This is a genomic window from Amycolatopsis sp. MEPSY49, from assembly GCF_051337345.1.
In the GTDB taxonomy this organism is placed as follows: Bacteria; Actinomycetota; Actinomycetes; order Mycobacteriales; family Pseudonocardiaceae; genus Amycolatopsis.
Genome location: NZ_JBDLYJ010000011.1, coordinates 220,107 through 275,256, shown reverse-complemented (window position 1 = coordinate 275,256; position 55,150 = coordinate 220,107). Strand labels below are relative to the sequence as shown.

General features: G+C 72.1%; 54 protein-coding genes and 2 pseudogenes (2 of these 56 only partly in view). 31 read left to right on the top strand and 25 right to left on the bottom strand.

Annotation, left to right across the window (positions count from 1 at the left end; all coding sequences use genetic code 11):
* Positions 1-234: the 3' portion of an STAS domain-containing protein gene (locus ABFJ78_RS38200; RefSeq protein WP_086683408.1), read on the top strand. It extends 150 nt beyond the left edge of the window; only the last 234 of its 384 coding nucleotides appear in the window; the start codon falls outside the window, past its left edge; the stop codon is at positions 232-234.
* A gap of 19 nt (positions 235-253) precedes the next feature.
* Here ABFJ78_RS38200 and ABFJ78_RS38195 read toward each other — a convergent pair whose 3' ends face one another.
* Positions 254-1,477 (bottom strand): PP2C family protein-serine/threonine phosphatase, encoded by a 1,224-nt coding sequence (locus ABFJ78_RS38195; protein WP_436392307.1) that lies wholly within the window; start codon positions 1,475-1,477, stop codon positions 254-256.
* 82 nt (positions 1,478-1,559) lie between these two features.
* Here ABFJ78_RS38195 and ABFJ78_RS38190 point away from each other — a divergent pair, with 82 nt between their 5' ends.
* Together ABFJ78_RS38190 and ABFJ78_RS38185 are read left to right on the top strand one after the other, a co-directional pair.
* Positions 1,560-2,279, top strand: a complete 720-nt coding sequence (locus tag ABFJ78_RS38190; RefSeq protein ID WP_436392306.1) for a histidine phosphatase family protein — start codon at positions 1,560-1,562, stop codon at positions 2,277-2,279.
* On the top strand, positions 2,257-3,126 hold the full coding sequence (locus ABFJ78_RS38185; RefSeq protein ID WP_436392305.1) for an NAD(P)H-hydrate dehydratase: 870 nt from the start codon (positions 2,257-2,259) through the stop codon (positions 3,124-3,126). The genes ABFJ78_RS38190 and ABFJ78_RS38185 overlap by 23 nt, the downstream gene beginning before the upstream one ends.
* Here the strand turns inward: ABFJ78_RS38185 and ABFJ78_RS38180 are convergent.
* From ABFJ78_RS38180 to ABFJ78_RS38165, 4 genes are read right to left on the bottom strand one after another with little or no spacing between them, the layout of a single operon-like run.
* On the bottom strand, positions 3,104-3,850 hold the full coding sequence (locus ABFJ78_RS38180; RefSeq protein WP_436392304.1) for an SDR family oxidoreductase: 747 nt from the start codon (positions 3,848-3,850) through the stop codon (positions 3,104-3,106). The two genes, ABFJ78_RS38185 and ABFJ78_RS38180, sit on opposite strands and share 23 nt — an antisense overlap.
* Complete coding sequence (locus tag ABFJ78_RS38175; RefSeq protein WP_436392303.1) at positions 3,847-4,689, bottom strand: oxidoreductase; 843 nt, start codon at positions 4,687-4,689, stop codon at positions 3,847-3,849. The genes ABFJ78_RS38180 and ABFJ78_RS38175 overlap by 4 nt, the downstream gene beginning before the upstream one ends.
* A 39-nt stretch (positions 4,690-4,728) precedes the next feature.
* Positions 4,729-5,544 carry a helix-turn-helix transcriptional regulator gene (locus ABFJ78_RS38170; RefSeq protein ID WP_436392302.1) on the bottom strand — a complete coding sequence of 272 codons (816 nt, stop codon included), beginning with the start codon at positions 5,542-5,544 and terminating at the stop codon, positions 4,729-4,731.
* Positions 5,545-5,598: 54 nt separating this feature from the next.
* The gene (locus ABFJ78_RS38165; RefSeq protein WP_436392301.1) at positions 5,599-7,167 is read right to left on the bottom strand and encodes an alkaline phosphatase D family protein; all 1,569 of its coding nucleotides are present in this window, start codon (positions 7,165-7,167) and stop codon (positions 5,599-5,601) included.
* Positions 7,168-7,302: 135 nt separating this feature from the next.
* Here ABFJ78_RS38165 and ABFJ78_RS38160 point away from each other — a divergent pair, with 135 nt between their 5' ends.
* On the top strand, positions 7,303-9,528 hold the full coding sequence (locus ABFJ78_RS38160) for an extracellular catalytic domain type 1 short-chain-length polyhydroxyalkanoate depolymerase (RefSeq protein ID WP_436392300.1): 2,226 nt from the start codon (positions 7,303-7,305) through the stop codon (positions 9,526-9,528).
* On the opposite strand, the pseudogene ABFJ78_RS38155 reads toward ABFJ78_RS38160, so the two are convergent.
* The 3 genes and pseudogenes from ABFJ78_RS38155 to ABFJ78_RS38145 all read right to left on the bottom strand — a co-directional run.
* Positions 9,525-9,743, bottom strand: a pseudogene (locus ABFJ78_RS38155) (methylated-DNA--[protein]-cysteine S-methyltransferase); the annotation flags it as partial. The gene ABFJ78_RS38160 and the pseudogene ABFJ78_RS38155 overlap by 4 nt on opposite strands.
* Positions 9,744-9,899: 156 nt before the next feature.
* Positions 9,900-10,181, bottom strand: a pseudogene (locus ABFJ78_RS38150) (methylated-DNA--[protein]-cysteine S-methyltransferase); the annotation flags it as partial.
* A gap of 17 nt (positions 10,182-10,198) precedes the next feature.
* Positions 10,199-11,095, bottom strand: coding sequence for a glycoside hydrolase family 16 protein (locus ABFJ78_RS38145; protein WP_436392299.1), 897 nt, complete (start codon positions 11,093-11,095; stop codon positions 10,199-10,201).
* Between the two features lie 322 nt (positions 11,096-11,417).
* On the opposite strand from ABFJ78_RS38145, the gene ABFJ78_RS38140 reads away from it, so the two are divergent.
* Together ABFJ78_RS38140 and ABFJ78_RS38135 are read left to right on the top strand one after the other, a co-directional pair.
* Positions 11,418-12,581 carry a glycoside hydrolase family 64 protein gene (locus ABFJ78_RS38140; protein WP_436392298.1) on the top strand — a complete coding sequence of 388 codons (1,164 nt, stop codon included), beginning with the start codon at positions 11,418-11,420 and terminating at the stop codon, positions 12,579-12,581.
* A gap of 43 nt (positions 12,582-12,624) precedes the next feature.
* Positions 12,625-12,837, top strand: coding sequence for a hypothetical protein (locus ABFJ78_RS38135; RefSeq protein ID WP_372665748.1), 213 nt, complete (start codon positions 12,625-12,627; stop codon positions 12,835-12,837).
* A gap of 741 nt (positions 12,838-13,578) precedes the next feature.
* Here the strand turns inward: ABFJ78_RS38135 and ABFJ78_RS38130 are convergent.
* Entirely contained in the window at positions 13,579-14,067 is a 489-nt protein-coding gene (locus tag ABFJ78_RS38130) for an ATP-binding protein (RefSeq protein WP_436392297.1), read from the bottom strand.
* Between the two features lie 276 nt (positions 14,068-14,343).
* Between ABFJ78_RS38130 and rho the strand changes: the two genes are divergently transcribed.
* On the top strand, positions 14,344-15,408 hold the full coding sequence (gene rho, locus ABFJ78_RS38125) for a transcription termination factor Rho (protein ID WP_436392296.1): 1,065 nt from the start codon (positions 14,344-14,346) through the stop codon (positions 15,406-15,408).
* 1 nt (position 15,409) lies between these two features.
* Here rho and ABFJ78_RS38120 read toward each other — a convergent pair whose 3' ends face one another.
* The 5 genes from ABFJ78_RS38120 to ABFJ78_RS38100 all read right to left on the bottom strand — a co-directional run bounded on the left by ABFJ78_RS38120 (position 15,410) and on the right by ABFJ78_RS38100 (position 18,209).
* Entirely contained in the window at positions 15,410-15,583 is a 174-nt protein-coding gene (locus ABFJ78_RS38120) for a hypothetical protein (protein ID WP_436392295.1), read from the bottom strand.
* Between the two features lie 37 nt (positions 15,584-15,620).
* Positions 15,621-15,899: a hypothetical protein gene (locus ABFJ78_RS38115; protein ID WP_436392294.1), complete on the bottom strand. Its 279-nt coding sequence runs from the start codon at positions 15,897-15,899 to the stop codon at positions 15,621-15,623.
* 512 nt (positions 15,900-16,411) lie between these two features.
* A complete protein-coding gene (locus ABFJ78_RS38110; RefSeq protein ID WP_436392293.1) occupies positions 16,412-16,612 on the bottom strand; it encodes a DUF3072 domain-containing protein in 201 nt (66 codons plus the stop codon).
* Positions 16,613-16,679: 67 nt separating this feature from the next.
* Entirely contained in the window at positions 16,680-17,102 is a 423-nt protein-coding gene (locus tag ABFJ78_RS38105) for a hypothetical protein (protein WP_436392292.1), read from the bottom strand.
* A gap of 54 nt (positions 17,103-17,156) precedes the next feature.
* Positions 17,157-18,209, bottom strand: a complete 1,053-nt coding sequence (locus ABFJ78_RS38100; RefSeq protein ID WP_436392290.1) for a C40 family peptidase — start codon at positions 18,207-18,209, stop codon at positions 17,157-17,159.
* 400 nt (positions 18,210-18,609) lie between these two features.
* On the opposite strand from ABFJ78_RS38100, the gene ABFJ78_RS38095 reads away from it, so the two are divergent.
* The 3 genes from ABFJ78_RS38095 (at position 18,610) to ABFJ78_RS38085 (ending at position 22,438) form a co-directional block, all read left to right on the top strand.
* The gene (locus ABFJ78_RS38095) at positions 18,610-19,440 is read left to right on the top strand and encodes a peptidoglycan-binding domain-containing protein (RefSeq protein WP_436392289.1); all 831 of its coding nucleotides are present in this window, start codon (positions 18,610-18,612) and stop codon (positions 19,438-19,440) included.
* Positions 19,441-19,545: 105 nt separating this feature from the next.
* A complete protein-coding gene (locus tag ABFJ78_RS38090) occupies positions 19,546-20,772 on the top strand; it encodes a DUF222 domain-containing protein (protein ID WP_436392288.1) in 1,227 nt (408 codons plus the stop codon).
* An 847-nt stretch (positions 20,773-21,619) separates the two neighbouring features.
* Positions 21,620-22,438, top strand: coding sequence for an LLM class flavin-dependent oxidoreductase (locus ABFJ78_RS38085; RefSeq protein ID WP_436392287.1), 819 nt, complete (start codon positions 21,620-21,622; stop codon positions 22,436-22,438).
* On the opposite strand, the gene ABFJ78_RS38080 is transcribed toward ABFJ78_RS38085, so the two are convergent.
* Positions 22,392-23,336, bottom strand: coding sequence for a threonine/serine dehydratase (locus ABFJ78_RS38080; protein WP_436392286.1), 945 nt, complete (start codon positions 23,334-23,336; stop codon positions 22,392-22,394). The genes ABFJ78_RS38085 and ABFJ78_RS38080 overlap by 47 nt on opposite strands.
* A gap of 83 nt (positions 23,337-23,419) precedes the next feature.
* On the opposite strand from ABFJ78_RS38080, the gene ABFJ78_RS38075 reads away from it, so the two are divergent.
* Positions 23,420-24,331, top strand: a complete 912-nt coding sequence (locus ABFJ78_RS38075) for a LysR substrate-binding domain-containing protein (RefSeq protein WP_436392285.1) — start codon at positions 23,420-23,422, stop codon at positions 24,329-24,331.
* Here ABFJ78_RS38075 and ABFJ78_RS38070 read toward each other — a convergent pair.
* A complete protein-coding gene (locus tag ABFJ78_RS38070; RefSeq protein ID WP_436392284.1) occupies positions 24,282-25,205 on the bottom strand; it encodes a LysR family transcriptional regulator in 924 nt (307 codons plus the stop codon). The genes ABFJ78_RS38075 and ABFJ78_RS38070 overlap by 50 nt on opposite strands.
* A gap of 73 nt (positions 25,206-25,278) precedes the next feature.
* Between ABFJ78_RS38070 and ABFJ78_RS38065 the strand changes: the two genes are divergently transcribed.
* Genes ABFJ78_RS38065 through ABFJ78_RS38055 form a run of 3 tightly spaced genes read left to right on the top strand, consistent with a single transcriptional unit; the run spans position 25,279 to position 27,699 of the window.
* Positions 25,279-26,187 carry a DMT family transporter gene (locus ABFJ78_RS38065; protein ID WP_436392283.1) on the top strand — a complete coding sequence of 303 codons (909 nt, stop codon included), beginning with the start codon at positions 25,279-25,281 and terminating at the stop codon, positions 26,185-26,187.
* A 37-nt stretch (positions 26,188-26,224) separates the two neighbouring features.
* Positions 26,225-27,121: an NAD(P)H-binding protein gene (locus ABFJ78_RS38060; protein ID WP_436392282.1), complete on the top strand. Its 897-nt coding sequence runs from the start codon at positions 26,225-26,227 to the stop codon at positions 27,119-27,121.
* Positions 27,118-27,699, top strand: a complete 582-nt coding sequence (locus tag ABFJ78_RS38055; RefSeq protein ID WP_436392281.1) for a CPBP family glutamic-type intramembrane protease — start codon at positions 27,118-27,120, stop codon at positions 27,697-27,699. The genes ABFJ78_RS38060 and ABFJ78_RS38055 overlap by 4 nt, the downstream gene beginning before the upstream one ends.
* Here the strand turns inward: ABFJ78_RS38055 and ABFJ78_RS38050 are convergent.
* On the bottom strand, positions 27,689-28,735 hold the full coding sequence (locus tag ABFJ78_RS38050) for a serine hydrolase domain-containing protein (protein ID WP_436392280.1): 1,047 nt from the start codon (positions 28,733-28,735) through the stop codon (positions 27,689-27,691). The two genes, ABFJ78_RS38055 and ABFJ78_RS38050, sit on opposite strands and share 11 nt — an antisense overlap.
* 155 nt (positions 28,736-28,890) lie before the next feature.
* On the opposite strand from ABFJ78_RS38050, the gene ABFJ78_RS38045 reads away from it, so the two are divergent.
* Entirely contained in the window at positions 28,891-30,669 is a 1,779-nt protein-coding gene (locus ABFJ78_RS38045; RefSeq protein ID WP_436392279.1) for a glycoside hydrolase family 76 protein, read from the top strand.
* A 23-nt stretch (positions 30,670-30,692) separates the two neighbouring features.
* Positions 30,693-31,295, top strand: coding sequence for a SecDF P1 head subdomain-containing protein (locus ABFJ78_RS38040; protein ID WP_436392278.1), 603 nt, complete (start codon positions 30,693-30,695; stop codon positions 31,293-31,295).
* Between the two features lie 3 nt (positions 31,296-31,298).
* Here ABFJ78_RS38040 and ABFJ78_RS38035 read toward each other — a convergent pair whose 3' ends face one another.
* On the bottom strand, positions 31,299-31,775 hold the full coding sequence (locus ABFJ78_RS38035) for a MarR family winged helix-turn-helix transcriptional regulator (RefSeq protein ID WP_436392277.1): 477 nt from the start codon (positions 31,773-31,775) through the stop codon (positions 31,299-31,301).
* Positions 31,776-31,857: 82 nt separating this feature from the next.
* Here ABFJ78_RS38035 and ABFJ78_RS38030 point away from each other — a divergent pair, with 82 nt between their 5' ends.
* The 4 genes from ABFJ78_RS38030 to ABFJ78_RS38015 all read left to right on the top strand — a co-directional run bounded on the left by ABFJ78_RS38030 (position 31,858) and on the right by ABFJ78_RS38015 (position 34,849).
* Positions 31,858-32,499 (top strand): FMN-dependent NADH-azoreductase, encoded by a 642-nt coding sequence (locus ABFJ78_RS38030; RefSeq protein ID WP_436392276.1) that lies wholly within the window; start codon positions 31,858-31,860, stop codon positions 32,497-32,499.
* Positions 32,500-32,678: 179 nt separating this feature from the next.
* Positions 32,679-33,188, top strand: coding sequence for an ATP-binding protein (locus tag ABFJ78_RS38025; protein ID WP_436392275.1), 510 nt, complete (start codon positions 32,679-32,681; stop codon positions 33,186-33,188).
* Between the two features lies 1 nt (position 33,189).
* Positions 33,190-34,155: a GlxA family transcriptional regulator gene (locus ABFJ78_RS38020; RefSeq protein WP_436392274.1), complete on the top strand. Its 966-nt coding sequence runs from the start codon at positions 33,190-33,192 to the stop codon at positions 34,153-34,155.
* A 67-nt stretch (positions 34,156-34,222) separates the two neighbouring features.
* Positions 34,223-34,849 carry a response regulator gene (locus ABFJ78_RS38015; protein ID WP_436392273.1) on the top strand — a complete coding sequence of 209 codons (627 nt, stop codon included), beginning with the start codon at positions 34,223-34,225 and terminating at the stop codon, positions 34,847-34,849.
* Here the strand turns inward: ABFJ78_RS38015 and ABFJ78_RS38010 are convergent.
* Positions 34,830-38,222 carry an indolepyruvate ferredoxin oxidoreductase family protein gene (locus tag ABFJ78_RS38010; RefSeq protein ID WP_436392271.1) on the bottom strand — a complete coding sequence of 1,131 codons (3,393 nt, stop codon included), beginning with the start codon at positions 38,220-38,222 and terminating at the stop codon, positions 34,830-34,832. The two genes, ABFJ78_RS38015 and ABFJ78_RS38010, sit on opposite strands and share 20 nt — an antisense overlap.
* Positions 38,223-38,393: 171 nt before the next feature.
* Here ABFJ78_RS38010 and ABFJ78_RS38005 point away from each other — a divergent pair, with 171 nt between their 5' ends.
* Positions 38,394-38,840, top strand: a complete 447-nt coding sequence (locus tag ABFJ78_RS38005) for an Lrp/AsnC family transcriptional regulator (RefSeq protein ID WP_364461332.1) — start codon at positions 38,394-38,396, stop codon at positions 38,838-38,840.
* Between the two features lies 1 nt (position 38,841).
* Positions 38,842-39,567 (top strand): hypothetical protein, encoded by a 726-nt coding sequence (locus ABFJ78_RS38000; protein WP_436392270.1) that lies wholly within the window; start codon positions 38,842-38,844, stop codon positions 39,565-39,567.
* On the opposite strand, the gene ABFJ78_RS37995 is transcribed toward ABFJ78_RS38000, so the two are convergent.
* The 3 genes from ABFJ78_RS37995 to ABFJ78_RS37985 form a co-directional block, all read right to left on the bottom strand.
* A complete protein-coding gene (locus ABFJ78_RS37995) occupies positions 39,564-40,562 on the bottom strand; it encodes a hypothetical protein (RefSeq protein WP_436392269.1) in 999 nt (332 codons plus the stop codon). The two genes, ABFJ78_RS38000 and ABFJ78_RS37995, sit on opposite strands and share 4 nt — an antisense overlap.
* Before the next feature lie 92 nt (positions 40,563-40,654).
* Positions 40,655-42,274 carry a thiamine pyrophosphate-binding protein gene (locus ABFJ78_RS37990; RefSeq protein WP_436392268.1) on the bottom strand — a complete coding sequence of 540 codons (1,620 nt, stop codon included), beginning with the start codon at positions 42,272-42,274 and terminating at the stop codon, positions 40,655-40,657.
* Positions 42,271-43,044, bottom strand: coding sequence for a cyclase family protein (locus ABFJ78_RS37985; protein ID WP_436392267.1), 774 nt, complete (start codon positions 43,042-43,044; stop codon positions 42,271-42,273). The genes ABFJ78_RS37990 and ABFJ78_RS37985 overlap by 4 nt, the downstream gene beginning before the upstream one ends.
* A 120-nt stretch (positions 43,045-43,164) precedes the next feature.
* On the opposite strand from ABFJ78_RS37985, the gene ABFJ78_RS37980 reads away from it, so the two are divergent.
* The 4 genes from ABFJ78_RS37980 (at position 43,165) to ABFJ78_RS37965 (ending at position 48,439) form a co-directional block, all read left to right on the top strand.
* Positions 43,165-43,560 (top strand): GntR family transcriptional regulator, encoded by a 396-nt coding sequence (locus ABFJ78_RS37980; protein ID WP_436392266.1) that lies wholly within the window; start codon positions 43,165-43,167, stop codon positions 43,558-43,560.
* Positions 43,561-43,571: 11 nt separating this feature from the next.
* Positions 43,572-44,450, top strand: coding sequence for an ABC transporter ATP-binding protein (locus ABFJ78_RS37975; protein WP_436392265.1), 879 nt, complete (start codon positions 43,572-43,574; stop codon positions 44,448-44,450).
* Positions 44,447-45,430: an ABC transporter permease gene (locus tag ABFJ78_RS37970; RefSeq protein WP_436392264.1), complete on the top strand. Its 984-nt coding sequence runs from the start codon at positions 44,447-44,449 to the stop codon at positions 45,428-45,430. Before ABFJ78_RS37975 ends, ABFJ78_RS37970 begins: the two co-directional genes overlap by 4 nt.
* 183 nt (positions 45,431-45,613) lie before the next feature.
* Positions 45,614-48,439, top strand: a complete 2,826-nt coding sequence (locus ABFJ78_RS37965; protein ID WP_436392263.1) for an RICIN domain-containing protein — start codon at positions 45,614-45,616, stop codon at positions 48,437-48,439.
* Here the strand turns inward: ABFJ78_RS37965 and ABFJ78_RS37960 are convergent.
* Both ABFJ78_RS37960 and ABFJ78_RS37955 read right to left on the bottom strand, forming a co-directional pair.
* Complete coding sequence (locus ABFJ78_RS37960) at positions 48,436-49,281, bottom strand: SAM-dependent methyltransferase (protein WP_436392261.1); 846 nt, start codon at positions 49,279-49,281, stop codon at positions 48,436-48,438. The genes ABFJ78_RS37965 and ABFJ78_RS37960 overlap by 4 nt on opposite strands.
* Before the next feature lie 71 nt (positions 49,282-49,352).
* Positions 49,353-49,547, bottom strand: a complete 195-nt coding sequence (locus ABFJ78_RS37955) for a hypothetical protein (protein WP_436392260.1) — start codon at positions 49,545-49,547, stop codon at positions 49,353-49,355.
* A 200-nt stretch (positions 49,548-49,747) separates the two neighbouring features.
* Between ABFJ78_RS37955 and ABFJ78_RS37950 the strand changes: the two genes are divergently transcribed.
* Together ABFJ78_RS37950 and ABFJ78_RS37945 are read left to right on the top strand one after the other, a co-directional pair.
* Positions 49,748-50,482, top strand: a complete 735-nt coding sequence (locus ABFJ78_RS37950; protein WP_436392259.1) for a sugar phosphate isomerase/epimerase family protein — start codon at positions 49,748-49,750, stop codon at positions 50,480-50,482.
* Positions 50,479-51,579 carry a Gfo/Idh/MocA family protein gene (locus ABFJ78_RS37945; RefSeq protein ID WP_436392258.1) on the top strand — a complete coding sequence of 367 codons (1,101 nt, stop codon included), beginning with the start codon at positions 50,479-50,481 and terminating at the stop codon, positions 51,577-51,579. Before ABFJ78_RS37950 ends, ABFJ78_RS37945 begins: the two co-directional genes overlap by 4 nt.
* Here ABFJ78_RS37945 and ABFJ78_RS37940 read toward each other — a convergent pair.
* The gene (locus ABFJ78_RS37940; protein ID WP_436392257.1) at positions 51,576-52,163 is read right to left on the bottom strand and encodes a TetR/AcrR family transcriptional regulator; all 588 of its coding nucleotides are present in this window, start codon (positions 52,161-52,163) and stop codon (positions 51,576-51,578) included. The two genes, ABFJ78_RS37945 and ABFJ78_RS37940, sit on opposite strands and share 4 nt — an antisense overlap.
* A 147-nt stretch (positions 52,164-52,310) precedes the next feature.
* On the opposite strand from ABFJ78_RS37940, the gene ABFJ78_RS37935 reads away from it, so the two are divergent.
* From ABFJ78_RS37935 to ABFJ78_RS37925, 3 genes are all read left to right on the top strand, one after another.
* Positions 52,311-53,063: a DeoR/GlpR family DNA-binding transcription regulator gene (locus ABFJ78_RS37935; RefSeq protein ID WP_436392333.1), complete on the top strand. Its 753-nt coding sequence runs from the start codon at positions 52,311-52,313 to the stop codon at positions 53,061-53,063.
* Positions 53,060-54,253 (top strand): MFS transporter, encoded by a 1,194-nt coding sequence (locus ABFJ78_RS37930; protein WP_436392256.1) that lies wholly within the window; start codon positions 53,060-53,062, stop codon positions 54,251-54,253. Before ABFJ78_RS37935 ends, ABFJ78_RS37930 begins: the two co-directional genes overlap by 4 nt.
* Before the next feature lie 309 nt (positions 54,254-54,562).
* Positions 54,563-55,150 carry the 5' portion of an ABC transporter ATP-binding protein gene (locus ABFJ78_RS37925; RefSeq protein WP_436392255.1) on the top strand. The gene runs 306 nt beyond the window's last position, so 588 of the gene's 894 nt are visible here — the first part of the coding sequence; the start codon lies at positions 54,563-54,565; the stop codon falls past the right edge of the window.

Below are 55,150 nucleotides of genomic sequence, written 5' to 3'. Positions count from 1 at the left end.
GAAGAGGCACTGGCGGCGGCACCGCCGCTGCTGGTGGTCGACTTGACCCGGGTGGAATTCCTCGCCTCACCCGGGCTGACGGCCTTGCTGACCATCCACCGCGACGCCGGCCCCGGCACCGCGGTGCGGATCGTCGCGTCCGGCCGGGCGACCCTGCGCCCGATCCAGCTGACCGGGCTCGAGGACAGCCTCTCGCTGTTCCCGACCCGCGAGGCGGCGCTGACCGCGTCCTGAGGGGCGTCCCGGCCGGGGGTCAGTCGCCGGCCGGGATCGCCTGGCGCTGGATGGCGAGCAGGGCGACGTCGTCCTGGGCCGGCCGGTTGCCGATCATCGCGGCCATCAGCTGCGCGCAGACCCGTTCGGGCTCGCCGGCGCGCAGGCTTTCCGCCAGCTGCCGCATCCCGGCGTCGACCGGCCGATCCCGGCGTTCGACCAGGCCGTCGGTGTAGAACGCGAGCACGCTTTCCGGCGGCAGGTCGAGCACCGTCGTGCGCCGCCGGGGCTCGCCGATGGTCAACCCGATCGGGGGGTCCGGCGGCACGTCCAGCAGCCGGCCCGGTTCGCCGGGCAGCGCCTGGACGGGCGGCAGGTGACCGGCGAGCGACAGGGCGATGCTTTCGCGGCGCGGTCCGACGATCCCGTAGGCGACCGTGGCCATCGCCCCGTGCTCGAAGTGGTTGGCCTTGCGGTCGAGCTTCGCGAGCACCTCGTCGGGGCTTTCGCAGTCGAGGGCGTACGCGCGCAGGGCGCTGCGCAGGCGTCCCATGATCACGGCGGCCTCCAGCCCGTGGCCGGAGACGTCGCCCATCACGATGCCGAGCCGGTCGCCGGGCAGGACGAACAGGTCGTACCAGTCGCCGCCGAGCCCGGTTTCCGCGCCGGGCACGTACCGCGCGCCGAAGGCCAGGCCGGACACCTCCGGCAGGTTGCTGGGCAGCAGGCTGCGCTGCAGCGCCATGGTGGCCGAGCGGTTCTCTTCGAGCGCCTCGACCTGGATCGCCATGGCGAGGCGGTCCGCGAGCAGCTGCATCGTCGCGACTTCGGCTTCGGTGAACTCCCGCGGCGCGACGGACCCGACGTGGAGCACCCCGACGAGTTCGGCCCCCGCGATCATCGGCACGCCGAGCATCGAGCGCAGGCCGCGTTCCCACAGCAGGGAGTTCACGACAGTCGTCTCGTCGATGTGGTCGAGGATGACGGGCTGCCGCTCGAGTGCCACCCGGCCGGCGAACCCGCTGCCGACCGGCACCCGGACGCCCTGGTGGACTTCCTCTTCGATGCCGGCCGCGGCGAAGGCCACGAGCTGGCTGCCGCTGTGCTGGTACCGCAGCACGGTCGCGGTGTCGACCTCCATGACCTCACGCAGGCGCTGCAGGGTCTCGGCTAGCAGCTCGGCCAGCCCCAGGTGTTCGGCGGGTACACCGAGGATCTTCTCCAGCTGCTGCAGCCGGTCGTGGGCGCCGAGACTCCGGGACATGGAAAGACCCTAGCCGGAACTCTTTTTGACGCCTAACCATCCCGGGTTTCGTCGGCGGGTCCGCAGGGGTAACCACCCGGGCGTGAGCGTCGACTTGGACTGGGTGGCCGTACTGCGCCACGGCCAGAGCACGGGGAACGTGGCGAGGGAAGAGGCGGAGTCGGCGGGGGCGGACGTGATCGACATCGCCGAGCGCGACGCCGACGTCCCGCTGACCGACCTGGGCCGCGAGCAGGCGAAGGCCGCGGGGGAGTTCCTGGCCGAGCGGCCGCCGGACCTCGTGGTCACATCGACCTACCGCCGGGCCTGGGACACCGCGCTCCTGGCCACGCCGGACGGCGTCCCGGTCGTCCCCGACGAACGGCTGCGCGACCGCGAGCTCGGCGTGCTGGACCTGCTGACCTCGCACGGCGTCGAGGAGCGGTGGCCCGACGAACTGCGGCGCAAACGGCGGCTGGGCAAGTTCTACTACCGGCCGCCCGGCGGGGAGTCCTGGGCGGACGTCGTGCTGCGGCTGCGCTCCCTGCTGCGCGAGCTGAGCCAGGACCACGGCGGCAAGCGCGTGCTGCTGGCCGCGCACGAGATGACCGTCTTCGCGCTGCGCTACCTGCTCGAAGGGCTGCCGGAGCCCGACCTGCTGCGCGCGGCGAACGCCACCGAAGTCCCGAACGGGTCGGTGACGGCCTGGGAGCGCGACCGCGACGGCGGGTTCACCATGGTGCTGGCCCAGGAGGTCGGCCACCTGCACGCCACCGACACCCCGCCCACGGCGGACGACGATGCCGCCGAACAGCTCTCCTGACCCGGCGCCGATCAGCCCGGCCCTGCTGCGGGAGGAGCGGATCGGCACCGACGACCGCGGCACCGTGCTCGTGCTCGGCGGCGCCCGGACGGTCCCGGGCGCGCCGGCGCTGTCCGGGACGGCCGCCCTGCGCGCCGGCGCCGGCACGCTGCAGCTCGCGGTGAGCGAACGGCACGCGGGCGCGCTCGGCGTGTCGGTGCCCGAGTCGTCGGTGTTCGGGCTGCCGGAAACGGAGTCCGGGGCGATCGGCGGGGACGCCGTCGACCGGCTGGCCGACGTGCTGCCCGGCGCCGGCACCGTCGTGGTCGGCCCCGGGCTCACCGGTGTCGAAGAGACCGAGGACCTGTTGCGGCACTTGGTGCCCGCCATCGCGCCGGACGCCCGCGTGGTGCTCGACGCCTTCGCGCTCGGCGCGCTGAGCCGGGCCCCGGAACTGGCGAAGCCGCTGTCCGGCCGGCTCGTGCTGACGCCGAACCGGACCGAGGCCGCGTTCCTCGACGGCTGCGACGAAGCCGACGTCGACGACCTCGAGACCGCGGTCCGGATCGCCGAGCGCTACGAGGGGGTCGTGCTGCTCTTCGGGGTGGTCGCCGAGCCCGGCGGGCGGACCTGGCGCGACGGCAGCGGCCACATCGGGCTGGCGACGTCCGGCAGCGGCGACGTGCTGGCCGGCCTGACCGGCGGGTTCCTCGCCCGCGGCGCGGACCTCGCCCAGGCCGCCTGCTGGGCGACGCACGTCCACGCCGTCGCGGGGCAGCGGCTGATCCCGGACACCGGCCGCACGGGCCTGCTGGCGCGCGAGCTGGTGGCCGAGATCCCGCGGGTCATCGCCGAACTGGAACGCTGAGCTGGCGCTGAGCGGTCGGCCGCACGATGACCTCGTTGACGTCGACGCCGTCCGGCTGCCCGATCGCGTAGGAGATCGCCCCGGCGATGGTGTCCGGCGGCAGCGTCACCGCGCGGTAGGTCCGCATCGCTTCCCGCGCACCGGCTTCGGTGATGGAATCGGCCAGTTCGGACTCGACGACGCCCGGCGAAACGGTCGTGACGCGGATGCCGGGCTCGGCTTCCAGCCGCAGGCCTTCGGTGATCGCGCGGGCGGCGTACTTCGTGCCGCAGTAGACCGCGGCCGTCGGCACGACCTCGTGCGCGCCGGTCGAGGCGATCGTCACGAAGTGCCCGCCGCCCTGCCGCCGGAAGTGCGGCAGCGCGGCCGCGATCCCGTGCAGCAGGCCGCGGACGTTGACGTCGATCATCCGGTCCCACTCGTCGACGTGCAGGGAGTCCAACCGCGACAACGGCATCACGCCGGCGTTGGCGACGAACACGTCGAGCCGGCCGTGTGCTTCGACGGCGGCGTCGGCGAAGGCGGTGACCTCCGCGCGGTCGGTGACGTCGAGGCGGTGCACGTCGGCGGTGCCGCCGGCGTCGTGGATCTCCTTCGCCAGCGTGGTCAGCCGGTCCTCCCGGCGGGCGCCGAGCACGACGTGGTGACCTTCGCCGGCCAGCCGCAGCGCGGTGGCGTGGCCGATGCCGCTGCTGGCGCCGGTGATCAGGACGGTCTTCTTCACAGGGTTCCCTCCGGGAAGTCGGCGCCGAGGGTGGTCTCGCGCCAGGTGTCGAAAGTGGACTTCAAGCCGGCGAGCCGGGCGGTGGCGATGTCGTAGGCGGCCTTGCCGAGCAGCAGCCGCAGCGGCGGTTCATCGGCGTCGACGGCGGTGAGGATCGCCTCGGCCGCGCGGACCGGGTCGCCGGGCTGCCGGCCGTAGGTGGCGGTGGTCGCCGCGCGGCGCGCGCCGGCCGTCTCGGCGTAGTCGTCGATGCGGATCGCCGACTGCCGCATCGACGGCCCGGACCAGTTGGTGCGGAACGCGGCGGGCTCGACGATCGTCACCTTGATGCCCAGCGGCACCACTTCGGCGGCGAGGGACTCGGAAAGCCCTTCCACGGCGAACTTCGTCGCGTGGTAGTAGCCGGTGGCCCCGAAGGCCGCGAGCCCGCCGAGCGACGACACGTTCACGACGTGCCCGCTCCGCCGGGCGCGCATGCCCGGCAGCGCCGCGCGGGTGACGTCGGCGAGGCCGAACACGTTGGCGTCGAACAGCTTCCGGACCTCGTCGTCCTCGCCTTCCTCGATCGCGGCGAGGTAGCCGTAGCCGGCGTTGTTGACCAGGACGTCGATCCGGCCGAACGCGCTTTCGGCTCGCTTGACCGCGTCGGTGACCTGCGCGTGGTCGGTGACGTCGAGCGGGAGGGCGAGCGCGCGGTCGCCGTGCTCCGCGACGAGATCGGCGACGCTCGCCGGGTCGCGGGCGGTGACGACGGCGCGCAGTCCGCGGCCGAGCACGGCTTCGGCCAGTGCGCGGCCGAGGCCGGTGGAGCAGCCGGTGATGAACCAGTTTTCGGGCACGACGAAGTACTCCGTCCGTTGTGGAAATGACAGAAGGGTTCAGGAAGCGGCGAGGCTGCCGAGCAGGGCGAGCGCGGCTGCCGAGGAACTGCCGGGCTCGGCCTGGTACACGACGAGCTGCTGGCCGGGCGCGCTGTTCACGGTCAGCGCCTCGTAGCTGAGCGTCAGCTCGCCGACCTGCGGGTGGTGGAAGCGCTTGGTTTCGTGCGTCTTCTGCCGGATGTCGTGGCGGGCCCACAGCCGGCGGAAGTCCGCGCTCTTGACCGACAGCTCACCGACCGTCTCGATGAGCCGCGGATCGTCCGGGTCGATCCCGGCGGCCACCCGCAGGCCGCCGACGGTGTTGACCGCGACGCGCTCCCAGTCCGGGTAGAACTCGCGCGCGTCCGGGTCCAGGAACACCAGCCGGACGAGGTCGTCGCTGTGGGTGTGCCCGGCGAACAGCGCCTCGCCCAGCGCGTTGTGCGCGAGCACCTCGAGGCAGCGGCCGAGGACCAGCGCGGGCGTGTCCGGCCAGCCGTCCATCAGGCGCAGGAGGTTCGGGCTGACCTGCTCCCGCCGGCGCGGCCGGCGGCGTTTCGGCGCCGGCCGGGCCAGCCGGTGCAGGTGCGCGGTGGCGTCCTCGTCGAGGGCCAGCCCGTGCGCCAGCGCGTCGAGGACCTGCGGCGACGGGTTGCGCTCCCGGCCCTGTTCGAGCCGGACGTAGTAGTCGGTGCTGACCCCGGCGAGCACCGCCACCTCCTCGCGGCGCAGGCCCGCCACCCGGCGCGACCCGCCCGCGGGCAGGCCGAGCTCCTCGGGTCCCACCTGTTCGCGGCGGGCCCGGAGGAACTCCCCGAGTGCGTTTTCAGCCATGCACCGAGGCTAACTCCGATCACCGCTGCCTGGGTGGCCGCGCCGCACCCACCCTCACGCTCCCGTGAGCCGGATCGGCTGCCCGTCCTGGTCCGGCCGCAGCAGCGTCGCCGTGGCTTCCCGGCCGTCGACGTCGAGCGTCATCACGGCGTTCCCGAAGTGCGGTCCCGACACACAGCTCCAGGTCAGCGGCGCGGGCGGGACGCCGACGCGGCGCGCCAGCCCCTCGCTCAGCCGGGTCAGCCCGCGCGCCCAGCCGGCGCGGAACAGCCGGTTCATGTACCAGGGGACGGTGTTGTGCACCGGCGAGCAGGTCAGCTGGTGCACCGGCGCCCCCGGGAGGTCGGCGCGCGCGACGTACGCGTGGTGGACGTCGCCCGAGAGCACGCTCACCGACGCCGGGCCGTCGTCCGCGACCCGGGCGATCAGCCGGGTCAGCCGGTCGAACGAGTCGCGGAACGCCGGCCAGTGCTCGAGGTCGGCGAGCTGCCGGAGCCACTCCGACACGCGCCCGACGAGCCCCGGCCGCGCGCAGAGCCGCTCGTTGACCGACTGCGCGGCCGACAGCGCGGTCGGCATCAGCCACGGCAGGGACGTGCCGATCAGCAGGTGGTCGAAGTCGCCGTCGCTCTGCTCCTCGATCCAGCGGAACTCCTCCTCGCCGACCATCGAGCGCTCGCCGCCGCCGAGGATCCGCCCGGCGCGCGAGTCGATGACCAGCAGCCGGACCGGGCCGAAGTCGCGCCGGTAGGACCACCGGGTGCCCTTGGCGCCGTCGGCCTCGCGGTCGGCCCGGTCGGCGAACTCGCGTAGCAGCTCCGCGTTGTCCACACCCGACTTCGTCACCTGCCGGAACAGCTCGTCCTCGGCCAGCTCGCGGGGTCCGAGGTTGCCCAGGTGCTGGTAGACCCAGTAGGACACGAGCGCCCCGCGGATCCGCTCCGGCCACCACGACTCGCGCGCCATCTGCTCGCGCCACGCCTGCGAGGTGTTCCAGTCGTCGCGGACGTCGTGGTCGTCGAAGATCATCGACGTCGGCACGGTGGACAGCAGCCAGCGCACCGACGGCTCGCACCAGGCCTCGAAGTAGAGGTGGCAGTACTCCTCGAAGTCGGCGACCTCCTTGCCGGGCGGCTGTTTCGGGTCGCGCCGGGTGGCGAGCCACTCCTGCGTCGCGTCGGTGGTTTCGTCGGCGTAGACCTGATCGCCCAGCAGGAGCAGCGATTCCGGCCATTCGGCCTCGTCGAGCCCGGCCATCCGGTGGGCGTAGGCGGCGAGCGCGTCCGGGCCGAGCGCGTCCTGCTCCCGCGGCTTTCGGCACGATCCGAACACCAGCCGGAACCGCGGATCGCCCGGGGCCAGCGTCCGGACCCGGCTGGGCGGCAGGTCACTGTCCGGCTCGGGCCAGACGAGCTCGCCGTCGAGCCGGACCTCGTACGGCGTGCTGCGCCCCGGCGCCAGCCCGGTGAGCACGACCAGCGCGTAGTGGTGTCCGGACACCTCGAACGTCCGAGCCGCCGCTTCGGCGACCCGGACTTCGCACGGCCGGTCCGTCTCGACCCAGATCGTCGCCGAGGTGGCGTCGACGTGTCTCAGCAGCGGTCCCAGGAGCAGCTCCGTCATGCCCGGATCCTCGCAGCAGCAAGCCAAGCCGGCAGTTCGAAAGGTCCCGAAACTTTCCGAAAATCGTTGACCGGTCGCCGGTGCGAACGAACGATCGTCGCAGCTGCGCCCTGCTCCCGGAAAGGATTGACTCGAGTGCGAAGACTCTTCACCGCCCTCCTCGCCGCGGTGCTGTCGATCGCCGCCGCGATCGTCCTGGTGGTCACGGCGCAGCCCGCGTCGGCGGCCACGCTGACCCGCGTGACCGGCTTCGGCACCAACCCCAGCAACCTGAACATGTACGCCTACGTCCCGGACCACGTCGCCGCCAAGCCGGCGCTGCTGGTCGCCATCCACTACTGCACCGGCTCGGCGTCGGCGGTGTTCAACGGCTACGCGCGCGACTACGTCACCGCGGCCGACCAGTACGGGTACGTCATCGTCTTCCCGGAAGCCACGCGCAGCGGGCAGTGCTTCGACGTCTCCTCGCCGCAGGCGCTGACCCGCGGCGGCGGCAGCGACCCGGTCGGCATCCTGTCGATGGTCGACTACGCCAAGGCGCACTACAACGTCGACCCCGCGCGCGTGTTCGTCACCGGGTTCTCCTCCGGCGCGATGATGACGAACGTCCTCGCCGCGGAGTACCCGGACGTCTTCGCCGCCGGCTCGGCGTTCATGGGCGTGCCCGCGGGCTGCTTCGCCACCACCGACGGGTCGAGCTGGAACAGCCAGTGCTCGGGCGGCCAGCTGATCAAGACCGCGCAGCAGTGGGGTGACCAGGCCCGGCAGATGAGCGGCGGGCGCAGCGGCCCGTACCCGCGGATGCAGCTGTGGCACGGCACTGCCGACGACACCCTGCGCTACCCGAACTTCGGGGAAGAGATCAAGCAGTGGACGAACCTGCGCGGGGTGAGCCAGACGCCGTCGTCGACCGACGCGCCGCAGTCCGGCTGGACGCGCACCCGCTACGGCGGCACCGGCGTGCAGGCGCCGGTCGAGGGGATCAGCGTCCAGGGCGTGGGGCATTCGCTGCCGCAGAACGGGATGGTGGCGTACGCGATCAAGTTCCTCGGCCTGGACAGCGGTTCGACCACGACCACCACGACGTCGCCCGGCCCGTCCGGCGGCACCACGCTGGGCAGTGCGGCGAGCGGGACCGGACGCTACTTCGGCACCGCGGTCTCGGCGAGCAAGCTCTCGGACAGCGGCTACACCGGCATCCTGAGCCGCGAGTTCTCCATGATCACCCCGGAGAACGAGATGAAGATGGACGCCACCGAGCCTTCGCAGAACCAGTTCTCCTACGGCAACGCCGACCGGATCGTCGCCCAGGCGGCGAGCCAGGGCGCCCGGATGCGCGGGCACACCCTCGCCTGGTATTCGCAGCAGCCCGGCTGGATGCAGAGCATGGAGGGGTCTGCGCTGCGGTCGGCGATGCTGAACCACGTCACCCAGGTCGCGAGCCACTACCAGGGCAAGATCTACGCCTGGGACGTCGTCAACGAAGCCTTCGCGGACGGCAGTTCGGGTGCCCGGCGTGATTCGAACCTGCAGCGCACCGGCGACGACTGGATCGAGGCGGCGTTCCGCGCCGCGCGGGCGGCCGACCCGGGCGCGAAGCTCTGCTACAACGACTACAACACCGACGACTGGAACCAGGCGAAGACGCAGGCCGTCTATCGGATGGTCCAGGACTTCAAGTCCCGCGGCGTGCCGATCGACTGCGTCGGCTTCCAGTCGCACTTCAACCCCAACAGCCCGGTGCCGTCGAACTACCGGACCACGCTGCAGAACTTCGCGAACCTCGGCGTGGACGTGCAGATCACCGAGCTGGACATCGAGGGGTCGGGTACGGCGCAGGCGAACAACTACCGGACCGTCACTCAGGCCTGCCTCGCGGTGGCGCGCTGCACCGGGATGACGGTGTGGGGCATCCGCGACACGGACTCGTGGCGGGCGTCGGCCACGCCGCTGCTGTTCGACGGCAACGGCCAGAAGAAGGCGGCCTACACCGCCGTGCTCGACGCGCTGACCGGCGGTACGACTCCGACGCCGACCACCACGCCGACGACGCCGACCACCCCCACCACCACGACCACCACCCCGACGCCGGGTGGCTGCACCGGCACCTACGCCAAGACGGCGGAGTGGAACGTCGGCTTCAACGGCCAGGTGACGGTGACCGGGTCGAACACCTGGGTCCTCACCATCACCTTCCACGCGCCGCAGAAGGTCATCGGCAGCTGGAACTACACCGGGACCTGGGACAGCACCGGGTACGTGCTGACCGCGCGGCCCAACGGCAGCGGCAACGTCATCGGGTTCACCGTCGAGCACGGCGGGAACCTGACGGCACCCACCGTGACCTGTTCGGCGGGCTAGAACAACCGGCCGACCTCGTCCGCGGGCGGTTCCTCGAGGCTCAGCAGGAACCGCTTGCGGGCGAGGCCGCCGGCGTACCCGGTCAGGCCGCCGCTGGTGCCGACCACGCGGTGGCAGGGCACGATGACGCTGATCGGGTTCCAGCCGTTGGCGTTCCCGACGGCCTGCGCGGCGCCGGGGTCGCCCAGCTCGGCGGCCAGCTGCCCGTNGAACCGCTTGCGGGCGAGGCCGCCGGCGTACCCGGTCAGGCCGCCGCTGGTGCCGACCACGCGGTGGCAGGGCACGATGACGCTGATCGGGTTCCAGCCGTTGGCGTTCCCGACGGCCTGCGCGGCGCCGGGGTCGCCCAGCTCGGCGGCCAGCTGCCCGTACGTGCGGGTTTCGCCGTACGGGATCTTCGTCAGCAGCGCCCAGACCTGCTTCTCGAACGCCGAGCCGCGCGGCGCGAGTTCGAGGTCGAACTCGCGCCGCGTGCCGGCGAAGTACTCGCCGAGCTGGGTTTTCGCGGCTTCGAAGCCGTCGTCGTCGCGGGGCCCGAGGTCGGTGAGGCGGGGCGTCCGGAGGTGGCCGTCGAAGTAGAGCCCGGCCAGCGCCTCGCCGTCGCCGACGAGGGTCAGCGGTCCGATCGGTGACGCGATGACGGCGTGCTTCATGGCGCCCAGCCTACGGGTCAGCCGTCGCTGACCTTCACCGAGAGCGAGTCGACGCTCATCTCGGCGCCGGGCGTGATGTCCGCACCGGGGGAGGTGCAGCCGCAGACCTTGTTCGGGTAGGAGCCGCCGATCGCGACGTCGAAGATGACGAAGAAGCCGTGGTCGACGGCGGCCTTCCAGGTCGCGTCCGACACCTGGTTCTGCTTGACCGAGAACGTCTGGTTGCCGTCCAGGGAGAAGCGCAGTTCCTCGGCGGCGGCGTCGCGGCGGTCCACGACGACGGAGTAGGTGTGGTAGCCGTCCTGGCAGCCGGCGCAGTCCTGGAGGTCGCTGGTGATGCCGTCCGGGTCGTGGCACTCGCCCTGCCACTGTCCACAGTGGAAAGTGGTGGAGTGCTTGCTCAGGGCGTTGACGTCTTCCATGATGTCCAGCTCGCCGATGCTCGGCCAGTTCGTCGCGCCGACCGGGCGGGCGTCGGCGCCCATCGCCCAGAACGCCGGCCAGTAGCCGAGGCCGTGTTCGGGGGAGGGCTGCTTGAGCGTCGCGCTGATCTCCAGCTGACCGCCCGCGGGGGCCGCGAAGTCGGTGCGCTGCGTTTCGATCCGGCCGGACGTCCACTGGCCGTTCGCGTCGCGCAGCGGCTTGATCGCCAAGTGGCCCTGACCGTCGTGGTGGACGTTTTCGGTCGAGTTCGTGGCGGTCTCGATTTCGCCGGTGCCCCAGTTCGCCGCGCCGCCGGGGTAGCCGGTTCCGGTGTCGTAGAGCCAGTCCTGGGTGTTCAGGCCGGTGCCGGCGGCGCCGTCGAAGTCGTCCTGGAAAACGGTGGTCCAGCCGGCTTCGGCGTGGGCCGGGGCGGCGGTGAGGGCGAAGGACAACGTTGCCAAGAGGGCAACCAGCCGCTTGGTGGTGCGCATGGGTTCTCGCTTCCTTGGGGGAATCCGGTCGTCCACGACCTGCGAGGCCGTCCACTTTCGCCGCCGGTCCGCGGTGGCGTCAAGGGATGTGCCCGGAAGTACCCGGTACGCGGTACCCGCGGGCAGTCCCGGCGGAGTCCGGTTTGGAATTTCCCGCTCCGGGGAAACGCGCGCCGGGTGCGGCGGTGGTCTGGACCTTCTTTCGAAGGGTTGCCAGGTAACGAAATCGTGGTCATAGTTTGTTGGCGTCCACAACGAATCCTGCGAACCGCCCTCGGATGTCCTTTCTGGACTCCGCCGTCTCCTCACCGTGGAGGACACCATGATCTCCCGTCGCTCGTTCCTCGGTCTCACGGCCGCGACGCTCGCCACCGCGGTACCTCTCGCGCGGGCCGCGTCCGCCGCGACGCCGGACACGTTCGGCCTGAAGCTGGTGAACGATTCCGGCTCCGGAACCGTGTACGCGTACGTGACCGGCACGTCCCCGGACGGCCGGCTCGTGCTGCTGCGCGCGGACGGAACGCCGTACTACCCGGCGTCGCCGTCGGCCCCGACGACCCCGCTGCCGGAGGACTGCGCCATCCCGATGGCCTCGGGAGCGCAGGTGTCGGTGCCGAAGATGGGCGGGGCGCGCATCTACGTCGTGACGGACGCGAAGCTGGACTTCTTCCTCGACCCGGGGCCGAACCTGGTGCACCCGAGCTTCCTGAACTCCGGCGACCCGAACTACGGCAAGAACTGGTCGTTCAGCGAGTTCACGTTCAACGACACGCAGCTGTTCGCGAACATCAGCTACGTCGACTTCGTGGGCATCCCGATGGGCCTGTCACTGGCTTCGGGGTCCGGCACGGCGACGGTCAACGGACTCCCGGCGGGCGCGCTGGACCAGATCGCTTCGTCGCTCTCCTCGTTGGGCGGTGAGTGGGCGGGCCTGGTGCAGACGGGCGGCGGCGGCACCTTGCGCGTGCTGTCACCGCACCACCACGCGGCGCAGTTCGGCGGCTACCTCGACGGTTACATCGACCAGGTGTGGCAGAAGTACGCGGGCACCGACCTGGTCGTCGACTCGCAGAACCCGGGCCTGGGGAAGTTCACCGGCCGCGTTTCGGGCGACCAGCTGGTGTTCGGGTCGGAATCGTTCGCGAAGCCGTCGACGGCGGACGTGTGGAGCTGCGACAGCGGCCCGTTCGCCCTGGCGGCGGGCGCGAGCGACGCGCGCAAGGCGATCGTCCCCCGCCTGGCGGCGGCGTTGAACCGCACGACGTTGCTGGACAACCCGAACCAGCCGACGGACGAGGACCCTTCTCGCTTCTACGGGGGCGACGCAACGAACCACTACGCGCGGATCGTCCACTCGAAACTGCCGGACAACCGGGGGTACGCGTTCCCGTACGACGACGTGAGCCCGGGCCCGGACTTCAGCGGAGCGGTCTTCGCGGGCGACCCGCAGGTGCTGACGATCACGATCAACGCGGCCCACGGCTGAGGCGCTGCGAAAACTGTCGGTGGTGACGGCTAGCCTCATGAGCATGAACACGGACGACGCGACGGTCCCGGCGGACCAGCTGACCAAGGGCCAGTGGTTCTGGCACGAGCCGGCGCCGGGCCTGCCCGCGTGGCAGCTGCAGGTGACCTCGGCGGAGTTGCTGGGGGACTCCGTCGAGATCTTCACCACGGATGAGGAGAGGGAGCTGGTGTCGTACCCGCGGGGCCGCTTGGTGCGGCTGGCCGGGGCGGCTTGAGGGGTTGTGAGGTAAAGCACTTCCGGGGGGCCGGGGCGAGGTTGGGGGAGCGGATGAGCCCGGCTGAAGCCGCGTTGGGTTGAGCGGTGTTCGTGAAGCGGGCTAGGCGAGGCTGGTGTCGTCGAGCTGCAGGTACCGGCAGCCGAGGCCGGCCATCGCGGCGATCTGCGCTTTGTAGGCCGCGCTCCCAGCGCAACTCCTTGTGGGCCGAGCCTTTCCAGTTGCGGCGCGTGGCTCGCGGCCGGCTACCCCGACCACGTGCCTGGGGTGACGGTCGACCGGCAGTGCGGATTCGCGGCGCGGTTCCACCTTCGTGGTGGTGCGCGCCGGGCCGGAGCTGGCCTCCAATGCCCGCAGCCGCAGCTGAATGGGCCGCTTTTGCCGGCCTTGGTTCTCGACGCGCCGCGCTTCAACGCGGCCGGCCCGCAGGTGTCCGGCAAGCAGTTCGACCTGCCCACCTGGCGCAGCGTCGGCGGCACCGGCCGCCCCGGCCAGGCCGCCCCCATCCCAGGGCCACAACTCCGCCCCCGCCGGCAAGCCGGGCCGGCCTCCCACAAACCTGCCCTCGCGCGCGAAGCCCGGCCCGCGAAGCGGGTCCGGGCTTCGAACACACAGGTCCTGTGGGCGAAACGGCGCAAAGTCCGTTCGCGGCTGCGGTTGTCGGCTCTCGCGCACCCCTGCCTGTGCTCGCCTCGGCCGCGTCCCCAGTGTTTTTGGGTGCCGGCGCAATCCCTCGCAGGCTCAGGCCGGGTTCTCGTGCCTGAGCGCCGCCGGGCGCCAGGTCATGCGGACCGTTGTTCCGTGGTCCCCCGACTCGATGTCGGACTGGTCCGTCACCTTGTCGATCAGCACCAGGCCCCGGCCGCCCGAGGTGCGCAGCCCCGGCTGGTGGGGGCGCGTTGCCGGGATGCCGCAGCCGGTGTCCGTCACGGTCACCGTCACCGTGTCGCCCGTGCGCGCTGCCTCGAGGCGGGCCCAGCCGCGGCCGTCCGGGTACGCGTGGGCCGCCACGTTCGCCAGCGCCTCGTACGTCGCCAGCGTGATGTCGTGCGTGCTGCCCGGGTCGAGCGGCAACTCGCTCAGCCAGTGGGTCAGCTTGCGGCGCAAGCCGGCCATCTCGTTCGGCAGGGCGGGCGCCAGTTCTTCGAACGTCGAGGTGACCACGGCGCCGGCGCTCGGGCGCGCCGGGGGCGTGGTCCCGGTTTGGTCGGCGTCAGTGCTCTCGCCCATATCGATGCCAGCTTCCGGGGTATGTCGATACACGATCCGCTCCCATCGTCAGCCGCGGGTTCCCCCGTTTCCGGGCTTCTCTTCAGAGCTACCCACCGCGACGGGGTCTTACCCGTTGTGCTTTCCGTGACGTCGCGCTAACGTGAAGGTGCTCCTCACGGATGCCGGCCCCTCGGCCGCCCGGAGGAAGCTTCTCGGATCCAGGCTCTTCGGCCTTCTTCCTTCGTACCCGGCTCCGCCGTCCGCGCGGGCCGGCCACCTCATCAGGAGACACCCATGTCCTTTCACGGAATCCTTGACACATCGGGAAAAACCCCGTTCGTCCGCACCGGCTACCGGCCGGCTCCGGACGACGTCGCACTGCCGCTTTCCCTCGTCCGCAAGCACAAGCTGCGCCCGGGAGACGAAATCACCGGCGCCGGCGAGGAAATCACCAGCGTCAACGGCGCCGACCCGGCGGAACCGCGCCCCCACTTCACCGACCTGGTGCCGGTGCACCCGGACGAGCGCCTGCTGCTCGAAACCACTCCGGCGCGCCTGCTGCCGCGCGTCCTCGACCTCGTCACACCTCTCGGCAAGGGGCAGCGCGCGCTGGTCGTTTCGCCGCCGAAGGCCGGGAAGACGACCGTGCTGCGTGACATCGGTCACGGCATCTCGGTCAACCACCCGGAATGCCGGCTGATGGTGCTGCTCGCCGACGAGCGGCCGGAGGAGGTCACCGAGCTGCGCCGGACCGTGCGCGGCGAGGTGATCGCGTCCACTTTCGACCGTCCGCCCGCCGAACACGTCGCGGTGGCGGAACTCGCCGTCGAGCGCGCGAAACGCCTGGTTGAGCGCGGCGAAGACGTCGTGCTGCTCCTCGACTCGCTGACTCGCCTCGGTCGCGCGTACAACCTTTCGGCCCGCCCGTCGGGGCGCACGCTGTCCGGCGGCGTCGACGCGGCCGCGGTGCAGCCGATGAAACGCATCCTCGGCGCGGCCCGCAACCTCGAAGGCGGCGGTTCGCTCACGATCGTCGCGTCGGCGCTGGTGGAGACCGGTTCGCTGGCCGACACGGTGTTCTTCGAGGAGCTGAAGAGCACGGGCAACGCGGAGCTGAAGCTCGACCGCAAGACGGCGGAGCGCCGCATCTTCCCGGCGGTCGACATCCCGGGTTCCGGCACCCGCCGCGAGGAACTCCTGGTCACCCCGGGTGAACTGGCCGCGATGCGCGAGGTGCGCCGCGCGCTGCAGGGCCCGCACGCGATCGAGCAGCTGCTCGACCAGCTCCGCAAGACGGGCTCCAACGCGGAGTTCCTCCTCCGCGTGACGGGCGCCGCCGCCCTGCCCGTGGCGGCGTGACTCAGTTTTCGCGGCGTTCCCGGAGTTCGCCGATCACTTTCTGCCCGGCACCGCGCGCTTCTTCGGCACTGTCGGGCGGATCGCCTTCGCCGGGCTCGTAAAGGTTGTCGTCCGCTCGGCCGGGGTCCGGAGTGCCGGGCCGCGCGATCTCGGGTTGTTCGTTCGGTCGGGACATTCCCGGCTGGTACCCGCCACACCGCGCGGCCAACCACTCACCGAGGCGGCTGGTAGGGGGTGGCGCGCGGGTAGGCGGGCCGTTCGGGCCCGCGGTTCAGCGTGGCGACGAGAAAGCCGAGCCCCACAACGACAACCACGAGCGGCGCGGCTCCCGGCGAGACGGCCCACCAGGCGAGCCCACCGGCGCCGACCACCCAGGCCACGACAAAGGTGCGCTTCGCGGTGAGCGGATAGGGCTTCCGCAGTTCGTGGACGGCGGTCGCGCCGAGCACGAGGAGTCCGGCCAAGGCCACGAGCAAGACGGTCAGGTACACGGGGACGCCTCCTTCGGGGAGTGGGGCACCTCGATGGCGGTTACCCGGGCGGGAAGGGGACATGCCGTGGCGAGAGGCACAAAATCGGCGGCAAGCAGCTGCCCGCGGACGGAATCGCAGCAACCGAGCGAACTGCCGGGCGCCGAGCGCGAACGCGCGTATGCGCCCGCACGGACTGGATCTCGGAACGGTCCGGATCATCGGCCGTCGGAGTACGAGCCGCGCGCGTGCGCCCGCACGGACTGGATCTCGGAACGGTCCGGATCATCGGCCGTCGGAGTACGAGCCGCGCGCGTGCGCCCGCGCGGACCGGACCTCGAAAACCGTCCGGACCACCGGCCGCCCGAGCACGAACCGCACGACTGCCGACCGCGCGGGCGGAACTAGCGGGCGGAACTACACCAGCCGGGGCAGACCGCCTGCCCACCCGCTGCCCCCGGCGATCCGGCACCGCCGGCTACCCAGCCCGCCTCCCGTGCCCAACACCGCCAACCCGGCCCACCCGGACCTCGTCAGGTACCCCGCCCAGTGGCGCGCTGCAGCTCGTCGATCCGCGCCGAGGCCTCAGCCTTCGTCAGCCCGTCCGGCACTTCCTCCCCGGCCTCCTGCGCCAAGGTCTGCAGATAAGACTTCTGCGGCCCGGTCATCGGCTCATCACCGGTCGTCCAGTCGCTCGGGTCCTTCTCCGGGTTCGGTTCCACCTGATCGGTCACGACATCCTCCAATCGAACATCTGTTCGCCTGGATCCGACTGTAGCGCAGGGGCCCGACAATCGCCGCTCACGAGCCGGCCGGGGGCTTCGACGGCGCGCCTGCCTCGTGGCCCGGCCTGCCGTGGGTGCGGCGGTCGTCCTTCATCTGCTGTTCGTGCAGGTGGCGGCGGCCGTCCGTCAACGACTCGAGCAACGTCCGCTCGAAGTCGCGGCACGTCTTGTAGTAGCCGTCGTCGTACTCCTCGACGATCTGGAACGTCCACCGATCGGGTAACACGTTGAGCCCGATCAGCTCCTCGGTGATCCGGCGCGCCCAATCCGAATGGCCGGCCTTCTCGAGCTTCTCGACGGCTTCGCCGAGGGCCAGGTCCGCGCTGCCGGTCAGCTGGTGGAACGAGTAGAGGTGCCCGCGCGCCCGCTCGATCGTCTCGAGCGCTTCGGTCACTTTGCCGACGGCCTCGACCGTCGCGGTGTCGTAGTTGTCGACCATGCGCGGAAGGTGCCCCGTTCCGCGATTTCTACACCTCGCGGAACGGGGCCGCCGTCACGCCGTGGGCCGCGTGGCGCCCGCGTACTGGCTCAGCAGCGGCGAGATCTTGACGACGTCGCCGCTGGTCGGGGCGTGCACCATCTTGCCGTCGCCGATGTACATCCCGATGTGGGACACGGGGGAGTAGTACGCGACCAGGTCGCCCGGCTGCAGCTGGTCGCGCGGCACGGACGTGCCGAAGCCCGCCTGCGCCGACGACGTGCGCGGCAGCGTGATCCCGGCCTGCTTGTAGGCCCACTGCATCAGGCCCGAGCAGTCGAACGTGCTCGGCCCGGTGGCGCCGTAGACGTAGGCGCTGCCGAGCTTGCTCAGCGCCGCGTCGACCGCCTTCTGCGCGGCCGCGGAGGCCGCCTTGACGGTCGGAGCCTTGCCGCCGGTGTCCTTCTGGGCGGCCTTGTCGGCGGTGCTGAGCGTCTTGCTCTGGGCCTCGATCTGGTCGATCTGGGCCTGCAGGTTCTTCTTCTTGCCTTCGATGTCCGACGCGAGCTTGGCCGCGGCGTCCCGGGCGTCCTGCGCTCGCTTGGCCGCGTCCGTCGCCGCCTTCTCGGCGGCGGTGGCCTTCTCGGCCGCGCCGCTGAGGTTGTCCATCGCGGCGTTCTTGTCGGTCGCGATGACCTCGAGGGCCGCCGAGCGGTCCAGGAAGTCCTGCGTCGACGTGCCGGCGAGCAGCGCCGACAGCTTGTTCAGCTGGACGCCGCTGGTGAACGACGCGCCGGCGAACTTGTCGACCTGCGTCTGGTACTTCTGCTTGGCCTCGACTGCCTGCGCACCGGCGTCCTTGGCCGCGGTGACGTCGGCGTTGGCCTTGTCGAGCTCGCCCTGCTTGGCGGTCAGGTCGTCCTTCGCCTTGAGCAGGTCCTCGTTGAGCTTCTCGGCCTGCGCCGAGAGGTCGCGGTACTTCGCCAGGGCGTCGGACCCGGTGGGCGGGGCCTGGAGGACGGGGATGGGGGCGGCGGTGGCCGGCGGCTGGGCCATGGTGACGACAGTGATCACCGAGGCTGCGGCGAGCGCACCTGACACCACGCGCTTGACGGGATGCGAACGCATTCTCGCGCGGGTCTCCTTTGCTGATCGGCCGCCGTCGGGCACCGGGGCGAGTCGGGGGCCTCGCCCGTGTCCGGCGCGCGCTCGACCGCAACAGGAAGAGCACACGGTGGGGTCCGGTACCCGCGAGGGGTATCGGCGGCGATCTCGCGTCGCCGTCTCATCGACGACCGGGGGCCGCGAGATCTCGAACAGGTTACGAAAGGAACACGGCAACGTCCAGGGCTGGCCGGAGACAACTCTGCGTGACGAGAAGAAACACGCCTGGACCAGTGAGTACCGGATCGGTTGTGGCTGGGATTACACCTCGTGCACACCGAGGCGAATGCCGCTTTTGTACGTCCCTTGTATCCGGTGGCGTGATCCTCGTGGCCGTACCGATTCCGACCAGTGGAGGACAGGGATGTTCACGAAGGCCGCCGTGCTGACGGCATTCACCGCAGCGGCGTTCGCCGTGGCCGCACCGGCTCAGGCCGAGCCGGCGGCCACGACGGCGCTGCCCACCGCGAACATGGAGGCCGTGCTGAAGGCGGCCCAGATCGACCCGCGCCGCGCCGACGACACCCAGACGCCGGGCGCGCACGACAGCGTCCTGCTCGTCGAGCAGGCGTTGCAGGCGAAGGGGCTGCTGGCCGCGACCTACGTCGACGGCTACTTCGGCACCACCACGATCACCGCGTATTCGCAGTACCAGAAGTCGCTGGGCTACACCGGGATCGACGCGTCCGGGCTGCCGGGCAAGACGTCCCTGGAGAAGCTGGGCGAGGGCCGGTACACGGTGACGAACCCGGTTTCGGCGGGCAGCCACGTGACGTACCACGGCGTCACGCTCAACACCCGCACGAAGGCGATGCTCGTCGCGGCCGAGGGGATCTTCGGCTCGTCGGTCAGCCTGACCCAGGGTTCGTACAACCCCGGCGGCGTCGACGCTTCGGCCGGCACGCACGACGGCGGCGGCGCGATGGACATCTCGGTGTCCAGCCTGTCGTCGACGAGCCGGACCACCCTGCTGAAGGCGTTGCGGAAGGTCGGGTTCGCGGCTTGGCTCCGCACCCCGGACCAGGGTTTCGCCTACCACATCCACGCGATGGCCATCTCCGACCCGGACCTTTCGTCGGGGGCCCAGCACCAGACCGGTGACTACTACCTGGGCATGAACGGTCTCGCCGGCCGCGGCGCGGACGACGGTCCTTCGGTTCCCAAGGTCACTTGGGAGGAGTACCAGCGCGGCTGAGGTTTCCGTTCGGGTGCGGGAAATCGGCGCTTCCTGATCGGGAGGGCCGATTTCTCCACCCGGTCGTGTGGTGATCATGCGTTCGAGTTCGGCTAACCTTGTTGTATGGCAACGGAAGCGGTGTGGAAGACGGATGCGACGGTGCTGGCCGATCGCATCTGCGCGCTGCTCACCGTGGTGCGTTCAGCTGAGGCTTCGATCGGTGCGTTGCTGGTGGAGATCGAGTCCCGTGGCGTGATGGAGTTGTTCGGCTACCGGTCTGTCGCGCGGTTGCTTGAGCACCTGGCCGACATTCCGAAGTCCGCGGCGGAGACGATGGTCAAACGAGCCCGCGCCCTCCATCCCGGCCATCACCTGGACAGCGCTCCCGCGGTCGCTCCTTTGACTGCCGCTGCCGCTGCGGAGGGTCGGCTGAGCGACCCGATGATCGACACGATCGTCGGCGCCCTGACCCAGATCCCAGCCTCGCACCGCGAGGACGCCGAACAGCACCTGCTGGGGTTGGCCGAGGATGCAGGTCACAAGCAGGTCGCCGCCCTGGGGGCGCGGATCGTGGCGCACCTGGATCCCGACGGCCCGGAACCCGACTCCACTGAGCCGGTTACTCCGAGCCGGGAACTGTCGTTGCGCCGCAGAAGAACCGGGGTGTGGGAGTTGCACGGCCGTTTCGACGATGAGACGGGTACCCGAGCCAGTGCTCTGCTGGACGCGTTGGCCGAACGCCGCACCAGCACCGGCGAAGGCGCCGACCTGCGATCGCCGCTGGAACGCTACGGCGATGCCTTCTCCGACGCGATCGATCTGGCGCTCAACTCTCCCGCCCTGCCGATGCAGGCCGGCGAGCGAGCCCACGTGATGGTCGCAGTGCACCTCAATGACTTGAAGTCCGGCGTTGGCGAGGCCACCCTTGGCGACACCGGCGCCATGTCCGCGGCGGAAGCTCGGATCCACGCGTGCGATGCCATGATCATCCCCGCGGTGCTGGGCGAGAAAAGCGAGCCGTTGAACTTGGGTCGCCTCCGTCGCCTGATCTCCGCGGGCCTGCGCCGGGCGCTGTACCTGCGTGACCGGGGTTGCGCGTTCCCCGGCTGTCACCGCCCGCCGAGGCATTGCCAGGGGCATCACATTCAGCACTGGTCCGAAGGCGGCCGAACAGACCTGCACAATCTGGTGTTGATGTGCGCGCATCACCACAGGCTGTTGCATCGCTCGGGTTGGGAGGTCCGCATCGCCGCTGATGGCTTACCGGAGTTCCTGCCACCAGCGTTCCTCGACAAGGAACGAAAACCCAGGCGCAACAACCTGCATGACCCGCTGCCCTTCGCAGCGTGACAACCGAACATGGGATAGGCCCGCAGCCAGACGGTTACGGGCCTACATCCACGTAAGCTCGCGGCTGCTGGTTGTCGCTGAAGGTTCTGGAAGCGGATAGCCATGGGCCCTGCGCTCAAACTGGGCCACAGAACGGCTTCCACGTAGTCGGCAACGCACCGCCGCCGCTGCACCGTCGCTGCCGCTGCCGCTGCCACTGCCGCCGCTGCCGTTGCTGCCCGTTGATACCGCTACCGCCACAGCCTCCGCTGCTGCCGTCGGCGCCCGCTGCTGCCGCCATCGCTGTTGTCGTCGGTGCTGCTGCTGCCACTGCCGCCACGGCCACCGCTGCCGTCGGCGCCCGCAGCGGCAGCCGCCAGCTCTGCCATCGCTGTCGTCGGCGGCTGTTGCGGCTGCTGCACCGCCGCCATCGCTGTCGTCGGCGGCTGTTGCAGCTGCCGCACCGCCGCCGCTACCGGCGGCGCCCGCAGCCGCCGCCACCTTCGCTGTCGCCGCCGCCACGACCGCCACAGCCACCGCCCGCCACCGCTGCTGCCATTGCGTGCCGCTTCCGCCGTAGCTGCGTCGCCCGCTGCCGGCGTCGCTGCCACATGCGCTGCTGCCGCAGCCGTCGGCGCCGCCACTATCGTCGCCGCGGCCGGGTTCCCCGGAGGCGTCCGGCCAACCAAGCCTGCCCTCCTGATGGTGGTGTTGCCGAGTGGCCCAGCCACTCGCGGACCGGACGGCCCCTCCGCATGCCCGACTTCCCGCGGCCGCGCCGCACCCGGCTCCCACCGAGACGACCGTGGTGGCACGGCCGGGCGCCGCGGTGGTTTGATCGAACCACAACCAACCCGGGGGTGGTCCGATGGACAAGAAGGCGTTCCGGTTCGGCGTGGTCGCGGCCGCGAGCGAGGGCGGTCCGAAGTGGCTGCAGACCGCGCGGCGGGCCGAAGAGCTCGGCTACTCGACCCTCCTCTGCCCCGACAACCTCAACCTCCCCACGCCCACCGCCGCGCTCGCGGCCGCCGCGGCCGTCACCACCGAGCTCCGGGTCGGCTCCTTCGTCCTCGCCAGCCCGCTGCGGACCGCCCGGGCCGCCGCGTGGGAGTCGCACAGCCTGACCGTCGTCACCGGCGGGCGCTTCGAACTCGGGCTCGGCACCGGGCTGCCCACCATGCGGCAGCAGGCGGACGAGCTCGGCCTGCCCTACGGCTCGGGCCAGGACCGGCTCGACTCGATCTCCGAGACCATCGACCATGTCCGACGCCTCGACGGGGACGTGCACACCCCCGTCATGGTCGCCGCCGGCGGGCCTAAGGCGCGGCGGCTCGCCGGGGCGAAAGCCGACATCGTCACCCTGGCCGGCGGTGTGCTGACCACCCGCGAGGAGATGGGCGGCTACGTCGAAGAAATCCGCGCCGCCGCCGGGGAGCGGGACATCGAACTCGCGCTCAACATCTTCGTCGTCGGCGAGCAGGTGCCGCCGTGGATACGGGGTTTCATCGGCGTCGACGCCGAGACGCTCATCGAACACGACTCGCTCAGCATGATCCGCGGCAGCGTGGACGACATGGCCGCCGAGCTCGAACGGCGGCGCGACGAGCTCGGCGTCTCCTACGTCAGCGTCAACAGCGCCTTCATCGAGGAGTTCGCGCCGCTGGTGGCGCGGCTGTCGGGGAAGTGAGCGTCGCCGGGTCGGTGTTCGCGCCGCACAGCAGGACCGCGACGCGCTCTCCCGGCGACGGCCGGTAGGCGCCGTCCAGCAGCGCCGCGAACGCCGTCGCCCCGCCTGGCTCGACCGCCAGCCGGTAGCGGTCCCACAGCGCCGTCCGGGCCGCGAGGATCGCCGAGTCGTCCACGAGCACCGAGCCCACCTCCGTGCGGGTGGCGACCGCGAACGCGATGTCGCCGAGCCGGGACGCGCCCAGGGAGTCCGCGGCGACACCGGACACGTCGACCCCGACCGGCTCGCCCGCCGCCAGGGCCGCGTGCAACGTCGGGGCCGTGCGCGGTTCGACGCCGACCACTCGCGCCCGGCCTTCGACCGCCGCCGCGATGCCGGCCAGCAGCCCGCCACCGCCCACCGCGACCAGGATCGTGTCGACGCCGCCCGTCTGCTCCAGCAGCTCGAGGCCGGCCGTGCCCTGGCCGGCGCAGATCTCCGGCTGGTCGTAGGCGTGGCAGAAGAGCGCGCCGCGGTCCGCCGCGTCCTTCACCGCCGCGTCGTAGGCGTCCGCGTACTTCTCGCCGACCAGCTCGACCGCCGCGCCCAGTTGCCGCAGCTTCGCCACCTTGACCGCCGGTGCGTTCACCGGGACGTAGACCCGTGCGGTCACGCCGAACTCGCGGGCGGCGTGCGCGACGGCGAGCCCGGCGTTGCCGCCCGACGCGGCCACGACGCCGGCCGCCGAAAGCGGGCCCGCGGCGATGATCCGGTTGAACGCGCCCCGGGCCTTGAACGACCCGGTGTGCTGGAGCTGCTCGAGCTTGAACCACACGTCGTCGTCGGCGAACACGGGCGTCCGGCGGACCCGGCCCTCGATCCGCGCGGCGGCCTGCTCGACATCCGAAGTACTGATCACGTCTTCAGCATGCGCGCGGACCGTCCTAAGCACCAGCGACGCCTCCTAGGCTGGCGTTAGCAACGCTTACGGCTGGAGGTTCCGTGCTCGACGCTCGCCGCCTCGCCCTGCTCGCCGAAGTCGCCCACGCCGGCTCGATCGCCGCGGCGGCTCAAAAACTCGCTTTCACGCCGTCCGCCGTCTCGCAGCAGCTGGCGAAACTCGAACGCGACGTCGGCGCGTCCGTGCTGCACCGCCACGCGCGCGGCGTCACGCTCACACCGGTAGGGGAAGCGCTGCTGGTCCACGCGGAGACGATCGCCGGCGAACTGCGCGGCGCGGAAGCCGTGGTCCGCGCGGAGCCGGCGCGGCTCGCCGTCGGCACGTTCGCGAGCGCCGGCACGGCGCTCGTGCCGGCGGCGCTCGCCGGGTTCCGCCGGGCCCACCCGGCCGTCGCGCTGCGGCTGCTGGACCTCGAGCCGCCCGACGGCTACGACCTGATCCGCTCGCGCGAGCTGGACCTGCTGATCACCCACCGCTACCCGGGCGCGCCGCTGCCCGGCGCGCGCGGGCTGATCCGGTCGCTGCTGCGGGCGGAACGGTTCCGGCTGATCCTGCCCCCGGACCACCCGAAAGCCCGCGCCCGCCGGCTCACGCTGGAGGCGCTGACCGGCGAAGACTGGATCTCGGGCAGCCCCGGCGTGCCCAACCGCGCGTGCCTCGACCAGCTCGCCGACGCGGCCGGCGTCACGCTCGGCGTCACCTACGAAACCCGGGACTACCAGGTGATCCTGGCGCTGGTCGAGGCCGGGTTGGGGATCGCGTTCGTGCCGGAGAGCGTGCTCGATCGGGCGGAACCGTCGCGGGTCGAGGTCCGCGACGTCGCCGACGCGCGGCCTGCGCGGGACATCTTCCTGGTGCACCAGCGGCGGCCGGGCGAGCTGGTCACGGAAATGGTGGACCGGCTCAGCCGGCCGGCCGGCCCGCGCTCTCGAAGCGCGCCGAGGCAGCTTTGAGCGCGTCCAGGCACGCGCGCACCGCCCCGCGGTCCTCTTCGCCCGCCCGGCAGATCGCGTAGATCGTGCGGGTCAGCGCCGGCCGGGTCGCCAGGATGCGGACGCCCTCGGGCAGCCGCTCCCGGGCCAGCCGCGGGACCAGCGCCGCGCCGACGTTGCCCGCCACCAGCGCCAGCTGCGTCGGGTAACCACCCACCGTGCAGCTGATCCGCGGCTCCAGACGCTGCTTGCGCAGCACCTGCACCAGCCACTCGTAACAACCGGACCCCAGGCTCCAGCCGATCCACGGCAGGTCGTCCACTTCGGACAGATCGACCGTCTTGCGGTGCGCCAGCCGGTGACCGGCGGGCAGGGCGAGGTCCGCGACGTCGGAGAACAGCGCGATCCGCGTCGTCGCCGGCGGCAGCACCGTCGGCCGGTCCTCCCAGCTCTCCAGCACGGCCACGTCGAGGTCGCCGGCCAGCACGCGGGGCATCGTCTGCTCCGCCTCGCCTTCGTGCAGCGTCACCGCCAGCCGCGGGTGCTGCGCCGCGAGCGTCGCCAGCGCGGGCGGGAGCAGCGCGTGCACCGTCGTCGGGATCGCGCCGATCCGCAGCGGCCCGATGACGTCCTCGCGCAGCAGCTCCAGGTCCGACTTCGCCTCGGCTACCTGCGCCAGGATCCGCTCGGCGTGCGTAGCCAGCACCTGACCCGCCTTCGTCAGCCGGACGCCCCGGCCGCGCGGCTCCAGCAGCGGCTGCCCCGCTTCCCGTTCCAGCTTCGCCAGCTGCTGCGACACCCCCGACGGCGTGACGTGCAGGGACGCGGCCGCCGCGGCGACCGAGCCCTGGGTGGCGACGGCGTGCAGCGCGCGCATCCGCTCGAGTCCGAACACGGTAGTGATCCTACCGAATTCCACGCAGAAACATTCGCTTGTTGTTGACAGTTGCGACCCGCACGCTGGAGGCGTGACCACGACCGCGCCCCGCCCGACGACCACCGCCACGCCCTTCACCGAGCGCTTCGACCCCCGCCTGCTCGCCGCGCTCGGCAGCTTCTGCATCTCGCTGTCGTCGGTCTTCATCAAGGTCTCGCACGCCAGCGGCAGCACGAGCGCGTTCTGGCGCTGCCTGCTGGCCCTGCCGGTGCTGCTCGCGCTCGCCGCGCGGGAACGGCACAAGTCGGGCCCGGCGCCCCGCGTGCTCCTCCCGCTGCTGGCCGGCGTCGGGCTCGGCCTGGACTTCGTGCTGTGGGGCGAGGCGATCCCGCGGGTCGGCGCCGGCATCGCGACCGTCCTGCTCGCCGTCCAGGTGGTCATCGTGCCGCTGCTGGCGTTCGCGTTCCTGCGGGAGCGGCCGGCGAAGCAGTTCCTCTTCGCCGTGCCCGTGCTGCTCGGCGGCGTCGTGCTGGCCGGCGGGTTCGCCGGGAGCGGCTCGTTCGGCCCGGACCCGGTCACCGGCGCGGTGTTCGCGCTGCTCGCCGGCGCCGGGTACGCGGTCTACCTCTTCCTGATCCGGCTCAGCGGCGGCAACGGCGCGCAAGCGCAGTCCCTGGTGCTGGCGACGTTCTCGGCCGGTGCCGTCGCCGTCGTGCTCGGCGTCCCGACCGGCACGCTCGACCTGGGCCCGCGCGCGGAGACGTTCGGCTGGCTGGTCGCGCTCGCCGTCGTCGGCCAGCTGATCGGGTGGATCCTCATCTCCGCCGCGCTGCCCCGGATGACCGCCACCACCGGCGCGACGCTGATGCTGCTGCAGCCCGTCGGCGCGGTGCTCCTGGGCATCGGCCTGCTGGGGGAGACGCCGAGCGTGCTGCAGCTCGTCGGCTGCGCGGGCGTGGTCGCCGCCGTCTGCTTCGCCGGGCGAGTCCGCCGCGGGTGATCTGCGGGCCGGGTTGGTCCCGGCTAACGTCGCCGGTATGCGCGTGCTGGTGGCCGGGGCTTCGGGGTTCGTCGGCCGCCGGTTGTGCCCGGCGCTGGAAGGCGCGGGCCACGACGTCCTCGCGATGACGCGCCACCCCGCGAAGTACCGCGGAGCCGGGACGCCCGTGCGCGGCGACGTCGCCGACGTCGGCTCCCTGCGCGACGCGCTCAAGGGCGCCGAAGCCGCCTACTACCTCGTGCACTCGCTCGACAGCACGGACTTCAAGCGCCGGGACGCCGACGCGGCCCGCGCGTTCGCCCGGGCGGCGGCGGACGCGGGCCTGCGCCGGATCGTCTACCTCGGCGGCCTGGGGGACGACGACGATGCGCTCTCCGAGCACCTGGCCAGCCGCCGCGAGGTCGAGCGGCTGCTGGGGGAGACCGGCGTGCCGGTGACCGTGCTGCGCGCCGGGATCGTCATCGGGCACGGCGGGACGTCGTGGGAGCTGACCCGCCAGCTCGTCGAGCACCTCCCGGCGATGGTCACGCCGCGCTGGGTCGGCACGCGCACCCAGCCGATCGCGATCGCCGACGTCGTCCGCTACCTGTCCGGCGTGCTCGACCACCCGGAGGCCGAGGGCCGGACGTTCGAGATCGGCGGTCCCGAGGTGCTGGCCTACCGCGACATGCTGCAGCGGGTCGCGGCGATCGAGGGGCGGCCGCTGGTGATCGTGCCGGTGCCGCTGCTGTCGCCGAGGCTGTCGTCGTACTGGCTTTCCCTGGTCACCGACATCGACGTGACGACCGGGCGGGCGCTGATCGACTCGATGACGAACGAGGTCGTCGTCCGCGACGACGCGATCCGCCGGATCGTCGAGTTCGAGCCGATGGGCTACGACGAAGCCGTGCTGCAGGCCCTGGGCGAGCGGGCGAAGAGCCGGCGGTCCGCGTGAAGAAGGCTTTCCTCGCCGGGGTGCTGATCACGGGCTCGGGGTTGCTCGGCGCGTCGCTGGCCAGCGGGCCGGGTTCGAAGCGGTTCCACGTCCTGACGGCGTCGGTCGCGGCGACGTGGTTCGCCGGCGCCGGGCGGGTGCCGCGGGGCCGCCGGGACGTCGTCCAGCCGGTCCTGGCCGGGGCGGGCGCGTTCGGCGTGTTCTACGGCTGCGCGCTGGTGGCCCGCCGCATCGCGCCGCTGCGCCGCGCCATCGCGGGCGTGCTCGACCACGCCCACCGCGGTTCGACGCCGTCGGTGGTGGCGTCCGCGCTGGTGACCGGAGCGGCCGAGGAGCTCTTCTTCCGCGGCGCGCTCCACGACGCGTTCGGCCCCCGGGAAGCGACGGCGCTGTACGTCCTTTCGACGACGGCGACGCGCAATCCCGCGCTGGTGCTGGCTTCCGCGGTGATGGGGACGCTGTTCACCGTGCAGCGCGGCCGGTCGGGCGGGGTGCAGGCACCGCTGCTGACGCACGTGGTGTGGTCGGCGCTGATGCTCGCCTTCCTGCCGCGCCTGTTCCCGCCGCCTAGCCCGTGATCCCGTCGTAGGCGGCCATGACCACGCCGAGGCCGCGGTCGTACCCGCCGTCCCAGAGGACCTGGTTCATCACGTACGCCACCACCAGGCGGTTCTCCGCGTCGACGAGGACCACCGAGCCGCCCCACCCGCCCCACGAGCACGTGCGGCCCTCGAGCCGGTAGCCCAGCCCATAGCGCATCTGCGCGCCGAGGACGCGGTCCTCGCCGTGGAACTGCTCTTCGAAGACCCGCTCGGCGCCGGCCGCCGACAGCAACCCGCCGCCGACGAGTGCCGACTGCACCGCGGCGACCGAGCGGGCGTTGCCGTACCCGTTGATGGCGGGCACTTCCGCGCGCCGCCAGGCCTCGGAGTACGAGTCCGAGACGCCGACCAGGAAACCCGGCGGCTTGTCGCCCTGGGGGTCGGGGATCAGCGGCGCCACGCGGTGGTCGTGTTCGGCGGCGAGCCCGATGTGGAAGTCGGCACCCAGCGGGCCGGCCACCTCCTCGGCGAAGAACGTGCCGAGGGTGCACCCGGTGACGCGGCGGACGACTTCGCCCACCAGGAACCCGAACGTGACCGAGTGGTACCCGCCCGCCGTCCCGGGCTCCCACGCCGGCGCCTGCGCGGCCAGCCGCGCGGTCACGGCCGGCCAGTCGAAAAGGTCCTCGACCGCGATCGGGCCGGTGAAGTCCGGCAAGCCAGCGGTGTGCCCGAGCAGATGGCGGACGAGCGTGTTTTCCTTGCCTGCGGCGGCGAACTCGGGCCAGTACGCGGCGACCGGCGCGTCGAGGTCCAGCTCGCCGCGGTCGGCGAGGACCAGCGCGCACAACGCGGTCATCGTCTTGGTGGTGGACCAGACGGTGGTGATCGTGTCGCGGTCCCAGGCCTTCGTGCGGCCGGGGTCGACGTACCCGCCCCACAGGTCGACCACCGGCTCGCCGTCCACGAAGACGGCGGCCGACGCGCCGACGTCGTCGGAGTCGAGCGAGGCCGCCAGGACCGCACGCACCTTGCTGAACCGGTCTTCGCAGTTCCCCCGCAGTTCGGCCACGGCGGCCAGCCAACTCCGTCCGGTCCGGCCGCACCACTCATTTTCCGCACGGAGAATGTTTGTCCGGAACGAGCCAGAACCGGGCGGAAACCTTCACCGACCGCGCCCCGGCTTCCTATGCTGGAGTGAACCCCGGTGCGTGGAGAGGGATGTCGATGCGGACATTGCTCGTGCTGCTGCTCGTGTTCGGTTCCCTGACCCCGATCCCCGCCGAAGCGGCCACGGCGGTGTGCGTGACGTCGTGCGACCCGCTCGACCCGTCGCGGGCCGCGCGGGAGAGCGTTCCCCTGCCCGACAAGGTGATCAACGGCCGCGTCCTGCGCCTGCACGCCTCCGACCCCGACGGCATGGCGTGGGCGAGCATCGACAACGGCGTCGCCGGCGACGCCGTCTGGCTCGACCGCTCGTGGGACGCGGGCGCGACCTGGGACGGCTTGCTGGGCAAGGCGAGCATCCCGGGTTCGTGGACCGGCACCCGCACGCTCATGTACAACCTCACCGATCCGGCGCACCACCGCCGCGGCTGGGTCCGGGCGTGCGGGGACGCGCAAGGTGTCGGCTGCACCGCGTGGATCTACCCGGACGTCTGCGACGCCGCCTGCGACCGCAGCGCTCCCGCCGCCGGGGACAGCCAGCCGGTCGCTCCGACGACGCTCTTCGGCCGCACGATCCGGCTCCACTTCGACGGTCGCGGCATGGCGTGGGCCGGGATCGAAGCAGGCGGTGCCGGCGACGAGATCTGGCTCGACCGCTCGTGGGACGGAGGCGCGAGCTGGCCGGACGGCTCGTCGCTCGGCCGCACGAGCGTCGCCGCGGGCGCGACTTCCACGCACACGACGGCGTTCGCGACGCGCGATCCCCGTGGCCGCCTCTACGGCGGCGCGGTGCGCGCGTGCGGCCGCGAAGCCGCGCACGCACAAGGGAGCTGCACGGCCTGGGCACGCCCGGCGACGACCCGCGCGGCCGGCGCGCTCGACGCGCTGATGTGGTCCTACGAGCCGTACACCGCGTGGTGGCCGTCGAGCTGGTGGAACTCGGCGGTCGCGGTGACGGCGGTCGCCGACGCGGGCGGGTTCGACTCCGCGCTGGCCCGGACGTTCGACGTCAACCGGGCTGCTTTCCCCGCCGGGGCAAGGAGTTCCGACGCGATCGAGGGCGACTTCGTCAGCCGGGCGATCGACGACAGCGCGTGGTGGGGCCTGGCCTGGGTCGCCGTCTACGACCGCACGCACGACCCGCGCTACCTCACCGAGGCGACGGCGATCGCGAACTACGTCCACGGGTTCTGGGACACCGGCAGCTGCGGCGGCGGGGTGTGGTGGAACCGCGAGCGGACGTACAAGAACGCCGTCACGGCGGGGTTGTACCTGCGGCTGACCGCGTCCCTGCACAACCGGCTCACCGGCGACACCGTCTGGGGCCGGCGGGCGCGCACCGCGGGCGACTGGTACCTGAGGAGCGGGCTGATCAACTCTTCGGGACTGGTGAACGACGGGCTGACTTCGTCGTGCGCGAACAACGGCCAGACGGTGTGGACGTACAACCAGGGACTCGGCATCGGCGGGCTGCTGGAGCTGTGGCGCGCCACCGGCGTCCAGTCCTATTTGGACGCGGCGAAGCGGCTCGCGGACGCGGCGATGGCCCGGCTGACGTCCGGCGGCGTGCTCGTCGAATCCTGCGACACCGGCACGGGTTCCTGCGACGACAACCAGAAGCAGTTCAAGGGCATCTTCCTGCGCTACTTCGGCGACCTCGCCACGGCGACGGGGTCGGCGACCTACCGCGCGTTCACCCAAAGGCAGGCGGACGCGCTGTGGGCGAACGACCGCGACGCGCTGAACCGGATCGGCCAGCGCTGGACCGGGACGACGCCGAACGTGACGGACTGGCGCACCCAGGCCTCGGGACTCGAAGCGATCCTGGCGGCCGGGTAGCCCGGCACGCCAGAATGGGCGGCGTGCGGATCCTCCTGCTCGCGGCCGTCGCCGTGCTCGTCACCGGGTGCCAGGCCGAGGTGGCGGGCCACGCCGAGCCCACCGGGTTCATCGTCAAGGACGGTACACAGCTGCGGTTCCGGCCCGTCCTGGCCGAACTGCCGCCGGGGCCGGCGACCGGCTCGGCGAGCGACCGGCAGAGCACCGACCCGGCCACGCAGCAGGCCGCGGCGCAGGCGTTCGACTGCGCCCAAGGCAAGCCCGACCCCCTGGACGGCCGCGACGATCCCGCGTTGCCGCTGATCAGCTGCGACCGCGCGCAAGGCACGAAGTACATCCTCGGGCCGGGGTTCCTCAGCGGTGCGGACGTGAGCCGCGTGGACGCCGCCCTCGATCCGCGGACCGGCAGCTCGGTCATCAACCTCAGCTTCACCGCGAAGGGCGCGCGGACCTGGGCCGAGTGGACCGGGCAGAACGTCGGCAAGCAGGTCGCGGTGGTGCTGAAGAGCCGCGTCCTGACCGCGCCGGCCGTGCAGTCCGCCATCACCGGCGGGGAAACGCAGATCACCGGGAAGTTCACGCTGCCCGAAGCGCGGCAGCTGGCCCGGGACATCGCCGGCGGCTGACGCTCAGCAGGTCGGCGGCAGGGCTTCCCGGCAGGCTTCGGTCTCCGTCTTGCTCGTCGCCTGGCGGAGCAGTTCGTAGAGGGACTCGCGCTGCTCGTCGCTGAGCCCGCTGAACACCTCGTCCTCGACCGCGGCGAGCGCGAACTCCGCCCGGACCAGCAGCTTGACGCCGACGTCGGTGAGCTCGACGACGTGCCGGCGCCGGTCGGCGGGGGAGCGGCGGCGTTCGATCAGGTTTTCGGCCTCGAGGTCGTTGAGCAGCCCGACGACGTTCGTGCCGTCCATCTCCAGGATCTTCGCCAGGTCCTGCTGGGAGCTGCCGCCCAGGTCGCGCAGGACCGTCAGGGCGATCAGGTGCCGCGGCCGCAGCCCGAGCGGGGTGAGCACCGACTCGCTGCGCGTCTGCAACCGGCGCGTCAGCTGGCCGAGCAGCGCACCACACCGGTGGGGCGGCTGGTTGACGACCGGCAGCGAGGACATGAGCCCAGTATATGGGCACCTCAACAGTCGGTGTGCTATTAATGGTTTGTCCAACACCAACGATCTATGGGCGGCTAACGACATGGCGCACCTCCTCCACATCGACTCGAGCATCCAGGGCGAGCGCTCGGTGAGCCGCGCGCTCACCGCGCGGGCCGCGGCCGCGTGGCGCGCCGCGCACCCGGACGGCACGGTCACCTACCGCGACCTGGGCGCGAACCCGCTGCCCCACATCGACGCGGCGAGCGGGCTGGCCGGCATGGTGCCGCCCGAGCAGCACACGCCCGAGCAGGCGGCGGCCTGGGCGCGGACCCGCGAGCTGGTCGACGAGATCAAGGCGGCCGACACGGTGCTGCTGGGCCTGCCGCTCTACAACTTCGGCGCGCCGAGCAGCGTCAAGACGTGGGTCGACCACCTCATCGCGCCCGGGCTTTCGGTCGACCACGAGACGCAGACCGGCCTCCTCGGCGGCCGCGAGTTCATCGTGCTGGCCTCCCGCGGCGGCGGCTACGGCGAGGGCACGCCCCGCGAAGGCTGGGACCACGCCGAGCAGTGGCTCCCGCACGGCCTTTCGCTGACCGGCCTCGAGCCGCGGTTCATCACCGCCGAGCTGACGCTGGCCCACGTCAACCCGGCGATGGCGGAGCTCATCCCGCTCGCGGACGCGAGCCGGGCGACCGCGGAGAAGACCATCGACGACCTGTGGGTTCCCGCGCACGTCTGAGGGGTGGCAGCCGGGCGCCGCGGGCGCCCGGCGACCGTTCGGCGCGCGATTCCCCGCCTTCGACGACTGCGTCCGGGGCCCCGGCGCCGCCGCGCTCACCCGGCCGGTACCGTGCCGCCGGAGGCCGGGTGGCAAGATGCCGGGACCCGGACAGTCGACCTGGGCGAGGAAGGTCAGGTTTGAGCGCGCACACCTCCCAGATGGACGATATCCGGCTGGTCGCGCAACCCAGCGCGTTGCCGGTCACGGAACTGTTCGTCCGCCTGATTCTCACCGACTGGTCCCTGCTGCCGATGCTGGAGCACGTGACCGCCACCGCGAGACGGCTGGTCGAGACCGTGATCGACGCCGGTGACCCGCGGTCACCCGCGTTCGTCACGCTGCGGCTGCGGCTGCGCGCCGACGTGCTGGTGGTCGAGGTCGACGACGACGTGCCCGGGCTGCCCGAGCCGAAGGTCGCCGGCCCCGGCGAGCGCGTCGGCGTCACGCCCGGCGTGGGCGGGGCCCGCACCACCTGGTGCGAGCTCGAGCTGCCCGGCGGGATGAACGCCAAGCAGGTGCGCCTGCCGCGGCGGCAGGACCGCCGGACCCTGGTCGACGAGCCCGTCTCCGGCGACCCGGTGGCGGCGGACCCGGAGGTGCTGGAGCGCCTGCTGACCCGGCTGAGCGGCTGGTCCGGCCAGGGCTGACGTGCGCCGCCGTCCCGTGCTCGTCGTGCTCTACGACGGCGTCCGGCTGCTGGACGTCTCGGGGCCGCTGGAGGTCTTCGCCGAAGCCAACGAGCACGGCGGGCGCTACGAGCTGAAGACGGCTTCGCCCGGCGGCGCCGACGTCCGTGCCAACACCGGGACGCGGCTGGGCGCCGACCTCGACCTCGCCGCCGCGGACCCGCGCGGGGCGACCGTGCTGGTGCCCGGCGGCCCCGAATGGGTCCGCACGATCGCCGACACCGAGCTCGTCGCGCAGATCCGGCGGCTGGCCGACGGCGCGGACCGGACGGCGTCGGTGTGCGCGGGCGCGTTCGCGCTGGCCGCCGCCGGCGTCCTCGACGGCCGGCGAGCCACCACGCACTGGGACCTCACCGACCAGCTCGCCCGCCGCTTCCCGCGGGTCACGGTGGACGGCGACGCGATCTTCGTCCAGGACGGCCCGGTGATCACCTCGGCCGGCGTCACCTCCGGCATCGACCTGGCGCTCGCGCTGGTCGAGGCCGACCTCGGCGCCGAGGTGGCCCGGCTGGTGGCCAAGCACCTGGTCGTCTTCCTGCAGCGCCCGGGCGGGCAGTCGCAGTTCAGCGTCCGGCTGGAGACCGGCCGTCCGCGCACCGAGGTGCTGCGGGCCGTGCTCGACGCCGTCGCGGCCGACCCGTCGGCGCCGCACACCCTCGACGACCTGGCCGCCCGCGCCGGGGTCAGCACGCGGCACCTGACGCGCCTGTTCCGCGAGGAGCTGGGCCGCACGCCCGCGCGGTTCGTCGAGCAGGTGCGGCTGGAGTTCGCCCAGCAGCAGCTGGAAACCACGACCGACCCCCTCGACGTCGTGGCGCGGCGGTCGGGCTTCGGGTCCGCCGAGACGTTGCGACGCGCCTTCGCGCGCGGGCTCGGTGTGACGCCGAGCGACTACCGTGCCCGGTTCCGGACCACCGGCATCGGCTGAACCGGACCCGCCTCCCGATCCGTGCATCCAGGCAGGGAGAGGACGTGGAGGCGAGGAGGCAGCCGTCGTGCGCATAGTCATCGCGGAAGAAGACGCCCTGCTGCGGGAGGGGCTCGTGCTGCTCCTGCGCAGCGAGGGCTTCGACGTCGCGGCGGCCGTCGACCACCCCGGCGACCTGCCGGCCGCGGTCCTGGCGGAGGCGCCGGACCTGGCTGTCGTCGATGTCCGGATGCCGCCGACGTTCACCGACGAAGGGCTGCGGGCCGCCCTCGAAGCGCGCCGGCTCATGCCGGGGCTCGCGATCCTCGCCCTGTCGGCCTTCGTCGAAGACGGCTACGCGGGCGACCTCCTGGCCGCCGGGGGCGGCGGCGCGGGTTACCTGCTCAAGGAGCGCGTCGGCAAGCCTGACGAGTTCCTCGACGCCCTCAAGCGCGTCGCCGCCGGGGGCACGGTGCTGGACCGCGACGTGGTGGCCGTCCAGCTGTCCCGGCCACGGCCCGGCGACCCCGTCGGCACGCTCACCGCGCGCGAACGCGAGGTCGTCGCGCTGCTGGCCGAGGGCCACTCGGTGCCGACGATCGGGCGGCTGCTCGGCATCGGCACCGCGGCCGCCCGGCAGCACGCCGGGGACGTCAGCTCGAAGCTGCGCGTCCCCGACGGCGCCCAGGCGATGCTCAGCTACCTGCGGGCGTGAGGACCTCGGCCTGCTTCTCGCGGTACCGGGCGACGTTGGCGAGCTTGACGTCCTCGTAGCCGCGGACCAGGTCGGGCAGCTCGGCCAGCGCGAGGACCCGGGCGCGATCGACGTCGGCCGCCGTGAACGCCTTCAGCACCATGCCGCGGTAGTCCTCGATCAGCTCGCGCTCGACGCGGCGCACCTCGGCGCGGCCGAACGGGTCGAGCCGCGTACCGCGCAGCCGGCGCAGCGCGTGCAGCACCCGGAACGCCGGGCGGAACCACGGGCCCAGGCTGATCTTGCGCTTCATGCCCACCGCCCGCAGCACCGGCGGGTGCAGCCGGTAGGCGTACTTCGTGCCTTCGCCGAACTGCTCTTCGAGGCCCGCCGTGAACGCCGGGTCGAGCGAAAGCCGCGCGACCTCGTACTCGTCCTTATACGCCATCAGCTTGTACAGGTGCTTCGCGACCGCTTCGGTGATCTCCGTCGGCCCGTCCTCCAGCACCCGCACCCGCTCGACGAACTCCGCGTACGCCCGCGCGTACCGCTTGTCCTGGTAGGCGACCAGATCCGGGATCCGGACGTCGAGCAGGCGCGCCAGCTCCGAACCCGGTTCCGCGTGCACCAGCTTCCGCACGGACGGCTGCGTGACCGGACGCGCCGGCGCGGGGGTGCTCGCGAGCGCGGAGGGGTCGGCGACGAGCTGGCGGCCGCGGCGGAAGGCCTGCAGGTTCGCCGCCACGGCGGTGCCGTTCAGCTCGATCGCGCGCTCGATCACCGCGGCGGGCAGGCCGATCGCGCCGGTCTGGAAGGCCGCGCCGAGCTGCAGGACGTTCGCGAACTGGTCGTCGTCGAACAGCTCTTCGGCCAGGCCGCGCGCGTCCAGCGACACCGTGCGCTTCGCCGCGGCCTCCAGCGGCGCCAGGACGCTGCCGGGGTCCGGGAAGGACACCGTCGTGTCGACGACCATCCGGCCGGTCGGCACCTCGGTCGTCGACACGACCGCGGTGGTGCGCGCAGCGTCGGCCACACCGAGGTTCGCCGCGTCCGCACCGACCAGCGCGTCGCACGCGAGGTAGAGGTCGCACTCGCCGGCGGCCAGCTTCGGGGCCTGCTCGACCGGTTCCGCCGTCACCTTCAGGTCGGACACCACCGCGCCGCCCTTCTGGGCCAGCCCGGTCTGGTCGAGCGTGCGGACGTGCCGCCCGTCGAGCACCGCTGCGGTGGCGAGGATCTGCGTCACGGTGACCACGCCGGTGCCGCCGATCCCGGTGATCCGCACGGTGAAGTCCTTCGCGGACGCCGGGGGCGCGGGGACGGCGTCCGCGGCCAGCTCGCCGAGCTTCCGCCGTTGCTTGCGACCGGTCGGCACGACGGTGACGAACGACGGGCAGTCTCCGGCCAGGCACGAGTAGTCGACGTTGCACGACGACTGGTGGATCGCGGTTTTGCGGCCGAACTCGGTCGCGACCGGCTGCACCGACAGGCAGTTCGACTTGGTGCCGCAGTCGCCGCAGCCTTCGCAGACGCGCTCGTTGATGACCACCCGGGTCGTCGGCGTGGCCTGCTTGCCGCGGCGGCGCTTCCGCCGCTTCTCGGCCGCGCACTCCTGCTCGTGGATCAGCACGGTGACGCCCTTGACGGCGGCCAGTTCCTCTTGCGTGGCCAGGAGTTCCGTGCGGTCACGGACCTCGACGCCGCCGGGGAGCTTGCGGCGCCGCAGCTTCGCGGGCGCGTCGCTGGTGATCACGACCTTCTTCGCGCCTTCGACGAGCAGGAGTTCGGCGACCTTCTCCACCGGCAGCCCGCCGACGGCGTCCTGACCGCCGGTCATCGCGACCGCGGAGTTGTAGAGCAGCTTGTACGTGATGTTGACGCCGGCCGCGACGGCCGCGCGCACGGCGAGGCTGCCGGAGTGGGTGAACGTGCCGTCGCCGATGTTCTGGACGAAGTGCTCGGCCTCGACGAACGGCGCCATGCCGATCCACTGCGTGCCCTCGCCGCCCATCTGCGTCACGCCGAGGACGGTGCCGACCTGGTCGGGTTCCATGAACAGGGCCATGGTGTGGCAGCCGATGCCGCCGCCGACCAGCGTGCCTTCGGGCACCTTCGTCGACGAGTTGTGCGGGCAGCCGGAACAGAAGTACGGCGTGCGCGCCAGCAGCGGCACCGAGATGCGCTCGCGGCGACGGCGCGTTTTGAAGGCGTCCACCGAGGCGATGCCCCCGGGCAGCCGCCGGGCCAGGCCCGTCGCGATGCCGTCCGGGTCCAGCTCGCCGAGCTCGGTGAACAGCGTCCGGCCGTCGCGGTCCTTCTTGCCGGTGACCGCGGGCGCGCCGGGGACGCCGTAGAGGACCTCCTTGAGCGCCGTCTCGACGAACGACCGCTTCTCCTCGACGACGACGATCTCGTCGAGCCCTTCGGCGAACTCGCGGACGATCCCGGGTTCGAGGGGGTGGATCGCGCCGAGCTTGAGCACGCGGATGCCGTTCCTGCGCAGGGCTTCCGCGTCGAGCCCCAGGGACCGGAACGCCTGCTGCAGGTCCAAATAGGACTTTCCGGCGGCGATGATGCCGATCCGGTCGGCCGGGCCGCGCGCGGTGATCCGGTTGACCCCGCTCGCGCGCAGGTACTCCGTGACCAGCGGCAGCCGGACGGTGAAGAGGCTGCGCTCCAGCTCGGCGAGGCTGGTGCCGAGCAGCCGCGACGTCGGCGTGTGCCGGTATCCCTGTTCGAGCCGCGGGGCGGTCCACTGTGGATCGACGATCGCCGTGCCCGAAGCGTCGGCTACGTTGGCGACGACCTTCAGCGACGTCCACACGCCGGCGGCCCGGGACAGCTCGACCGCGTGCATGCCGAGGTCGAGGACGTCCTGGGAGTCGGCCGGGAAGAAGATCGGGATCGCGAGGTCGGCGAGCGCCAGCTCGGACGCGCACGGGACGGTCGAGGACTTCGCGTTCGGGTCGTCGCCGACGAGCGCCACGGCGCCGCCGCGCGGGTCGGTGCCGGCCAGGTTGGCGTGCCGCAGCGCGTCGGTGGCGCGGTCGAGACCGGGGGCCTTGCCGTACCAGAACCCGGTGACGCCGCGCTGCCCGCCGGCGCCCGCGACGAGCTGGCTGCCCATCACCGAGGTCGCGGCCAGCTCCTCGTTGAGGCCCGGGCGGTGGACGACGTCGTGCTTCTCGAGCAGCTTCGCGCGGCGGCCGAGCTCGAGGTCGTAGCCGGCCAGCGGCGAGCCCTCGTAGCCGGAGACGAACACGGCGGGGTCGCCGCCGTGGGCGCGGTCGTGGCGGACGCGGTCGAACAACAGCCGGACCAGGGCCTGCACCCCGCTCAGGTGCACGATCCCCTCTTCCCGCAGGTAGCGGTCCTCCAGCGTGAACGTCTCCACGGCGCGGGCCTCCTTCGCGTCGATGTGCTCAGGAGCACGTGTTTTGAGGCACAGTGCGGCGCTTACCGCAGCGACGCAACAGGCGATGCCGGTCCAGCATCCCAGACGCAAACTTCGGCGGGACTTCGCGTCGACTGGCCCGGATTTTTGCGCGAAGTTACGCTCGGGCGCATGACCGAAGAGCCGCTCGACGCGACCGACCACGAAATCCTCGGCCTGCTGCGCGAAGACGCCCGCCGCACGCTGTCGGACATCGCGGGCCGCGTCACGCTGTCGACGGCCGCGGTCAAGCGCCGCATCGACCGGCTGCGGGAGACCGGCGTGATCACCGGGTTCACCGTGCAGGTCGACCACGCGAAGCTGGGCTGGGGGATCGAGGCGTTCACCGAGCTGCGGTTCGTCGGGAACACGAAGGTCGCGGAGATCCTGCGCACGACCACGCGGATGCCCGAGGCGCAGGCGGTGTTCACGATCGCGGGCGACCCGGACGCGCTCGTGTGGCTGCGGGTGCGGGACATGGCCCACCTGCAGAAGACGATCGACGAGATCCGCCGCCAGCACCAGGTCACCGGCACGAAGACGCTGATCGCGCTGGAATCCTGGTCGCGGGGGACCTGACGTGCTCGTGACGCTGGCCGAGCGCCCGGACCTCGCCGACGCCGTCTACGCGATCCCGTACCCGCCCGGCTCGCCGCAGTTCATGGCCGGCAGCCTGACGAGCCTGCTGGTGCGCGGCCGCCGGGTGGCGCGGCGCTGGCCGCACCTGGTGGTCGCGCTCCTCGAAGACGACCGGCCGGTCGCGCGCGGGGTCATGGTGCCGTTCCGCGGCCGCGGGTCGCTTCCCACGCGCGGCTGGGACGAAGTGGCGGTGTGGGCCGCGGAGGACGCGCTCGACGACGTCACCCCGGACACCGCGTGCGCTCTGGAGATCGCGGTGCACCCGGACCACCAGGGGCGCGGCCACTCCGGCACGGTGCTGTCGGGCATGCGCGCGGCGGCGGCCGGGCTGACGTCCCTGGTGATCCCGGTCCGCCCGCCGGACAAGGCCGCGGCGCCGGAGGTGCCGATGCGCGAGTACGCCGCCGAGACCCGGCCGGACGGCTTGCCGGCCGACCGCTGGCTGCGCACCCACGTCCGGGCCGGCGGCCGGATCGAAGCGGTGGCGCCCTGCTCGGCGACGGTCCAGGCGCCGCTCGAGGACTGGCGCCGCTGGACCGGGCTGCCGTTCGCCGACGACGGCCCGGTCCTCGTCCCGGGTGCGCTGGCCCCGGTGTTCGTGTCGACGGCCGAGGACTTCGCGGTGTACGTCGAGCCGAACGTCTGGGTGTCGCACCGGGTCGGCTAGCCGCGCAGCAGGACTCCCGACGTGCGCTCCCGCTCGAAGAAGAACTCCGGCCACGCGAGCCCGTCCGGCGGTGCGTCGATGGCGGTCGCGCGGCGGCGCAACTCGTTCAGGTAGTCCGTGTCCAAGACCGCCCGCGCCGACAGCGGTTCGCGCAGCATGGTGTCGATCGGGCCTTCGTACAAGTACGCGTCCACGCCCGGGTACCCCTTGCTGCCCGGCGGGTACTCGCGGTTCGTCGGGAAGTACGTCGTGTCGAGCGCGCCCAGCCAGGAGCTCGCGACGGGCGTCAGCGACGGCCACGAACCCAGGCGCCGCTCCAGCCGGGCATTGTCCGAAGTGAACCCGTAGTGGTCCGCCACGACGTACGCCGCGCCGGGGTACTCGCGCTCCAGCTGCGCGACCGCCGCGCTGCCGCCGTCGTGCTTCAGGTGCCCCAGCCCGAACAACATGAGCGCCTTGCGGTGCTTCTGCAGCACCTGGGTCTTCACCACCGCCGTGATCGACGCGTCCCGGTCGTGGAACGGCTCCGCGTCCGACGGGCTGTGGACCCGGCTCCAGTCGATCGGCGGATCGCCTGCCAGCACGCGGATCTTCCGCTCGGCCGGCAGCTTCGTGTTGACCTGCCGCACCAGCGCGAAGAGCTGCTCGTAGAACAGCGAGAACCCACAGCTCGGCTGGGTCGTGTCCCGCCAGACGCGGCTGACGTCCGGGACGTCGCCGCCCGCGACGTAGGTGTCCAGCATCGGCTGGAGGCGCGAGTTCCCGCACTCCACGACGACGTCGTTCACGCGGTCCGGGAAGCGGGGATCCCGGACGAGGTCGAAGACGAACGGCCCGGGGTCCGGACTGGACTTCGCGACGATCGAGTGGGTGCCGAAGGCGGCGAGCAGCGCGCCGACGGGATCGGACGGCGGCCGCGGCTGACCCGCGTCGGCCGGTGCGGCCCCCAGTGCGGCGGCCGCGAGCACGGCCAGGACGGTCTTCACCAAGCGCATGACAGCTCCCCAGAACGAAATACCTACTGTCTTACGACTGTAGGACAACTCGGTCAGCATCCAGCTCCGCCCGGGCCGCTGTCAAGGCCGGGTCAGTGCCTGAACGCCTCCGCGAGCCACCACGAACCGCCGTCGTCGGCGATCTTGGCGTCGATGACCAGCGGCGCGTCGCGCGGACCGGCCAGCCAGTCGCGCACCGCGAAGAGGTCTTCGGCCGACCGGACGGTCACGCCGTCGGCGCCGAAGCCGCGGCCGATCGCGGCGAGGTCGGAGTCGGGGAACCGGACCGTCGTCATGTCGGCGTCGCCGAAGTGGTGGATCTCCGCGCCGTAGGCGGCGTCGTTGTAGACGATCACCACGAGCGGCAGGCCGAGCCGGACCGCGGTGTCCAGTTCGGACAGTGCCATGTGGAACCCGCCGTCGCCGGTGCCGAGCACCGGCAGCCGGTCCGGGCGGGCGAGCGCCGCGCCGATCGCGGTGCCCAGGCCCAGCCCGATGCTCTGGAACGCCTGCGTGAAGCAGAACCCCTGTTCGTCGGGCACCGAGAGGTACGCGCTCGGGTAGCCCATGAAGTTGCCGGAGTCGATCGAGACGATCCGCTCGGCGGGCAGCATTTCGTCGAGCAGCTTGCTCAGCGTCCGCGGGTCGATCCGGCCGCCCTCGGAGAGGTCTTCGTGCTCGACGTCGTTCCAGCGGCCGGCCGCGATCCGGGCCGCGACCTCGTCGGTGCGGTAACCCTGCTGCTCCTTCGCCACGGCGAGGACGTCGGCGGCGGTGCCCGCCACGTTGCCGACGATCCCGAGGTCGATCGGCCGGTGCGCGCCCAGCGCACTCTGCTCGACGTCGACCTGGACGAGCTTCGCGTGCGGGCTGAGCAGCTTCCCGTGCCGCGTGGTCCACATGTTCAGCGCGCAGCCCCAGCCGACGACGAGGTCCGCGCCCAGGATCAGCTCGGCGGCCGTCGGCGACGCGAATCCGCCGGAAATGCCCATCGCGAACGGGTCGCCGTGGAACAGCCCGTGCGCGACGGCCGACGTCGCCAGCACTGCGCCGCATCGGGAAGCCAGGTCCCGCAACGGTTCCCGGCTGCCCCGGGCGCCGCGCCCGGCGATGAACACCGGCCGTTCGGCGGCCGCGAGGAGATCCGCCAGCGCGCGCACCGATCCGGCGTCCGGGCGCACCACCGCGGGCCCCGCGATGTCCGGCACGGGCGACGGCGAAGGCGCCGGCTCGGCCTGCACGTCGAGGGGCAGGTTCAGCACGACGGTCCGGCGCTGCTGCCGCGCGGTCCGGAAGGCCCGGACGGTGTCGGCGACGGCGCTCGCGGCCGAGTGCACCCGCTCCGGCACGGCACCGACGGCGGCGGCGAGCCCGTCCTGGCCGACGCGGAAGTTCGACAGCACCGACGCGCCGGCCGAGTCGGCGGTGAGCACGAGCATCGGCGTCCGGCTCTTGGCCGCCTCGGTGATGCCGGTCATCGCGTTGGTCAGCCCGCACCCCTGGTGCAGCGACAGCACCGAGACCTGCCCGCTCATCCGGGCGTAGGCGTCGGCCATGCTCGCCGCGCCGCCCTCGTGGCGGGCGGCGACGAATCGGACGCCGCCCGCGCGCAGCGCGTTCGTCACCTCGAAGTTGCCGCTGCCCACCACGCCGAACGCCGTGCGGACCCCGAGCTCGGCCAGCGTGCGGCCGACGAGTTCGGCGACGTTCACCGCTCCACCAAGGCGAGTACGCGGGCCGGGCTGCCCGAGCCGCCGACGATCGGCAGCGGTGAGACGACGAGCAGCGTGCCGGTCGGCGGCAGCGCGGCCAGGTTCTGCAGCTGCGTCAGGCCGTGCTTCCCGGCGCCCAGCAGCAGTTCGTGGCAGGGGAACATCGGCTCGAGGCCGGGCGCCTGTCCCGCGTCCGTGCCGACGGTCTCGACGCCGAGCCCGGTGATCGGGGTCTCTTCGGCGAGCCAGCGAGCGCACTCGGGCGAGACGCCGGGGGAGTGCGAGCCGGTGTCGTCGGCGTTGAGGAACGCCTCCTGGTCGTGGCTGCGCGCGTCCCAGCCGGTGCGGTAGAGCAGCCAGCCGCCGTCGGGCAGCGGGCCGTGCTCGGCCGTCCAGGCGCGAACGTCGTCGATCGAGAGCAGGAAGTCCGGGTTCTCGGCCGCCTGCGCCGAGAAGTCCAGCACGACCGCGGGCGCCACGAGCGTCTTCAGCGGCACCTGCGAAACGTCGTGACCGTCCTTTCCGGACACCCAGTGGACGGGGACGTCGAGGTGGGTGCCGGTGTGCTCGCCGGTGTGGATGTCGTTCCAGTACCACCGCGGGCCGCGCTCGTCGTAGCGGCTGATCTCCTCCAGCCGGAACGGGATCGTGTTGGCGAACGGCTCCGGCAGCTGCAGGATCGGCGTGCTCGCGCTCAGGGGAGCGGTGAGGTCGACGATCTCGACCGACCCGTCGCCGAGCGCCTTGCTCAGCCCGTCCAACAACGACATGCCTGCCTCCCGGGTGCCGGTGTGCGTCTCGATCGAGACCCTATGCCCGCCGTGCGCTGCTTGACAGCTCCGTGGTCGCGGGTGTTGTCTTAATGTCGTAAGACAATAGGAAGGTGTCGGGTGATCGAGTTCGTCCTGGACGGCCGCTCGCGGGTCGCCACGTACATGCAGCTCGTCGTCCAGGTGAAGCAGGCACTGCGGGTCGGCCTGCTGCGCCCCGGCGACCAGCTGCCGAAGGTCCGCGAAGTGGCCCAGGCGCTGGCGATCAACCCGAACACCGTGCTCAAGGCCTACCGCGAGCTGGTCCTGGAGGGACTCGCGGAAGGCCGGCCGGGGGTGGGCACGTTCGTCACCGGCAGCCTGGCCGGGCCGTCGCTGGGCAACCAGGCGCAGCTGCGCGACGAACTGGTGTCCTGGCTGGAGCGCGCCGAAGCCGCGGGGATGTCGCCCGACGACATCGCGGCCCTGATCGAGACCACGTTGCGGGGCACCGCGGTGCCCCGCAACCTTGCGTAGGGAGTTCCGGAATGGAGCTGGCCGTGCAGACCCGGGCGCTGGGCAAGCGCTACGGGCGCACCTGGGCGTTGCAGGACTGCGCGCTGGACGTGCCCGCCGGGCGGATCGCCGCACTGGTGGGCCCGAACGGCGCGGGCAAGACGACGCTGCTGCACCTGGCCGTCGGGCTGCTGCGGCCCGACGCGGGGGAGGTGCGCGTGTTCGGCCGCGACCCGCGGTCGGTGCTGGCCGACATCGGGTTCGTCGCGCAGGACACCCCGCTCTACCGCGACTTCACCGCGGCCGAGCTCGTCACCATGGGCGGCAAGCTGAACCCCCGCCGCTGGGACGCCGCGCTGGCCCGCGAGCGGCTCGCCATGCTCCGCATCCCGCCGGACAAGCCGGTCGGCAAGCTGTCGGGCGGCCAGCGGGCACAGGTCGCGCTGGCGCTGGCCCTGGCCAAGCGTCCGCGGCTGCTGCTGCTCGACGAGCCCATCGCCAGCCTGGACCCGTTGGCGCGGCGCGAGTTCATGCAGGCGCTGATGGGGGCGGTGGCCGAGAGCGAGACGACCGTCCTGCTGTCTTCGCACCTGCTCGCCGACCTCGAACGCAGCTGCGACTACCTGGTCGTCCTGCGGCAGTCCCGCGTCCAGCTGACCGGGGCGGTCGACGAACTGCTCGACACGCACCGCACGCTGGTCGGCCCGCGGGCCGGCAGCGAGTCGATCGCCGGGGTGGCGAAGGTGGTCCGCGCGAGCCACACCGAACGCCAGTCGACCCTGCTCGTCCGCCGCGGCGACGGGCCGGTCGATCCGATGTGGACGGAGCACGAGGTGACCCTGGAGGACTTGGTGCTGGCGTACCTGGCCGAAGCGACGGAGGCGCACGTGGAGTGGGGGGTGCCGGCATGATCTGGCTGACGTGGCGCCAGCACCGCAGGCAGGCGCTGTTCACCCTCGGCGCGCTGGCCGTGCTCGCCGCGATCATGGTCCCGACGGGCCTGTCGATGCACGCGAAGTACGACAGTCTCGGCCTCCCCGCGTGCCGGGCCGCGCTCGGCAGCGGGTCGCTGATCACGCAGACCGAAGCGGTGGCGCGGTGCGACAGCCTGGGCCACCAGTTCCAGCAGCAGTTCAGCGGCATGGTGTTCGTCGCGGTCCTGTTCGTCGTGCTGCCGGTCCTGGTCGGCGTGTTCTTCGGCGCGCCGCTGGTGTCCCGCGAGTTCGAGCAGGGCACCCACCGTCTCGTGTGGACCCAGGGCGTCAGCCGCCTGCACTGGGCGCTGGTGAAGTTCGGCCTGGTCGGCGCGATCACGGTGGTGCTGGCGATCGGGTACGCGCTGGGCGTGTCGTGGTGGTTCCAGCCGCTGGTGTCCGCGTCGACGGGCCGGTTGACGTACTTGTCGTTCGACGTCCAGGGCGTGGTGCCGATCGCGTACACGCTGTTCGCGCTGGCGCTGGGGATCTTCGCGGGGACGTACTGGCGCAAGGTGCTGCCCGCGATGGCGATCGCGCTGGTCGGCTTCGCGGCGGTCCGCGTGGCGATCGAGGTCCTGGCCCGGCCGCGGTACCTCCCGGCCAAGACGTTGTCGTTCTCGCCGTCGGGTACCCAGACGCCGAACCCGGCATCGGGTGACTGGGTGATGTCGGAGGGCATCCGCAACGCGGCGGGCGAGATGGTGCTGCCGGACGCGCGGATCGGCCCGTGCCCCGCGAGCGGCTGCGGCGCCGGACCCGGCCCCGCCGAGGCGGGATCGGGGGCGTACAACTGGATGGAGTACCAGCCGGGGGACCGGTTCTGGACGTTCCAGGCGATCGAGACGGGAATCTTCGCGCTCTTGGCGGCGGCGCTGGTGTACTTCGCCCTCCGCCGGCTGCGCACGATCGCCTGACCCAAGCGCCCCAAGGCGGCCTTGGTTGCGTCTGACGCACCGAAGGCCGCCTTGGTTGCGTCTGACGCACCGGAGGCCACATTGGGGCGCTTGGCGACCACCGACGAATGGCGGATTTACAACGTTGTATCAACCCGGTAAACCTACTTTTACAACGTTGTAAAGACGAGCGGAGGCCGTGCCGTGTCGCTGAACCGCAGGCAGTTCGTCACCGGAGCCGTCGCCGCCACCTTCTTGACCGGGGTGAACGCCCCTAAAGCGACCGCCGCGCCGGGCGGGCTCTACACGCCCAACGCCGCTCCGCTGAAACCCGCCGCCTTCCTGAAACTCCCTCCCGGCGCCGTCACCGCGAAAGGCTGGCTCGCCGGCCAGCTGAAGCTCCAGCTCGACGGCCTCTGCGGCCACTACGCCGAGACCTCGCACTTCCTCGACTTCGCCACCAGCGGCTGGGTCCACCCCGAGCGCCCCGGCTGGGAAGAGGTGCCCTACTGGCTGCGCGGCTACGTCGACCTCGCCGCCGTCACGAACGACGCCACCGCGAAAGCCACCGCCGCCAAGTGGATCGACGCCGTCCTCGCCACCCAGCAGTCCGACGGCTTCTTCGGGCCCACCGCGCTGCGGACCGCCCTAAACAACGGCCCGGACTTCTGGCCGTACCTCCCGCTGCTGCAAGCCCTGCGCTCCTGGCAGGAGTACACCGGCGACACCCGCGTCATCCCTTTCCTGACCCGGTTCCTCCGCTACATGAACGCCCAGGGCAAGAGCGCCTTCGACTCCAGCTGGGTGTCCGTCCGCTGGGGCGACGGCCTCGACAGCGTCTTCTGGCTCTTCAACCGCACCGGCGACACCTTCCTGCTCGACCTCGCCGACAAGATCCACGCGTACGGCGCGAACTGGGTCCGCAACCTGCCCAGCCTGCACAACGTCAACATCGCCCAGGGCTTCCGCGAGCCCGCCCAGTATGCGCTGCGCTCCGGCGAGGCGACCCTCACCCAGGCCACCTACCAGGACTACGCCACGGTCATGGCGACGTACGGCCAGTTCGCCGGCGGCGGCTTCGCCGGGGACGAGAACGCGCGGCCCGGCTTCGGTGATCCGCGGCAGGGCTTCGAGACCTGCGGGATCGTCGAGTTCATGGCGAGCCACCAGCTGCTCACCCGGCTCACCGGCGACCCCGTCTGGGCCGACCGCTGCGAGGACCTCGCCTTCAACTCCCTGCCCGCCGCGCTCGACCCGGCCGGGCGCGCCGTCCACTACATCACCAGCGCGAACAGCGTCGACCTCGACGACGTGCCCAAGAGCGAAGGCCAGTTCCAGAACGGCTTCGCCATGCAGGCCTACCTGCCCGGCGTCGACCAGTACCGCTGCTGCCCGCACAACTACGGCATGGGCTGGCCGTACTTCACCGAAGAGCTGTGGCTCGCCACGCCGGACAACGGTCTCGCGGCCGCGATGTACTCGGCCAGCAGCGTGACGGCGAAAGTCGGCGACGGCACCTCCGTGACCATCACCGAGGACACCACCTACCCGTTCTCCGAACAGGTCACCTTCACGGTCCGGACGCCGAAGCCGCTCGCTTTCCCGCTGTACTTCCGGATTCCCGCGTGGTGCGCCGCGCCGCGGCTGGTCGTCGCCGGGACGGCGGTGGCCGCGACCGCCGGACCGTCGTTCGTCAAGGTCGACCGGACCTGGGGAGGTGGCGACGTCGTCACGCTCACCCTGCCCCAGCGCACCACCACGCGGACCTGGGCGGCGAACCACGACTCCGTGTCGGTCGACCACGGCCCGCTGACGTACTCGCTGAAGATCGGCGAAAGCTACGAGAGCCTGGGCGGGACCGCGCAGTTCCCCGAGTACGCCGTGCACGCGACGACGCCGTGGAACTACGGCCTCACCGTCGGCGCCGCCCTGACGTTCTCCCCGGCGAGCGGCTCGCTGCCCGCCAACCCCTTCACCCCGGACGCCGCGCCGGTCAAGATCACCGCCACCGCGCGGAAGATCGCCGAGTGGACCGCGGACGACCAGGACGTCGTCACGCCGCTGCAGGCGTCACCGGCACGCAGCGAGGCGCCGGTCGAAACCGTCACGCTGATCCCGATGGGCGCCGCGCGGCTGCGGATCACGTCGTTCCCGACGGCGGACCCGAACGGCCACCCGTGGCTGCCCGGCGGTGGGGGAGCGGGCTTCCGGATCGTGAACCGCAACTCCGGCAAGGTCATCGGGGTGGACCAGATGTCCACTGCGGACAGTGCGCGGGTGGTGCAGTTCGCGGACAACGGGACCGACGACCACGTCTGGCACCTGGTGGCGAACGGCGACGGCTGGTACCGCGTCCGCAACCACCACTCGGGCAAGGTGCTCGGTGTCGATCAGATGTCCACCGCGGACAGCGCGCGGGTCGTCCAGTTCACCGACAACGGCACCGCGGACCACCTCTGGCAGCTTCTCGACAACGGTGACGGCTGGTGGCGGCTGAAGAACCGCAACTCCGGCAAGGTCCTCGGCGTGGATCAGATGTCCACCGCGGACAGTGCGCAGGTGGTCCAGTTCGCCGACAACGGCTCGGCCGACCACGTCTGGCGGCTCGTGCCGGACGGGCGGGTGCGGGTCGAGAACCGCAACTCCGGCAAGGTGCTCGGGCTGGATCAGATGTCCACTGCGGACAGTGCGCGGGTGGTGCAGTTCGCCGACAACGGCACCGACGACCACCTGTGGACGTTCGAAGCCGCGGCCGACGGCTGGTTCCTGATCCGCAACGCCCACTCGGGCAAGGTGCTGGGCGTGGACCGGATGTCCACCGCGGACAGCGCGATCGTCGTGCAGTTCACCGACAACGGGTCGGCCGACCACCTCTGGCGCCTGCGCGACGACGGCAGCGGCTGGTTCCGGATCGTCAACCGAAACTCCGGCAAGGTGCTCGGCGTCGACCGGATGTCCACCGCGGACAGCGCCCAGGTCGTGCAGTTCGGCGACACCGGCACCGCCGACCACCTCTGGCGGCTGCGTTAGCGCTTGACGCCGACGATCCCGGCCACGCACTTCGCCGAACCCGACAGCGGCGTGAGCCGGGGGCCGTCCGGCCACCACTCGTCGCACACCGCCAGGCCGGGGCCGGAAGTCGCGTTCGGCTGCAGGAACTCCAGGCCCGGCAGCATCGCCTCGATCTCCACGCGGGTGCGGAACCGGCCGGCGCCCAGCGGGCCCTGCACCAGGATCTGCTCGATCCGCTTCGCGATCTCGGTCAGCTCCGGCACCTCGGGGTCGAAGAAGTGCGACAGCACCACGTACGAGCCCGGGGCGAGCGCGTCGATGTACTCGCGCATGACGTCGACCGCGCCGTCGCCCTCGAAGTGGTGCATCGTGCCGACGTGCAGCAGCGCGACCGGCTCGGAGAAGTCGATGTGCTGCCGCACGTCTTCGTTGGCGAGCACCGTCTGCGGCTCGAAGATGTCCGCCTCGACCATGTGCGTGAAGTCGTTCTCCACGAGCAGCGCGCGACCGTGGGCGAGGACCACCGGGTCGTTGTCGACGTAGACGACGGTGTTGTCCTTGTCGATGCGCTGGACGATCTGGTGCGTGTTCTCCGCCGTCGGCAGCCCCGAGCCGCAGTCGAGGTACTGCCGGATCGAGGTCTGGTTCGCCAGCATCCGCAGCGCGCGGTTGTGGAAACCGCGGTTGCCGCGGGCGATGTCGACCGCTTCCGGGACCGCCGTGCGGATCTTCTCCATCACGACCCGGTCGACCTCGTAGAAGTTGTTGCCGCCGAGGAAGCCGTCGTAGATCCGCGCGATGCTCGGCCGGTCGGGGTCGACTCCCACCGGCGTCTGGCTCGGGGACAGCGTCTCGGACATGGCGACCTCGCAGGAACTTCGGCGTGGGGCCACCCAGCGTAGTAGTTCGCGTCCGCGCGGTAAACGCGAGGTCAGCCGCTCGGGCGAAGCCGCTGGTCAGGGATGTCGTCGCGGGCGCGTTCGGCGCGTTCGCGACGCAGCTGCTGAAGGTGCTGCTCGATCCGCCGGTCGAGGTCCAGCGCGGCCTCGGACAGTTCCGCCAGGTCGCGACGGGACCCCGGGCGCCCGACGGCTCCGGTGTCCACTTCGTCCCCTGTCCTGTCCACTCGCGGCACCTCCTGGATCGGATCGGCCCTGACCCCCGTTCAAGGCGTTACTGCCCCAACCGGCGCAAGCCAAAACACGACGCGTCGTGATGCCGGGCACGCCGGTGCCGCCGTCCGGTGGACCCGGCGGCGAAATCCCTGGTGCCAATTTTGACCGAGTGGTAGAAATTCAGCGAACCCCGCGACCCCAGGAGCCGGTGATGAGCGAGCCATCCGTGCAGCTGTATTCGGTCCGCGACGCCTTCGCGGCCGATCCCGACGGCACCCTGCGGCAGCTCGCCGCGCTCGGCCTCACGCAGGTCGAGCCGTACGGCGTCGTCGAAAACGCCGAAGCGCTGCGGGCCGGCCTGCCCGCACACGGCCTGACCGCGCCGACCGCGCACGCCCGGCTGATCGGCGCCGACCAGGCCGCCGTCTTCGCCGCGGCGGCCGAGCTCGGCATCGGCCTGGTCATCGACCCGTTCGTCCGGCCCGAGCAGTGGCAGGACCCCGCCGACATCGCCGCGACGGCGGACGCGCTCAACGCCGCCGCCAAGGTCGCGGCCGAGCACGGTGTGCGGGCCGGCTACCACAACCACTGGTGGGAGCTGGAATCCCGGATCGACGGCCGCAGCGCCTTCGAAGTCTTCGCCGACCAGCTCGACCCCGCCGTCGCGCTGGAGGTGGACACGTACTGGGCCACCGCGGGCGGTGCGGACGCGCCCGCGCTGCTGCGCCGGCTCGGTGACCGCGTCCGCGCGATCCACGTCAAGGACGGCGGCCTCGCCACCGACGCGTCCGGCCAGGTGCCCGCCGGGCAGGGCCGGGTGCCGGTCGCCGACGTGCTCGCCGCCGCGCCGGACGCGCTGCGCGTGATCGAGTTCGACGCCTACGACGGCGACCTCTTCGAGGCCATCGCCGCCAGCCGCGCCTTCCTGACCGGGGCCGGCCGGTGACGGGCGGGCCGGTCGGCGTCGGGATCATCGGCGCCGGCGTCATCAGCGGGACCTACCTCGAGAACTTGACGAGCTTCCCGGACGTCCGCGTGCTGCGGGTCGCCGACCTCGACGACGAGCGCGCGGCCGCCCGCGCGGCCGAGTACGGCGTGCCGCGGCCGGGCTCGGTGGCCGAGCTGCTCGCCGATCCCGAGATCGAGATCGTGGTCAACCTGACGCTCCCGGCTTCGCACGTCGAAGTCGGCCTCGCCGCCCTCGAAGCCGGCAAGCACGTCTGGGCCGAGAAGCCCCTGGCCCTGGACCGCCAGACCGGCCGCAAGCTCCTCGATCGCGCACGGGAGAAGAACCTGCGCGTGGCGAGCGCGCCCGACACCGTCCTCGGCGCCGCGTTGCAGACCGCGCGGCAAGCCGTCGACGCGGGCCGGATCGGGACGCCCATGACCGCGCTGGCCCTGTTCCAGGTGCCGGGGCCGGAAGTGTGGCACCCCGCGCCGGAGTTCTACTTCCAGCCCGGCGGCGGCCCGCTGCTCGACATGGGCCCGTACTACCTGACGACGCTGGTGCACCTGCTCGGCCCGATCCGGCGGGTCACGGGCGCGGGCGGCCGGGCGCGCGACACCCGGGTCGTCGGCTCCGGCCCGCGCGCGGGGACCGAGTTCCCGGTGCGGGTGCCGACGACGGTCACCGCGCTCGTCGAATTCGAAGCCGCCTCGGCGCAGCTCGTGCTGAGCTTCGATTCGGCGCTCAAGCGGACCGGGCTCGTGGAGCTGACCGGCACGCTCGGCACGGCCGTGCTGCCGGACCCCAACCGGTTCGACGAGCCGACCCGGCTGCACCTGCTCGGCCACGACGAGCCGGAAGAGCTGCCGGCGCGCGGGCACGCGGCTTCGCGCGGCACCGGGACGCTGGAGCTGGCGCGGGCGATCCGGGCCGGCGTGCCGGAACGCGCGTCCGGCGAGCTGGCCTACCACGTGCTCGACGCGATGCTGGCCATCGACGAGTCCATGACCCGCGGGCAGGCCGTCGAAGTCACGAGCACCGTGGACGTCCCGCCCGCGCTGCCGGCGGGCTGGGACCCGTACGCGAAGACCCTCTAGAGCGGGACGGTGAGCAGGTTCTGCAGGTAGAAGCGCAGCGAACCGACCAGGTCGACGTCGCCCGGGACGGTCAGCCACTGCACCTGCAGGCCGTCCATGAGCGCGATGAACGTCAGCGTGGCCAGCTCCGGGTCGACGCCGTCCCGCAGTTCGCCGCGGGCGGCGAGGACCGCGAACGACTCGTGGACGCCGGCGCGCGCGGCCCGGTAGTGGCGCACGAAGTACTCGTGCGCCGGGTGGTCCGCGGCGACCGCCTCGGCGGCCAGCCGCGAGTACAGGTCGACGATCCCGGGGTGGCGGACGTTGTGCTCGGCGAGCGCGACGAAGTGGCGCAGCACCTCGAGCCCGGGCGGCACGGTCAGCTGCTCGCGCTCGGAGTCCTCGCTGTCGCGCCGCTCGAGCACGGCGGCGAGCAGCGCCTCCTTGGTGGGGAAGTAGTACAGCAGGCCGGCGTGCGAGATCCCGACGCGCTTGGCGATCTCGCGCAGCGACGAGCCGTGGTAGCCGAGCTCGCCGTAGGCCGCGGCCGCCGCCGTGATGATGTCCTCGCGGCGGATCCGGCCCTTCAGGTAGCCCCCGGTCACGGGGTCGCGGTGGTCTCGGCGGCGTGCACGGGCCCATCATGCCGCAGCCGCTTTTCGCACAACCGACGTGAGCGGACGAACAAATCGGTTGTGCGAACGCGCGTGGCTTGCGAGCATCGCCGGGTGAAGAGCGCGGAGCGGCAGCGGATGATCGTGGAGCGGCTGCGCGACGCCGACCAGGTGGCGGTCGCCGAGCTGGCGTCGGCGACCGGCGCGTCGGAGATGACCGTGCGCCGGGACCTGGACCAGCTGGCCTCGCGTGGGGTACTGCGGCGCGTGCACGGCGGGGCCGTCCCGGCGTCGCCGTCCGGGATCGAGCCGCCGTTCGCCGCCCGGGCGACGGACGCGGTCGAGGCCAAGCGGGCCATCGCGGCCGCGGCGGCCGAGCTGATCCGCGACGGCGAGACGATCGTCCTCGACAGCGGCACCACCGCGCTGGAGCTCGCGCGGCTGCTGCGCGGGCGCCCGGTCACCGTCATGCCGCTGTCGCTGCACGCGGTCCGCGAGCTGGCCGACGACCCGGTCGTCCGGCTGCTGCTGCCCGGTGGCGAGCCGAGGCCGGGGGAGCAGGCCCTGGTGGGGCCGCTGACCGTCGCGTCGCTGCGCGCGCTGCGGTTCGACGTCGCCGTGCTGAGCCCGTGCGCGTTCGCCCTCGATGCCGGGCTCACTGCCTTCGACCTGGGCGACGCCGAGGTCAAGCAGGTGGCGCTCGCCGTCGCGGCCCGCGCGATCGTGCTCGCCGACGGCGCCAAGTGGGGCCGCGCCGCGCTCGCCCACGTCTGTCCCGCCGACCGCCCCGACGTAGTGATCACCGACCCGGGTGCGCCCGAGGACCAGCGCGCGGCGCTGACCGAACTGGGTGTGCTCGTGCACGTCGCCGTCCCCCTGGAGAACCGATGACCGCCCCGCCCCGCCCGCGCGCCGCCCGGTTCGCGACCTTCATGTTCTTCGGCCTCAACGGGTTCGCGATGGGCATGTGGGTGGTGCACATCCCGAACGTCGAGCGCGCGACCGGCATCTCGCACAGCACGCTGGGCGCGCTGCTGCTGGTGCTCGGCGGCGCGGCGTTCGCGGGCATGCAGATCTCCGGGCCGCTCGTCGACAAGCTCGGCCACCGCCGGCTCGTCCCCGCGGCGGGCGTGCTGCTCGGCCTCGCGGTGTGCGCGCCCGGGTTCGCGAACTCGTGGTGGACGCTGGGGCTGTCCCTGATCTTCTTCGGCTTCGGCAACGGCGCGATCGACGTCGGCATGAACTCCCACGCGGTGGTGGTGGAGCGGGCGTACCCGCGCCCGATCATGGCGGCGTTCCACGCGTTCTGGTCGATCGGCGGCGCGTTCGCGGCGGTCATCGGCGCGGCCACACTCGGCGGCGGGGTCCCGACCGGCGTCACCCTCACGTGCACCGGGCTGCTGTGCGTGGTGCTTTCCCTGGCGTCGGCGCGGTTCTTGATGGAGCCGTCGGAGGCACCCGCATCGTCCGCCGCGGAAGAGTCCGCCGCAGAGCCGGTCCGCCGCCGCACGCCGGGCCGCGTGGTGTGGCTGCTCGGCCTGCTGGCGCTGGCGCTGATGCTGTCGGAGGGCGTGGCGAACGACTGGGCGGCGCTGCACATGGAGAAGGTCCTGGGCACCTCGTCCTCGACGGCGGCGCTGGCGTACGGGGCGTTCGCGGTGGCGATGACAACGGGCCGCTTCTTGACGGACCGCGTCGCGGCATGGGCCGGCCCGGCAGCGATCGTTCGCTACGGAGCGGCGTTGGCGGCGGTGGGCCTGTCGATCGCCGCGGCGGCGCCGTGGGTGCCGGTGTCACTGGTGGGCTGGGCGCTGTTCGGGCTGGGCTTGTCAGGCGGAGTCCCGCAGCTGTTCACGGCAGCGGGCAATTTGGATACGCGGGCATCGGGAGCATTGATGGCCCGGGTGGTCGGGCTCGGGTATGTCGGGTTGCTGGCCGGCCCGGCGCTGATCGGCGGGCTGACGAGGTGGATGCCGCTGAACGTGACGTTCGCGGTACCGGTGGTCCTGTGCGTACTGGCGGCGCTGTTCGCCGGAGTCCTGAACCCGAAGCCGGAGCAGGCAAAGCAACCGGTCGCCTGAGCAGACCCCACCCCCGAACCGATACGCAGCCACCTCAGCGGCCCCGACGCCGGGTCAAGGCACGCTTTCCCGCCTTGACGCGGTGCCGGGGCCGTTGAACAATCCGGCGTTTCGGCTCGGGGGAACCCCACACCATCCACAGAGTGTCGACAGTTAAGAGTCACTGCCAGTCGACCTCCTTGACATAGTCGCCCCCGCGGACGCAAACTCTCCCGAAGTGTCGACACCTTGCGATCCGCAGTGCAGCCATCGGCAAGGAGGAGCGGTAGTGATCCACCCAGAAAACCCGGCCGAGGCAGGGACACCCTGATGGCCGCCGTCTGCCTGGACGCGCGGGACCTGCTGCTCGGGCACCGGGCCCGCCGCGGCGACGGGTTCTCCACCGCGTGCCTCGACCTGAACCTGCAGATCCGCGACGAGGAGTTCGTGGTCATCGTCGGCCCCAGCGGGTGCGGCAAAACCACCTTCCTCGAAGCCGTCGCCGGGCTGGTCCCGGTCGCCGGCGGGGCCCTGGAACTCGCCGGGCGTCCCATCAAGGGCCCGGGCCCGGAGCGGTCGCTGGTCTTCCAGCACGCCTCGCTCTACCCGTGGCGGACGGTCCTCGACAACGTCCTCTTCGGACCCCAGGTCCAGGGCCGGCTCAACGCCGAAACCCGCAAGCGTGCCGAGGACCTCCTGGACATCGTCGGTCTCGCCAAGGTCGCCAAGAAGTACCCGCACGAGCTGTCCGGCGGCATGCGCCAGCGCGTCAACCTCGCGCGCGCCCTGGCCACCGATCCGACCCTCCTGCTGCTCGACGAGCCCTTCGGCGCCCTCGACGCCCAGACCCGCGAGAACCTGCAGGACGAGCTCCTGCGGATCTGGCAGGCGGACGCCGTCACGAAGAAGACCGCGATG

What these genes read in the sequence shown, in the direction of transcription:
- ABFJ78_RS38195 (WP_436392307.1), bottom strand. Translation starts at nt 1,477, where the DNA reads ATGTCCCGGAGTCTCGGCGCCCACGACCGGCTGCAGCAGCTGGAGAAG.
- ABFJ78_RS38185 (WP_436392305.1), top strand. Translation starts at nt 2,257, where the DNA reads ATGCCGCCGAACAGCTCTCCTGACCCGGCGCCGATCAGCCCGGCCCTG.
- ABFJ78_RS38170 (WP_436392302.1), bottom strand. Translation starts at nt 5,544, where the DNA reads ATGGCTGAAAACGCACTCGGGGAGTTCCTCCGGGCCCGCCGCGAACAG.
- ABFJ78_RS38165 (WP_436392301.1), bottom strand. Translation starts at nt 7,167, where the DNA reads ATGACGGAGCTGCTCCTGGGACCGCTGCTGAGACACGTCGACGCCACC.
- ABFJ78_RS38145 (WP_436392299.1), bottom strand. Translation starts at nt 11,095, where the DNA reads ATGCGCACCACCAAGCGGCTGGTTGCCCTCTTGGCAACGTTGTCCTTC.
- ABFJ78_RS38140 (WP_436392298.1), top strand. Translation starts at nt 11,418, where the DNA reads ATGATCTCCCGTCGCTCGTTCCTCGGTCTCACGGCCGCGACGCTCGCC.
- ABFJ78_RS38135 (WP_372665748.1), top strand. Translation starts at nt 12,625, where the DNA reads ATGAACACGGACGACGCGACGGTCCCGGCGGACCAGCTGACCAAGGGC.
- ABFJ78_RS38130 (WP_436392297.1), bottom strand. Translation starts at nt 14,067, where the DNA reads ATGGGCGAGAGCACTGACGCCGACCAAACCGGGACCACGCCCCCGGCG.
- rho (WP_436392296.1), top strand. Translation starts at nt 14,344, where the DNA reads ATGTCCTTTCACGGAATCCTTGACACATCGGGAAAAACCCCGTTCGTC.
- ABFJ78_RS38120 (WP_436392295.1), bottom strand. Translation starts at nt 15,583, where the DNA reads ATGTCCCGACCGAACGAACAACCCGAGATCGCGCGGCCCGGCACTCCG.
- ABFJ78_RS38105 (WP_436392292.1), bottom strand. Translation starts at nt 17,102, where the DNA reads ATGGTCGACAACTACGACACCGCGACGGTCGAGGCCGTCGGCAAAGTG.
- ABFJ78_RS38100 (WP_436392290.1), bottom strand. Translation starts at nt 18,209, where the DNA reads ATGCGTTCGCATCCCGTCAAGCGCGTGGTGTCAGGTGCGCTCGCCGCA.
- ABFJ78_RS38095 (WP_436392289.1), top strand. Translation starts at nt 18,610, where the DNA reads ATGTTCACGAAGGCCGCCGTGCTGACGGCATTCACCGCAGCGGCGTTC.
- ABFJ78_RS38090 (WP_436392288.1), top strand. Translation starts at nt 19,546, where the DNA reads ATGGCAACGGAAGCGGTGTGGAAGACGGATGCGACGGTGCTGGCCGAT.
- ABFJ78_RS38085 (WP_436392287.1), top strand. Translation starts at nt 21,620, where the DNA reads ATGGACAAGAAGGCGTTCCGGTTCGGCGTGGTCGCGGCCGCGAGCGAG.
- ABFJ78_RS38060 (WP_436392282.1), top strand. Translation starts at nt 26,225, where the DNA reads ATGCGCGTGCTGGTGGCCGGGGCTTCGGGGTTCGTCGGCCGCCGGTTG.
- ABFJ78_RS38045 (WP_436392279.1), top strand. Translation starts at nt 28,891, where the DNA reads ATGCGGACATTGCTCGTGCTGCTGCTCGTGTTCGGTTCCCTGACCCCG.
- ABFJ78_RS38035 (WP_436392277.1), bottom strand. Translation starts at nt 31,775, where the DNA reads ATGTCCTCGCTGCCGGTCGTCAACCAGCCGCCCCACCGGTGTGGTGCG.
- ABFJ78_RS38030 (WP_436392276.1), top strand. Translation starts at nt 31,858, where the DNA reads ATGGCGCACCTCCTCCACATCGACTCGAGCATCCAGGGCGAGCGCTCG.
- ABFJ78_RS38005 (WP_364461332.1), top strand. Translation starts at nt 38,394, where the DNA reads ATGACCGAAGAGCCGCTCGACGCGACCGACCACGAAATCCTCGGCCTG.
- ABFJ78_RS37995 (WP_436392269.1), bottom strand. Translation starts at nt 40,562, where the DNA reads ATGCGCTTGGTGAAGACCGTCCTGGCCGTGCTCGCGGCCGCCGCACTG.
- ABFJ78_RS37985 (WP_436392267.1), bottom strand. Translation starts at nt 43,044, where the DNA reads ATGTCGTTGTTGGACGGGCTGAGCAAGGCGCTCGGCGACGGGTCGGTC.
- ABFJ78_RS37975 (WP_436392265.1), top strand. Translation starts at nt 43,572, where the DNA reads ATGGAGCTGGCCGTGCAGACCCGGGCGCTGGGCAAGCGCTACGGGCGC.
- ABFJ78_RS37970 (WP_436392264.1), top strand. Translation starts at nt 44,447, where the DNA reads ATGATCTGGCTGACGTGGCGCCAGCACCGCAGGCAGGCGCTGTTCACC.
- ABFJ78_RS37960 (WP_436392261.1), bottom strand. Translation starts at nt 49,281, where the DNA reads ATGTCCGAGACGCTGTCCCCGAGCCAGACGCCGGTGGGAGTCGACCCC.
- ABFJ78_RS37950 (WP_436392259.1), top strand. Translation starts at nt 49,748, where the DNA reads ATGAGCGAGCCATCCGTGCAGCTGTATTCGGTCCGCGACGCCTTCGCG.
- ABFJ78_RS37935 (WP_436392333.1), top strand. Translation starts at nt 52,311, where the DNA reads ATGATCGTGGAGCGGCTGCGCGACGCCGACCAGGTGGCGGTCGCCGAG.
- ABFJ78_RS37930 (WP_436392256.1), top strand. Translation starts at nt 53,060, where the DNA reads ATGACCGCCCCGCCCCGCCCGCGCGCCGCCCGGTTCGCGACCTTCATG.